This is a genomic window from Pseudarthrobacter sp. MDT1-22 (assembly GCF_054511035.1).
This window is the reverse complement of sequence record NZ_JBTNDK010000018.1, coordinates 1-56,929: the sequence shown is the minus strand read 5'-3', so window position 1 is coordinate 56,929 and position 56,929 is coordinate 1. Positions and strand designations below refer to the sequence as shown.

50 protein-coding genes, 1 tRNA gene and 1 pseudogene (1 of these 52 cut by a window edge) are annotated in these 56,929 nt (G+C 65.2%); 17 read left to right on the top strand and 35 right to left on the bottom strand.

Annotated elements, in window-relative coordinates:
• Both ACX80M_RS14535 and dinB read right to left on the bottom strand, forming a co-directional pair.
• Window positions 1-181, bottom strand: partial view of a DUF3040 domain-containing protein gene (locus ACX80M_RS14535; protein WP_252600732.1) — the start only. Its footprint begins 194 nt before the window's first position; the window shows 181 of its 375 coding nt (coding positions 1-181); the start codon lies at window positions 179-181; the stop codon falls past the left edge of the window.
• 264 nt (window positions 182-445) lie between these two features.
• Window positions 446-1,603 carry a DNA polymerase IV gene (gene dinB, locus ACX80M_RS14530; protein WP_256470901.1) on the bottom strand — a complete coding sequence of 386 codons (1,158 nt, stop codon included), beginning with the start codon at window positions 1,601-1,603 and terminating at the stop codon, window positions 446-448.
• A gap of 140 nt (window positions 1,604-1,743) precedes the next feature.
• Between dinB and ACX80M_RS14525 the strand changes: the two genes are divergently transcribed.
• Window positions 1,744-2,271 carry a hypothetical protein gene (locus ACX80M_RS14525; protein ID WP_459309892.1) on the top strand — a complete coding sequence of 176 codons (528 nt, stop codon included), beginning with the start codon at window positions 1,744-1,746 and terminating at the stop codon, window positions 2,269-2,271.
• Window positions 2,268-3,362, top strand: coding sequence for a polyprenyl synthetase family protein (locus tag ACX80M_RS14520; protein WP_252600729.1), 1,095 nt, complete (start codon window positions 2,268-2,270; stop codon window positions 3,360-3,362). The genes ACX80M_RS14525 and ACX80M_RS14520 overlap by 4 nt, the downstream gene beginning before the upstream one ends.
• A 60-nt stretch (window positions 3,363-3,422) precedes the next feature.
• On the opposite strand, the gene ACX80M_RS14515 is transcribed toward ACX80M_RS14520, so the two are convergent.
• On the bottom strand, window positions 3,423-3,776 hold the full coding sequence (locus ACX80M_RS14515) for an Rv2175c family DNA-binding protein (protein WP_058929391.1): 354 nt from the start codon (window positions 3,774-3,776) through the stop codon (window positions 3,423-3,425).
• Between the two features lie 240 nt (window positions 3,777-4,016).
• Between ACX80M_RS14515 and ACX80M_RS14510 the strand changes: the two genes are divergently transcribed.
• Together ACX80M_RS14510 and pknB are read left to right on the top strand one after the other, a co-directional pair.
• Window positions 4,017-5,426, top strand: coding sequence for a lytic transglycosylase domain-containing protein (locus tag ACX80M_RS14510; RefSeq protein ID WP_252614028.1), 1,410 nt, complete (start codon window positions 4,017-4,019; stop codon window positions 5,424-5,426).
• 116 nt (window positions 5,427-5,542) lie between these two features.
• Entirely contained in the window at window positions 5,543-7,615 is a 2,073-nt protein-coding gene (gene pknB, locus ACX80M_RS14505; protein ID WP_459309891.1) for a Stk1 family PASTA domain-containing Ser/Thr kinase, read from the top strand.
• A gap of 52 nt (window positions 7,616-7,667) precedes the next feature.
• Here pknB and ACX80M_RS14500 read toward each other — a convergent pair whose 3' ends face one another.
• Together ACX80M_RS14500 and ACX80M_RS14495 are read right to left on the bottom strand one after the other, a co-directional pair.
• Entirely contained in the window at window positions 7,668-9,059 is a 1,392-nt protein-coding gene (locus ACX80M_RS14500) for a class II 3-deoxy-7-phosphoheptulonate synthase (RefSeq protein WP_181037301.1), read from the bottom strand.
• A 71-nt stretch (window positions 9,060-9,130) separates the two neighbouring features.
• Window positions 9,131-9,907, bottom strand: a complete 777-nt coding sequence (locus ACX80M_RS14495; protein WP_459309890.1) for a lysophospholipid acyltransferase family protein — start codon at window positions 9,905-9,907, stop codon at window positions 9,131-9,133.
• A 111-nt stretch (window positions 9,908-10,018) separates the two neighbouring features.
• Between ACX80M_RS14495 and ACX80M_RS14490 the strand changes: the two genes are divergently transcribed.
• Genes ACX80M_RS14490 through ACX80M_RS14480 form a run of 3 tightly spaced genes read left to right on the top strand, consistent with a single transcriptional unit; the run spans window position 10,019 to window position 12,259 of the window.
• Window positions 10,019-10,840 carry an alpha/beta hydrolase gene (locus tag ACX80M_RS14490; RefSeq protein ID WP_459309889.1) on the top strand — a complete coding sequence of 274 codons (822 nt, stop codon included), beginning with the start codon at window positions 10,019-10,021 and terminating at the stop codon, window positions 10,838-10,840.
• Entirely contained in the window at window positions 10,837-11,631 is a 795-nt protein-coding gene (locus ACX80M_RS14485; protein WP_252600724.1) for an alpha/beta hydrolase, read from the top strand. Before ACX80M_RS14490 ends, ACX80M_RS14485 begins: the two co-directional genes overlap by 4 nt.
• Entirely contained in the window at window positions 11,624-12,259 is a 636-nt protein-coding gene (locus ACX80M_RS14480) for a hypothetical protein (protein ID WP_459309888.1), read from the top strand. The genes ACX80M_RS14485 and ACX80M_RS14480 overlap by 8 nt, the downstream gene beginning before the upstream one ends.
• Before the next feature lie 10 nt (window positions 12,260-12,269).
• Here ACX80M_RS14480 and ACX80M_RS14475 read toward each other — a convergent pair whose 3' ends face one another.
• The gene (locus tag ACX80M_RS14475; RefSeq protein WP_252600722.1) at window positions 12,270-13,358 is read right to left on the bottom strand and encodes an ROK family glucokinase; all 1,089 of its coding nucleotides are present in this window, start codon (window positions 13,356-13,358) and stop codon (window positions 12,270-12,272) included.
• A 179-nt stretch (window positions 13,359-13,537) separates the two neighbouring features.
• On the opposite strand from ACX80M_RS14475, the gene ACX80M_RS14470 reads away from it, so the two are divergent.
• Window positions 13,538-15,346, top strand: a complete 1,809-nt coding sequence (locus ACX80M_RS14470; protein WP_459309887.1) for an AMP-dependent synthetase/ligase — start codon at window positions 13,538-13,540, stop codon at window positions 15,344-15,346.
• 97 nt (window positions 15,347-15,443) lie between these two features.
• Here the strand turns inward: ACX80M_RS14470 and ACX80M_RS14465 are convergent, their stop codons facing one another.
• Window positions 15,444-18,839 (bottom strand): pyruvate carboxylase, encoded by a 3,396-nt coding sequence (locus tag ACX80M_RS14465; RefSeq protein WP_459309886.1) that lies wholly within the window; start codon window positions 18,837-18,839, stop codon window positions 15,444-15,446.
• A 300-nt stretch (window positions 18,840-19,139) separates the two neighbouring features.
• Here ACX80M_RS14465 and ACX80M_RS14460 point away from each other — a divergent pair, with 300 nt between their 5' ends.
• Window positions 19,140-19,961, top strand: coding sequence for a ParA family protein (locus ACX80M_RS14460; RefSeq protein WP_459309885.1), 822 nt, complete (start codon window positions 19,140-19,142; stop codon window positions 19,959-19,961).
• Window positions 19,962-20,066: 105 nt separating this feature from the next.
• On the opposite strand, the gene ACX80M_RS14455 is transcribed toward ACX80M_RS14460, so the two are convergent.
• The 5 genes from ACX80M_RS14455 to gcvH all read right to left on the bottom strand — a co-directional run bounded on the left by ACX80M_RS14455 (window position 20,067) and on the right by gcvH (window position 23,153).
• Window positions 20,067-20,663: a MerR family transcriptional regulator gene (locus tag ACX80M_RS14455; protein ID WP_252600718.1), complete on the bottom strand. Its 597-nt coding sequence runs from the start codon at window positions 20,661-20,663 to the stop codon at window positions 20,067-20,069.
• Between the two features lie 238 nt (window positions 20,664-20,901).
• Complete coding sequence (locus tag ACX80M_RS14450; protein ID WP_252600717.1) at window positions 20,902-21,405, bottom strand: bifunctional nuclease family protein; 504 nt, start codon at window positions 21,403-21,405, stop codon at window positions 20,902-20,904.
• Window positions 21,405-22,121 carry a transcriptional regulator FtsR gene (gene ftsR, locus ACX80M_RS14445; RefSeq protein ID WP_056342316.1) on the bottom strand — a complete coding sequence of 239 codons (717 nt, stop codon included), beginning with the start codon at window positions 22,119-22,121 and terminating at the stop codon, window positions 21,405-21,407. Before ftsR ends, ACX80M_RS14450 begins: the two co-directional genes overlap by 1 nt.
• Before the next feature lie 23 nt (window positions 22,122-22,144).
• Window positions 22,145-22,621 carry an FHA domain-containing protein gene (locus ACX80M_RS14440; protein ID WP_141140080.1) on the bottom strand — a complete coding sequence of 159 codons (477 nt, stop codon included), beginning with the start codon at window positions 22,619-22,621 and terminating at the stop codon, window positions 22,145-22,147.
• 139 nt (window positions 22,622-22,760) lie between these two features.
• A complete protein-coding gene (gcvH, locus tag ACX80M_RS14435; protein WP_252609122.1) occupies window positions 22,761-23,153 on the bottom strand; it encodes a glycine cleavage system protein GcvH in 393 nt (130 codons plus the stop codon).
• A gap of 118 nt (window positions 23,154-23,271) precedes the next feature.
• On the opposite strand from gcvH, the gene ACX80M_RS14430 reads away from it, so the two are divergent.
• Window positions 23,272-23,907, top strand: a complete 636-nt coding sequence (locus ACX80M_RS14430; RefSeq protein WP_252600715.1) for a hypothetical protein — start codon at window positions 23,272-23,274, stop codon at window positions 23,905-23,907.
• A 3-nt stretch (window positions 23,908-23,910) separates the two neighbouring features.
• On the top strand, window positions 23,911-24,780 hold the full coding sequence (locus tag ACX80M_RS14425) for an Fpg/Nei family DNA glycosylase (protein ID WP_252600714.1): 870 nt from the start codon (window positions 23,911-23,913) through the stop codon (window positions 24,778-24,780).
• A gap of 79 nt (window positions 24,781-24,859) precedes the next feature.
• Here ACX80M_RS14425 and ACX80M_RS14420 read toward each other — a convergent pair.
• The 10 genes from ACX80M_RS14420 to ACX80M_RS14375 form a co-directional block, all read right to left on the bottom strand.
• A tRNA-Pro gene (locus ACX80M_RS14420) sits at window positions 24,860-24,936 on the bottom strand.
• Between the two features lie 147 nt (window positions 24,937-25,083).
• A complete protein-coding gene (gene der, locus ACX80M_RS14415) occupies window positions 25,084-26,634 on the bottom strand; it encodes a ribosome biogenesis GTPase Der (RefSeq protein ID WP_141140079.1) in 1,551 nt (516 codons plus the stop codon).
• Between the two features lie 10 nt (window positions 26,635-26,644).
• Window positions 26,645-27,325 (bottom strand): lysophospholipid acyltransferase family protein, encoded by a 681-nt coding sequence (locus ACX80M_RS14410; protein WP_252609202.1) that lies wholly within the window; start codon window positions 27,323-27,325, stop codon window positions 26,645-26,647.
• 31 nt (window positions 27,326-27,356) lie between these two features.
• Entirely contained in the window at window positions 27,357-28,070 is a 714-nt protein-coding gene (cmk, locus tag ACX80M_RS14405) for a (d)CMP kinase (protein WP_252600713.1), read from the bottom strand.
• Complete coding sequence (locus ACX80M_RS14400) at window positions 28,070-29,179, bottom strand: prephenate dehydrogenase (protein ID WP_252600711.1); 1,110 nt, start codon at window positions 29,177-29,179, stop codon at window positions 28,070-28,072. The genes cmk and ACX80M_RS14400 overlap by 1 nt, the downstream gene beginning before the upstream one ends.
• A gap of 3 nt (window positions 29,180-29,182) precedes the next feature.
• Window positions 29,183-30,472 (bottom strand): pseudouridine synthase, encoded by a 1,290-nt coding sequence (locus ACX80M_RS14395; protein ID WP_252609120.1) that lies wholly within the window; start codon window positions 30,470-30,472, stop codon window positions 29,183-29,185.
• A gap of 110 nt (window positions 30,473-30,582) precedes the next feature.
• The gene (gene scpB / locus ACX80M_RS14390; protein ID WP_252609200.1) at window positions 30,583-31,206 is read right to left on the bottom strand and encodes an SMC-Scp complex subunit ScpB; all 624 of its coding nucleotides are present in this window, start codon (window positions 31,204-31,206) and stop codon (window positions 30,583-30,585) included.
• Window positions 31,207-31,241: 35 nt separating this feature from the next.
• The gene (locus ACX80M_RS14385) at window positions 31,242-32,054 is read right to left on the bottom strand and encodes a segregation and condensation protein A (RefSeq protein WP_252609118.1); all 813 of its coding nucleotides are present in this window, start codon (window positions 32,052-32,054) and stop codon (window positions 31,242-31,244) included.
• A 7-nt stretch (window positions 32,055-32,061) separates the two neighbouring features.
• Window positions 32,062-32,961: a ParA family protein gene (locus tag ACX80M_RS14380; protein WP_252569374.1), complete on the bottom strand. Its 900-nt coding sequence runs from the start codon at window positions 32,959-32,961 to the stop codon at window positions 32,062-32,064.
• A 253-nt stretch (window positions 32,962-33,214) separates the two neighbouring features.
• Entirely contained in the window at window positions 33,215-34,564 is a 1,350-nt protein-coding gene (locus ACX80M_RS14375; RefSeq protein WP_252609117.1) for a cation:dicarboxylate symporter family transporter, read from the bottom strand.
• 139 nt (window positions 34,565-34,703) lie between these two features.
• Between ACX80M_RS14375 and ACX80M_RS14370 the strand changes: the two genes are divergently transcribed.
• Together ACX80M_RS14370 and ACX80M_RS14365 are read left to right on the top strand one after the other, a co-directional pair.
• The gene (locus ACX80M_RS14370; protein WP_252609115.1) at window positions 34,704-36,344 is read left to right on the top strand and encodes a sensor histidine kinase; all 1,641 of its coding nucleotides are present in this window, start codon (window positions 34,704-34,706) and stop codon (window positions 36,342-36,344) included.
• Window positions 36,341-37,054 carry a response regulator gene (locus ACX80M_RS14365; RefSeq protein WP_252609114.1) on the top strand — a complete coding sequence of 238 codons (714 nt, stop codon included), beginning with the start codon at window positions 36,341-36,343 and terminating at the stop codon, window positions 37,052-37,054. Before ACX80M_RS14370 ends, ACX80M_RS14365 begins: the two co-directional genes overlap by 4 nt.
• A gap of 17 nt (window positions 37,055-37,071) precedes the next feature.
• Here ACX80M_RS14365 and ACX80M_RS14360 read toward each other — a convergent pair whose 3' ends face one another.
• From ACX80M_RS14360 to ACX80M_RS14350, 3 genes are all read right to left on the bottom strand, one after another.
• Window positions 37,072-38,169, bottom strand: coding sequence for a pyridoxal-phosphate-dependent aminotransferase family protein (locus tag ACX80M_RS14360; RefSeq protein ID WP_252609112.1), 1,098 nt, complete (start codon window positions 38,167-38,169; stop codon window positions 37,072-37,074).
• Between the two features lie 40 nt (window positions 38,170-38,209).
• A complete protein-coding gene (locus ACX80M_RS14355) occupies window positions 38,210-39,784 on the bottom strand; it encodes an NCS1 family nucleobase:cation symporter-1 (RefSeq protein ID WP_252614022.1) in 1,575 nt (524 codons plus the stop codon).
• Between the two features lie 527 nt (window positions 39,785-40,311).
• Window positions 40,312-42,210 carry an acetate--CoA ligase gene (locus ACX80M_RS14350; RefSeq protein ID WP_252609192.1) on the bottom strand — a complete coding sequence of 633 codons (1,899 nt, stop codon included), beginning with the start codon at window positions 42,208-42,210 and terminating at the stop codon, window positions 40,312-40,314.
• A gap of 173 nt (window positions 42,211-42,383) precedes the next feature.
• Here ACX80M_RS14350 and ACX80M_RS14345 point away from each other — a divergent pair.
• The 4 genes and pseudogenes from ACX80M_RS14345 (at window position 42,384) to ACX80M_RS14330 (ending at window position 46,711) form a co-directional block, all read left to right on the top strand.
• Window positions 42,384-43,044, top strand: a pseudogene (locus ACX80M_RS14345) (GntR family transcriptional regulator).
• Entirely contained in the window at window positions 43,037-44,557 is a 1,521-nt protein-coding gene (locus ACX80M_RS14340) for an MmgE/PrpD family protein (RefSeq protein ID WP_459309884.1), read from the top strand. Before ACX80M_RS14345 ends, ACX80M_RS14340 begins: the two are co-directional and overlap by 8 nt.
• Before the next feature lie 33 nt (window positions 44,558-44,590).
• Window positions 44,591-45,496 (top strand): methylisocitrate lyase, encoded by a 906-nt coding sequence (prpB, locus tag ACX80M_RS14335; RefSeq protein WP_252600691.1) that lies wholly within the window; start codon window positions 44,591-44,593, stop codon window positions 45,494-45,496.
• 75 nt (window positions 45,497-45,571) lie between these two features.
• On the top strand, window positions 45,572-46,711 hold the full coding sequence (locus tag ACX80M_RS14330) for a bifunctional 2-methylcitrate synthase/citrate synthase (RefSeq protein ID WP_141140071.1): 1,140 nt from the start codon (window positions 45,572-45,574) through the stop codon (window positions 46,709-46,711).
• A gap of 108 nt (window positions 46,712-46,819) precedes the next feature.
• Here ACX80M_RS14330 and ACX80M_RS14325 read toward each other — a convergent pair whose 3' ends face one another.
• From ACX80M_RS14325 to ACX80M_RS14280, 10 genes are all read right to left on the bottom strand, one after another.
• Window positions 46,820-47,293 carry an 8-oxo-dGTP diphosphatase gene (locus ACX80M_RS14325; RefSeq protein WP_252600689.1) on the bottom strand — a complete coding sequence of 158 codons (474 nt, stop codon included), beginning with the start codon at window positions 47,291-47,293 and terminating at the stop codon, window positions 46,820-46,822.
• Between the two features lie 29 nt (window positions 47,294-47,322).
• Complete coding sequence (xerD, locus tag ACX80M_RS14320; RefSeq protein ID WP_252609110.1) at window positions 47,323-48,306, bottom strand: site-specific tyrosine recombinase XerD; 984 nt, start codon at window positions 48,304-48,306, stop codon at window positions 47,323-47,325.
• Window positions 48,306-48,968, bottom strand: a complete 663-nt coding sequence (locus ACX80M_RS14315; protein WP_056342385.1) for an NUDIX domain-containing protein — start codon at window positions 48,966-48,968, stop codon at window positions 48,306-48,308. Before ACX80M_RS14315 ends, xerD begins: the two co-directional genes overlap by 1 nt.
• 25 nt (window positions 48,969-48,993) lie before the next feature.
• The gene (locus tag ACX80M_RS14310; RefSeq protein WP_252600686.1) at window positions 48,994-50,739 is read right to left on the bottom strand and encodes a CTP synthase; all 1,746 of its coding nucleotides are present in this window, start codon (window positions 50,737-50,739) and stop codon (window positions 48,994-48,996) included.
• An 88-nt stretch (window positions 50,740-50,827) separates the two neighbouring features.
• The gene (recN, locus tag ACX80M_RS14305) at window positions 50,828-52,567 is read right to left on the bottom strand and encodes a DNA repair protein RecN (RefSeq protein WP_252609109.1); all 1,740 of its coding nucleotides are present in this window, start codon (window positions 52,565-52,567) and stop codon (window positions 50,828-50,830) included.
• 3 nt (window positions 52,568-52,570) lie between these two features.
• The gene (locus ACX80M_RS14300; RefSeq protein ID WP_459309883.1) at window positions 52,571-53,596 is read right to left on the bottom strand and encodes an NAD kinase; all 1,026 of its coding nucleotides are present in this window, start codon (window positions 53,594-53,596) and stop codon (window positions 52,571-52,573) included.
• A 13-nt stretch (window positions 53,597-53,609) separates the two neighbouring features.
• The gene (locus ACX80M_RS14295) at window positions 53,610-54,422 is read right to left on the bottom strand and encodes a TlyA family RNA methyltransferase (protein ID WP_459309882.1); all 813 of its coding nucleotides are present in this window, start codon (window positions 54,420-54,422) and stop codon (window positions 53,610-53,612) included.
• A gap of 2 nt (window positions 54,423-54,424) precedes the next feature.
• Window positions 54,425-54,655 carry a hypothetical protein gene (locus ACX80M_RS14290; RefSeq protein ID WP_252609106.1) on the bottom strand — a complete coding sequence of 77 codons (231 nt, stop codon included), beginning with the start codon at window positions 54,653-54,655 and terminating at the stop codon, window positions 54,425-54,427.
• 9 nt (window positions 54,656-54,664) lie between these two features.
• Window positions 54,665-55,654, bottom strand: coding sequence for an HAD-IIA family hydrolase (locus ACX80M_RS14285; protein WP_252609105.1), 990 nt, complete (start codon window positions 55,652-55,654; stop codon window positions 54,665-54,667).
• A gap of 6 nt (window positions 55,655-55,660) precedes the next feature.
• On the bottom strand, window positions 55,661-56,929 hold a 1,269-nt coding region (locus ACX80M_RS14280; protein WP_459309881.1), incomplete at its 5' end, for a hypothetical protein.

Genomic DNA, 56,929 nt, shown 5'->3' with positions numbered 1-56,929 from the left:
TAACGCCGACCAGGAGCACGGCGATCCCCGCGAGGGTGCAGAGCACACCAATCACGATGTGACGGGTGGACCACGTTCGCCCGGGATCCGAACCCATGGAATTCGCGAATTTCGGATCGTCCTCGTGCAGCTGCTTCTCCAGCTGCTCCAGCAGCTTCTGTTCGTGCTCCGAGAGCGGCATCACGACCTCCTTAAGTAGGCCAACGTCCGGGCTGGTCCCATCCCGTACTACTGCTCCGATAACGACCGGCATGCCCGGGAGGTTCCCGCCCCGCCGACGATGGCGGAAAGCGAACACCGGCATGCGGGCCTTTGGAACTGCAGCATGTCCAAGAAGTCCGGCAATAACTGAGAACTATGTACATATAAGGATAGTTTGTCGGGGGCCGTTCTGAAAGACGGCCATCACCTTCCCGAAACACGCACGCATGGTGCCGGCGCCAGGCTAAGACCCGTTTCCCGAATCCAGCAGGCTGGCGGGGAGAATCGATTTGTTTCCGAACTTCCGGCTGACCTCGTCCAGGGCCTGTTCTGCTGCCCGCCAGTTGTCATCCCGGCGGTCAAGGCTCAGCTGAAGGGACGTGTTGGCGGTGTCTTCGAGCTGCTCGGCCCGGATGCCAACAAGCCGCACGGTCATGGGACGGCTCCCCAATGATTCCAGGAGCTGGATGGCCACGGCGTAAATCAGCTGGGCGCTGTCCAGGGGTGTGTGCACAGTGCGGCTCCTGGTGATGGTGGAAAAGTCGGCGTAGCGGAGTTTCAACGCCACCGTCCGTGCCACCATCCCCGAACTCCGCAGCCGTCCTGCCGTCCGGTGGGAAAGCCGCAGCAATTCCCGGGCGATCAGCCCGTCATCGCCCGTGTCCACGGCGAACGTCTCCTCAGCCCCGATGCTCTTCTCGAGCCTCACGGGGGTCACAGGCCGCGGATCGATCCCCCACGACAACCGGTACACGTGCTCACCGGTGGCACCCAGCATTTTCCTAAGGGAGGACACCGGCGTGGCTGCCACGTCCGCCACCGTCCGGATGCCCATCCGGGCAAGGACGTCCGTCGTCTTCGCGCCGATTCCCCACAAGGCCCCGACGGGCAGGCTGTGGAGGTAGGGCACTGTCTCGTCGGGTCCAATCAACAACAGCCCGTCCGGCTTGCAACGCGTGGAAGCAATCTTGGCCACGAACTTACTGGCTGCAATGCCCACGGAGGCCGTAATGCCCAGTTCGGCAGCCACCCGGCGCCGGATCAATTCACCGATGACGCGCGGGGGTCCCAACCGGCGGATGGCGCCGCCGACGTCCAGGAAGGCTTCGTCCACACTCAGCGGTTCCACGAGATCGGTGATGGACTCGAAGATTTCCATCAGCTGGGCGGAAACCTCGTAGTACAGCTTGTGGCGCGGTTCAATGATGACCGCTTTGGGGCACATCCTGGCGGCGACCACCATGGGCATGGCGGACTTCACCCCGAACGCGCGTGCTTCATACGACGCCGAGAGGACCACTGAGCGGTCCGCGGGAAATCCAACGATCACCGGTTTGCCGCGGAGTTCCGGCCGCGTGCGAAGCTCCACGGAGACGAAGAAGGCGTCCATGTCCACGTGCATGATGCAGTTACGCCGGAGCTCACGAAGACCCGCTTCGGTGTACTGGTTGTTCCGCTCAGGCCCCACACCGGCAATTGTATCGGTTGGTACTGACTAAACTGGAGGCTGAATCCGGCATCAACACCAGGAGGACAGTCCCTGTGACCGTCATGAGAAGTCTTAAGCCAACAGGATTAGCGGCACTGGCCGCGGGCGCAATACTGGCCCTCGCTGCCTGCAGCCCCGCGGAGCCCGAAGTGACATCATCCTCCCCAGTTACCTCCTCACCAGCGTCGGACGGCGCCAGCATCACCGCCTCCGCCAGTCCGACGGCGTCGCCGGGAACTTCCGCCACTGTTGGGACAATCGTCGCAGGGTTCCCGGAAACGCTGCTTCCCCTGATGCCCGGCGCCACGGTGATTTCGAGCAGCTTTGACAAGACCTCAACGCCCGCCACCGCGGCACTCGTGGCAAGCATCAATGCCCCGACTGCCGCCGTCGTGGATTTCTACACAAAGCACCTGGAGGCGCAGGGATTCAAAGCCGTCCCCGGCGACGCAGTGGGCGCCGTTGCTTCCAAGGACTTCGTCCGGAACGACTCCGAGACGGTCAACATCGCCGCCGTCGAAGCGGCCGGTGTTTCCACGTTCACCATCGGCGCCAACGTGGCTGCTGAGTCAGCCAAGTGAGCGTTTCAGAGCAGCTAAGGATTGAGCAGACTGCATTCGTCGCCGCCGTTGCCGGTGAGCTGACAGACTTCCTCACCACGCGGCAATCCCTGATGGCCGCCATATCACCCGATATCGATCCCATCATGGGTTCCATTTCCAACCTGGTGACCGGCGGCAAAAGGCTCCGTGCGCTGATGTGCTACTGGGGATGGCGCGGCGCGGGCGGCGAGCCGGCGGCCCAGGAAATCGTGACGGCGGGATCGGCCCTGGAGCTCTTCCAGGCAGCTGCCCTGATCCATGACGACATCATTGACCGCTCGGACACGCGGCGGGGCGGCCCCAGCGTGCATCGCCGCTTCAGCCAGCTGCACCACGCGCAGGGCTGGGCCCTGGACAGCGAGCGGTTTGGGCAGGCAGCCGCGATCCTCACCGGGGATCTTTGCCTCTCGTTCAGCGAGGAGGCCTTCACGGACATCGGCGCACAGGCGGCTGCCGGCAGCAGGGCACGGCTGATCTTCAACCTCATGCGTGCCGAGGTGATGGCGGGGCAGTATCTTGACATCCTGGAGGAAGTGGCCGGTCCTGTCCGGGACCGGGCCGGAGCAGTGACACGGGCACAGTCCATCATCAGGTTCAAGTCCGCCAAATATTCCACTGAGCACCCGCTGGCGCTTGGCGGCGCCTTGGCGGACGCTCCGGACGAGTTGCTCCGGGGCTACTCGGCCTTCGCGTTGCCGCTGGGCGAGGCGTTCCAACTGCGCGACGACGTCCTGGGCGTCTTTGGGGACCCTGTCACCACGGGCAAGCCGGCAGGTGACGATCTCCGCGAAGGCAAACGGACCGTACTCATTGCCCTCGCGCTGGGCCAGGCATCAACCGCAGAATCGGCGTTTATCGATGCGAAGCTGGGCAGCCCTGACCTGGGTGACGCCGATGTGGCCGAGATCCGCCGGATCATCGAAGAGTCGGGGGCCCTTCAGGCCACTGAAGTGCTGATCAACGAATTTGGCGCCGCGGCGTATGACGCACTGGAACAGCTGCCGCTGGAAGAACTGCCCAAGACTGCCCTGCGGAAGCTGGCGGAAGCGACGGTCAGCCGCGCATCCTGACGCTGGCGCCCGTCTTGGGCACGTCCGCGGGCCCGGCGTCGTCCGGGCCCTTTGTGCTGCTTACCAGGCCAGGGTCTGGGCCCGGCGCCTGATTTCCGTCTTGCGGCCTTCCCGCAATGCATCAATCGGCCGGCCGCGGAGCGACTCGTCGGGGGTAAACAGCCAGACGATGAGATCCTCGTCGGAATAGCCGGCGTCCGCCAGGACCACAATGGTCCCTTTGAGGCTGTCGACAACCTGGCCGTCCAGGATAAACGCGGCCGGAACTGAACGTATCCGGCGCTCCCCGACCCGCAGGGCCGCCAAAGCGCGTTCATCAATAAGGCCATGGACTCTCGTAATCGAAACGTCCAACAACTGCGCGACATCCGGCAGGGGCAGCCACTCGCCCACAAGGCTTTCTACGTTACTCACGGTTCAAGGTTGCCACGGCCGGAGCCCTGCCGCCTAGTCGGGATTGGCCGCCACTGCCGCGAATCACGCGACACTCCATAAAACTCTTTATTCTGCGTGGGGCGGAATTCTTGTGCTAGGCGAACTTTCGTGAGAGATTCACATAGATCACATTTGAAACATCAATAACTTAAGTAACACTAGTATCAATAGTCACATCGCATCTCCCGCCCCCGGCAGTTGAAGAAGAGGATTCTTTCCATGACGACGTCCCGCTCGCCAAAGCAGCCCTCCAGGCAGAGCCTGCCCATGATTGCTGTCACCACAGCAGCGCTTCCTGCGGTTGTCCTGTCGTCGTTGGCCCTCGCCCAGCCTGCTGCCGCAGAGGCCCCTGCCCGTGCTATCCCGGCAACCCTTGCCGCCGCGATGAAGGCCCAGGCAGCCGAACCTAAGGCTGCCCTGATCCCGGCGGCCTCGGTTTCCACGACTATTCCGGCTGCCTTCCAGCCCATGCAGCCGGCGGCTCCCGCGGAATACACCATTGCCCGGGGCGACACCATCAGCGGAATCGCCGGCAAATTCGGGCTGGAAACGTACGAGGTCCTTAAGCTCAACAACCTCCAGCCGAACACAATCATCTACCCCGGCCAGAAGATCAAGCTGTCTGGCACGGGTTCCGCCCCCGCCCCGGCTCCTGCGGCCCCTGCCGCGGCCGCTCCGGCCAATGCCGGAGGCAGCTACACCGTAAAGTCCGGCGATACGCTCGGCGCCATCGCGGCCCGGCACAAGGTCAGCCTGTCGGACGTTTTCAGCTGGAACGGCCTGAACATGCGCTCCATCATCTACCCCGGCCAGAAGATCAAAGTCGGCGCAGGTGCTCCCGCAGCCCCGGCTGCACCGGCTTCGGCCGTGCAGCCTACTTCCGCTCCCGCAGCGCCCGCTCCCGCTCCTGCTGCGCCGGCTCCCGCACCAGCTCCTGCTGCGCCCGCTCCCGGCAGTTCATACACGATCAAGGCCGGGGACACCCTGTCAGCGATCGCCTCCCGGCACGGCGTCAAGCTCTCGGACATTCTCGCGGCCAACCAGCTGAGCATGACCACTGTCATCTACCCCGGCAACAAGCTGGTCATTCCCGGCGCCTCCCTTCAACCCGCTTCCTCCACCCCGGCGGCACCCGCCGCCCCGCTGGTGCCGAGCTCCTTCCTGGGTTTCACCTACCCCGCTGCCGTTGTGAGCTCTGCCAATGAGAACAAGGCCTTGCTGAACGCCTCTCCCGTACCGTCCCGGGCCGAGATGCGCGCAATTGTGGCCGACACAGCACGCCAGATGGGAGTGGACCCCACCCTGGCCCTCGCCTTCGCGCACCAGGAGTCCGGCTTTAACCAGCGTGCGGTGTCACCTGCCAACGCGATCGGCACCATGCAGGTCATCCCGTCCTCCGGGCAGTGGGCCTCAGACCTCGTAGGGCGGAAGCTGAACCTGCTGGACCCCTACGACAACGCGACGGCCGGCGTGGCGATCATCAAGCGGCTTATCGCCACCAGCAAGGACCTCGACACAGCAATTGCGGGGTACTACCAGGGCCAGTACTCTGTCAGCAAATACGGCATGTACGACGACACCAAAGCCTACGTAGCTGCCATCAAGGCGCACCAGAAGAACTTCGGCTAAAGAGCCACCGCGCCATGGTTCCCCGGGCTTGCTGAAGCCGGCCCAACGGGGTAACGATAAGGGTCCGGACCGCACGTCGGTTCGGACCCTTTTCCATGCGGGATTAGGATCGTAGGGTGCAGGAACAAGTGTCAGACCGTCTCGTTGGAACGCTGGTGGACAACCGCTACGCCGTCCGCTCCAAACTCGCGCGCGGCGGCATGTCCACCGTATATCTGGCAACGGACCTTCGGCTGGAACGCGATGTTGCCCTGAAGGTCCTTCATCCCCACCTCGCCACCGACGAGACGTTTCTGGACCGGCTGGGCCGCGAGGCGAAAGCCGCCGCGAAGCTGTCCCACGCCCATGTGGTGGGAGTCCTGGACCAGGGTAACGACGGCCAGACGGCTTATCTGGTCATGGAACACATCAAGGGTCACACCCTCCGGGACGTCATCAGATCCAAAGGTGCGCTGCCTCCCCGCCTGGCCCTTGCCCTGATTGATCCGGTAGTGCAGGGACTCGGCGCGGCCCATGCCGCGGGGCTGATCCACCGGGATGTGAAACCGGAGAACGTCCTGATCGCGGACGACGGCCGGATCAAGATCGGCGACTTTGGACTGGCCCGGGCAGTAACGACGTCAACGAGTACCGGGACGCTGATCGGTACGGTGGGTTATCTCTCCCCCGAGCTTGTGCTGGGAAAGCAGGCTGACACCCGGAGTGATATCTATTCGGTGGGCATCATGCTCTATGAGATGCTGACCGGCCAGCAGCCGTACGACGGCGAGGTCCCCATCCAGGTTGCGTACAAGCACGTGAATGAAACGGTCGGTCCGCCGTCGGCCTTAGTGCCTGGCCTCGCCGCAGAGGTGGATGAACTCGTCCGGTGGTGCACCGCAAACGATCCCGAGAACCGCCCGGTGGACGGCAACGCCCTGCTGCAGGAACTCCGCCACATCCGGACCAACCTCACGGATGCCGAACTGGACCTCAGGCCGCCTGCCGCGACCCAAGAAGGCCAGCAGAACCAGACCGAGATCATCGCCCGCACCAACAACCCCACCGCCGTGATGTCGTCCTTCTCCCGGCCGCAGCCACAGCACCCACCGCACGCTCCGCATGCCCTGTATCCGCCCGACGCCGACTACCGGCCAGGCGAACAGTTCCGGCCGGAAGCGCACTACAGGCCAGATGCTCAAGACGCCGTCCCGGCAGCGATCCCCCTCAGCAAACGCGCCCGCCGCAAGCTCGACAGGGAGGACGAGAAGGCAAGGTCCAGGGCTGCGGCGACCCCGGTCCGGAGTCTGCGGGAGGGGAACCCGCGGCGCCGCGGCGCCCTCTGGGTGGTGGTCCTGGTCATCATCGCGTTGCTTGCCACAGGAGCCGGCTGGTTCTTCGGCATGGGCCCCGGGTCGCCGGGCACCATTCCGGCGGTCGCCAACAAGTCAGTGGCCCAGGCCCAGCAACTGCTGAGCGAGGCGGGGTTCCAGTCGCGTACCAACGATGTCTTTGACGACGACGTTCCGTCCGGCCTCGTTGTGGGCTCCGACCCGACTGCCGGCACAGAGACCAGGAAGTTCCAGCTCGTGTCCCTGTTTGTTTCCAAGGGGCCGCAACTGTTCGAACTCCCGAAACTGACCGGCGGAACACTTGACGATGCGAAAAATGCACTGAACCAGGCCGAAATGGCGCTAGGTACAGTTAGTGAAAAATTTGATGACGCCGTTGCCGCCGGCGTTGTGTTGGCCCAGGATCCCGCCGCAGGAACCCCAGCGCGCCATGGCACTCCGGTAGCCCTGTCCGTCTCCAAGGGTCCGCAGCCGATCCCCGTTCCGTCAGTCGTCGGGCTGGAGGAGGACGCCGCCGTCGAAACCATCGAGTCGGCCGGGCTCAAGGCCGATGTCGCGAAGGACAAAGTCAACGACAGGCACGTGCCCAAGGGGTCGGTTGCCGCGCAGTCGCCTGCGACCGGCACCCTGACCAAGGGCGGCACGGTGACGCTGACCATCTCAGACGGACCCAAGCTCGTTGAAGTCCCCAGTTTCATCGGGAAACAAGCCAAGGAAGCCGAAGACGCGCTGCGTGCGCTGGGCTTCGAGGTACGGGTGAACAATATCCTCGGCGGCTTCTTCGGCACGGTACGGGATCAGGACCCGGTGAAGAAGAGGGTGCCTGAAGGCTCCGTAGTTACCCTGACAGTGGTGTAGCCGGCGGACTGCCGGCCACACCACCGCGGAAGTCCGACTCCGCGTCGAGCGGTCAGTGCTTGGCCAGTGCTCCGGCCACCAGGAACGCCATTTCCAGGGACTGCATGTGGTTCAGGCGCGGATCGCAGACCGACTCGTACTTGTCGAGGAACGCTTCCTGGTCCACCGGATCGGCACCGCCCAGGCATTCGGCGACGTCGTCGCCGGTCATCTCCACGTGGAGGCCACCGGGAACCGTGCCCAAAGCATGGTGGACTTCGAAGAACCCGCGTACTTCGTCAATGACGTCGTCGAAGTTCCGGGTCTTGTAGCCGTTGGGCGAGGTGACGGTGTTGCCGTGCATCGGATCGGTGACCCAGAGAACCTTGGCGCCGGAGGCGGTCACCTTCTCCACAATGGCGGGAAGCTTCTCGCGGATATTGCCCGCGCCCATACGCGTGATGAACGTCAGCCTGCCCGGCTCCCGCTCGGGGTCCAGCTTGTCGATGAGGCGGAGGGCGTCGTCGCCGGTTGTCGACGGGCCCAGCTTCACGCCAATGGGGTTCCGGACGCGTGAGAGGAAGTCAACGTGCGCGTGGTCAAGCTCGCGCGTACGCTCCCCGATCCACAGGAAATGCGCCGACGTGTCATACGGGAAACCGGTCCGCGAATCAATGCGGGTCAGTGCGCGCTCGTAGTCCAGCAGCAGGGCCTCGTGGCTGGCGAAGAATTCCACCCGCTTGAGTGCTTCGAAATCAGCCCCGCAGGACGCCATGAACTTGATGGCGCGGTCGATGTCACGGGCCAGGGATTCGTAACGGGCGTGCGCCGGGTTCTCGGTGAAACCCTTGTTCCACTGGTGCACGGAGCGCAGGTCCGCGAAGCCGCCCTGCGTGAAGGCCCTGATGAGGTTCAGGGTGGAGGCGGACGTGTGGTAGGCCTTGAGCATCCGGGCGGCGTCATGGCCACGGGACTCGGGGGTGAACTCGTAGCCGTTGACGATGTCGCCGCGGTACGCCGGGAGGGTCACGCCGTCGCGGGTCTCGTCGTTGGAAGAGCGGGGCTTGGCGAACTGGCCGGCCATCCGGCCCATCTTGATGACTGGCATCGCTGCGCCATAGGTGAGCACCACTGCCATCTGGAGGATGGTCTTGACCCGGGCGCTGATTTTATCCGCTGTTGCCGCTTCAAAGGTCTCAGCACAGTCGCCACCTTGCAGCAGGAAGGCTTTGCCCTCCGCCGCAGCCGCCAGCCGTTCCCGGAGAACGTCCACTTCGCCGGCGAAAACCAGCGGCGGGAGCACGGAAAGCTCCCCGACAGACGCGTCGAAAACGTCCTTGTCCTGCCAGCTGGGCTGCTGGGAAACGGGAAGGTCACGCCAATCATCGAGGCCAGGATAATTGGCTGCTCCGCTCTGGGCGGTGCTGGACAGCGAAAAGGCAGGTTTTGCAGATAGCTCAGTCACTATCTAAGACTAATGTGCGCGGCTGGCTTCAGGACACCTGACCGTCACGCGTACAGAGAGCGGCGTCACAGTCAGCCTGCCGGGTCCTTACCCTCGGCATCAGTGCCCTCAGCCCCGCCGTCAGGATCGGCGCGTTTCGCGGTGGCGTCCCCAGCCTCGGTGGCTGCTGCGCCCGTAAGGCGGAGCTTCACCACGGCAGCGTACTCGTCCACGTACTCCTGGCCGGAGAGCCGCATCAGCTCGAACATGATTTCGTCGGTGACCTTGCGCTGGACCAGCCGGTCCTCCGCCTGGTCTGCGTACTGGCTGAAATCCAACGGCGCACCGAAAATCATGCCGATGCGCCGGATGTTCGGCATCCGCTTGCCGATGGGCTGAACCTTGTCCGTGCCAATCATGGCCACGGGAATTACGGGCACACCAGCCTGCAGGGCCAGCCTGGCGACGCCCACTTTGCCCCGGTAGAGGCGAGCGTCGGGGCTGCGGGTCCCTTCAGGGTAGATGCCCAGCAGTCCCCCGCTTGTCAGGACATCCATGCCGGCGTTGAGCGAAACAGCCGATGCCGCGCCCCCGGACCTGTCCATGGGCAGCTGGTTGGTGAGCCTGAAGAACATGGCCGTCAGCCTTCCTTTGATGCCGGTGCCGGTGAAGTACTCGGACTTGGCCAGGAAAACAACCGGCCTGCGGACCATCAGGGGCATAAAGATGGAGTCGGAGAAAGACAGGTGGTTTGAGGCGATAATTGCCGCGCCCTGCGCCGGAACATTGTCCAGGCCCTTGACCCAGGGGCGGAAAAGAACCCGCAGCACCGGCCCCAGGAAGATCCTCTTCATGACCCAATAGAACACGTGACGAACCTCTCCGGAAGCCGGCCGGCCGGCCCTTCGTCGGGCCGGGCGGGCACTCCAGTGCAACCCTACTCTAGTGAGATTTGTCGAGAACAATGACACGATGGTGTTATGACAGAAAGCAGCATCGCGCCCCGGCCTGCCGCTTTCAGCTACCCCGGCCACGGACCCAATGCCACTACCGGGATTGCCATCTGCCATGGCTTTACCGGCAGCCCGCTCAGCGTCCTGCCCTGGGCAGAGAACCTCGCCGCCCAAGGATTCGCCGTGTCGGTGCCGCTCCTGCCCGGCCATGGTACGGATTGGCGGCAGCTCGCCCGCTCGAACTGGCGTGACTGGTACGGGACTTTCGAATCGGCGTACCTGCAGCTGAGCGCTCAGACAGAGCAGTGTTTTGTGGCCGGCCTCTCGATGGGCGGCGCCATTGCGCTGCTGACTGCCGCCAGGCATCCCGTGGCTGGCGTCTCTTTGGTGAATCCCGGCCTCAGCTTCTACGACCGCCGCGTGCGGGTCATCGGAGTTCTCAAGTACTTCCAGCGCACCACACTGCCCATTCAGGAGGAACAGCCGACGGCGGACGTCACCAATGACGGCGACTACTCACGGACTCCGTTGGCAGCCGTGCACGAGCTCAAGAAGCTTTTCGGCACAGCCACCCGCGGGCTGCACCAGGTCACCGCCCCGGTGCAGGTATTCAAGTCCCAGTCGGACGTCGTGGTGCCGGCCACCTCACTACTGATGTTGCGGCAGCGTTTGGGCCCACGGCTGGTGGAGGTAGTGGACCTGCACAACAGCGGTCACGTGGCCACCCTGGATGTTGATGCGCCCGAGATTTTTGCCCGTTCCAGCGCCTTCTTCCTTGCCCATGCACCCAGCACTGCACCGTCAGCCCGAACCGCGGCCACACCTCACACCACCTCGGAGACTACATGACCGGCGTACCGGACCACAGCCCTTTCAGCAGCACCTTCAACGGCGAAGGAGCCCGGATCGGGGTGGTCCTCTCACACGGATTCACGGGCAGTCCGCACGGGCTGCGCGCGTGGGCCCAGTCGCTTGCCGACGCCGGCTTCGCGGTACGCATGCCGCTGCTGCCCGGGCACGGCAGCCGTTGGCAGGACCTTGCCCGCACGCGCTGGCCGCAATGGCACGACGCCCTGGACGACGCCTACCTGGAGCTGGACTCCCACTGCGACCACGTCTTCGTCGCCGGGCTGAGCATGGGCGGTACCCTGGCCCTGAGAATTGCCGCCACCCGGCCCGTGGCGGGGGTGATCGTGGTGAACCCCGGACTGGTGATTGATGATCCACGCGCTCCACTGGCGGGCATCCTGAAACTGGTCCTGAAGAGCACCCCGGCCATTGCCAACGACATCCTCAAGCCCGGGATGGACGAGGGCGCCTACCCGCGAACGCCCGTAGCCGCGGCCCACGAGCTGAACAAGATGTTCAAGGACACCATCCGGCTGCTCCCCCGCATCACCGCACCCGTACGGGTCTTCCGGTCCACCGTGGACCACGTTGTCTCTGACACGAGTGTGGCAGCCCTGCGCCGCGGCCTGACCAACGCTCCACTGACACTGACCACTCTGGAGAACAGCTACCACGTGGCAACACTGGATAACGACGCCGAGGACATCTTCCAGGGCTCCGCCGACTTCATCCGCGCGGTGGTTGCCGGCACGGCAGCAGCCCAGGTCCAGGAGGGCACTGCCCATGAATAGGCCCGACTCCGGATCGCCGGACCAGAGCGCAAACCAGGACGATGCTGTGTGGCTGGACCTGGTGGCCCGGCTCGAAGAGAAACCTGCCAACCCTACCGGCACAGCGGACGCCTCCCCGGGCCCTGACGCCACGGGCATTGTCCCTGAAACTCCTGGTCCGGCTGGCCCGGAGGCCGTGGCCGGGTCCGGCAGGTCCGCGACATTCCGCGACTTTGATCCGCTGGGTCTGGCCGGAACAGCCCCCACCGAACTGTCCGCAGCCGAACGGCAGGCGGCGACGCCGGGCGCCGGTGACGGCGGGCAGGTCGAGGCCGGCGAGCGGACCGGCGGTGACAGCCAGGGCGGCCCTGCCGCCTTCGGCCCGCGTGACTACGCTGCGGAGGACGACGCCGGGGACTTCGTTCCCGAAGAACCGCCAAGCCTTGCAGGCACGGATCCCCTGACCATGCTTGCCTGGCTCGGCGCAATTGGTGCGCCCATTGCCTTGCTCCTGGCCGTGATGTTCTGGCGGTCAGCGCCGCTGCTGGCGATCGTGGGCATGGTGGCAGTGTTCATCCTTGCCGTGGTTTACCTGATCATGAAGCTGCCCCAGGAAAAGGACGAGAACGACGACGGCGCCCGCGTCTAAGGTGCGTCCCTCACCGCATGCGGCTACTGACGCGGGACAGATCGGCCGCCCCGATGAGCCCCGCGTTTGGTCCGAGCGCTGCCAGCGCGATGCCGGCTGCCGGACGGAAGCCACGGCCCGTTAGGTTCCGGGCGAACGCCTTGCGCGCGGGCTCCACCAGCAGGTCCCCTGCCGAGCAGAGTCCCCCGCCGATCACAAACAGTCCCGGATCCAATGCTGCCGCCAGGTTCGCCAATCCCAGGCCCAGCCACTCGCCCACTTCATCCAGGAGTTCGCGGCAGGCCGCGTCACCGGCGAGTGCCAGATCAGTGACAATGGCCCCGGTGATCTGCTCGGCGTCACCGCCGACGGTGGCCAGCAGTTCCTGGGCAACCGGCGAATTGGCCCGCGCCAGAATCCTCGCTTCCCGGCCGAGGGCGTTGCCCGAGGCGTACTGCTCCCAGCAGCCCCGGTTACCGCACTCGCAACGCTGCCCGCCGGGCATGATGATCTGGTGGCCGAATTCGCCGGCTACACCAAACCGGCCGCGCTCCACCCGCCCGTCCATCACCATGGCACCGCCGATGCCGGTACCGAGGGTGATGCATACCAGCCGGTCCTCGCCCTGCCCTGCACCAAAGCGCCATTCCGCCCAGGCCGCGGCGTCGGCGTCGTTCGTCAGCAGCACAGGCCGGCGCAGCAGGCGCTGCAGGTTTGCGCGCAACGGCTCGTTGCGCCAGGCGAGGTGCGGACTGAAAAGCACGGTTCCGCCGTCCAGATCCATCCAGCCGGCCGCACCGATGCCTACTGACCAGACCCTGTGGCCGGCACCGAGTTCGTCCACGAGCTCTACGATGACCTGCTCTACCGCACGCGGGTCGCTGCCGGGTGTGGACCGCCGGGCCTCGCTCAGGATCCTTCCGTCGGCGTCCACCACGCCGGCGGCGACTTTGGTGCCGCCGATATCGATGCCGATTGCCAGCCCCTTGCGCCCGAGCCGCAGGTGCTCGCGGAACGATTCCACCTGCCGCGGCCGGGCCCTCAATGCCAGCGGCCGCCGCCGCCAGGGAGCCGGACGTCGGGGCGGGGCGGCTGGCTCGCCGGGGGGCGTTTCGTACATAGTGCTTCATTCTAGGGCGCGCCGGGCGGGCAGCGCCGGAGGCCGGGCCCATGGCCCCCTCACTCCTCTTTGACTCATATGTTACTGGCCAGTAGGTTTGTTTCTGCACGGCCAAGTTACAGGGCGTATTAGTCTTTAGGCATACCCTGTGCGGGTCTATGGATATCAAAGGAGCTATAGTGCGCGAATTCAGTGTTCCGCCCCTGGTTGTTGTCCCACCGGAAAGCAACATCACCGATCTCTTGCTTCGGCAGGCAGCCAAGCCCAGCAACCCGGCGCTCTTCTCGCGGCTGGACTCCGCAGGCGCCTGGCGGGACGTCACCGCCACAGACTTCCTGGCAGACGTCTCAGCCCTTGCGAAGGGCCTGATGGCCAGCGGCGTGGGAGCCGGCGACCGGGTGGGCATCATGTCCCGGACACGCTACGAATGGGCCCTCATCGACTTCGCCATCTGGTTCGCCGGCGGCGTCTCAGTGCCCATCTACGAGACCTCATCGCCGTCGCAGGTTGCCTGGAACCTCGGTGACTCCGGTGCAGTGGCCGCCTTCGGCGAGGCCGCCCACCACGAGGACATCATCAGGCAGGCTGCCACCTCGGAAGGCCTCACCGCCCTCCAGCACGTCTGGCAGCTCGAAGGCGGCGGACTGGACGCCGTCCGTGAGGCCGGCCGGGACGTCAGCGACGCCGACCTTGAGGCCCGCCGCTCATCGGCGCGGCTCAGTGACGTTGCCACCCTGATCTACACCTCCGGCACCACCGGCCGGCCCAAGGGCTGCGAGCTGACCCACGGCAACTTCGTTGAGCTGTCCGACAACGCCCTGGCACTGCTTGGCGACGTGGTCAACGAACAGGCAAAAACCATCATGTTCCTGCCTTTGGCGCACGTCTTTGCCCGGTTCATTTCGGTGCTGGCTGTGGCCGCCGGGGCCACCGTGGCACACACCCCCGACATCAAGAACCTGCTGGCTGACCTGCAGAGCTATCAGCCCACGTTCATCCTGGCCGTGCCGCGCGTCTTCGAAAAGGTGTACAACTCGGCCCTGACAAAGGCAGAGGACGGCGGCAAGGGTGCCATCTTCCACAAGGCCACGGAGACCGCCATCGCGTTCTCCAAAGCCCGCCAGGCCGGGCACGTTGGCCTGGGGCTGAAACTCAAGCACACAGTGTTCGACAAACTCGTTTACGGCAAGCTGCGCGCTGCGATGGGCGGGAACGTGGCCCATGCTGTGTCCGGCGGCGGTCCGCTCGGCGAACGGCTGGGCCACTTCTTCCAGGGCATCGGCCTGCAGATCCTTGAAGGGTATGGCCTGACCGAGACCACCGCCCCGATTTCCGTCAACACGCCGGCCCTGATCAAGATCGGTTCCGTGGGGAAGCCCCTGCCGGGCAACTCCGTCAGGATCGCCGAAGACGGCGAGATCCTGGCCAAGGGCGTCTGTGTGATGCGCGGCTACTACAAGCGCGATGACCTGATGGCGGATACGTTTGCCGATGACTGGTTCCGCACCGGCGACATCGGACGGCTCGACGAGAGCGGCTTCCTGTGGATCACCGGCCGCAAGAAGGAAATCATTGTCACGGCCGGCGGTAAGAACGTGGTTCCGGCCCTGCTGGAGGACCAGATCCGGGCGGATGCTCTGGTCTCCCAGGTCCTGGTGGTGGGAGACAACCGGCCGTTCATCGGCGCCCTGGTGACCCTGGACCAGGAGGCCCTGCCGGGCTGGCTCCAGCGGCACGGACTGCCGGCCACCACCACGCTCGACGAAGCGGTCGAGAACCCGGTGGTCAAGGCAGCCGTGCAGGACCTGATCACGCATGCCAACGCCTCGGTGTCGCACGCGGAAGCCATCAAGTCATTCCGGATCGTCGCTTCGGACTTCACGGAAGCTTCCGGCCACCTGACGCCGTCCATGAAGGTGAAGCGGGCCCAGGTGATGAAGGACTTCGAGACAGTCATCGAGGAAATGTACGGCGCGCCGCGCGGCTAGCGGATATCCGTCCCAAGCAAACAACAACGCGGGGTCACTTCCCGCCCCTCCGATGCACTCGGATGGGCGGGAAGTGACCCCGCGTTGTTTGTAGGGTCTACTCGACGACCAGGAGGAGGTCCCCGCCCTGCACCTGCTCTACAGCTGAAATGGCGAGCCGCGAGACTTTGCCTGCCACCGGCGTCGTAATGGAGGCTTCCATCTTCATTGCTTCGATGGTGGCCACCGTGTCACCGGCGTTGACCGTGTCGCCGGCCTTGACGGTCACGGTGACGGCGCCGGCGAACGGCGCGGCGACGTGGCCCGGCTGGGCCGGGTCTGCCTTCTCGGCAGCCTTGACGTTGCTCACCACGGAGCGGTCACGGACCACAACGGGGCGGGACTGGCCGTTCAGGGTGCACATGACCGTCCGCATGCCCTTTTCGTCGGGCTCGGAAACAGCTTCCAGCGAGGCGATCAGCCGGACACCCTTCTCCAGCTGGATCTCGTGCTCGGCGCCGCGCTGCAGGCCGTAAAGGTAATCACGCGTGTCGAGGACGGAAATGTTGCCGTACGTTTCCACGCTCTTGAGGTAATCCTTGGTGGGGCCTTCGAAGAGCAGGCGGTTCAGCGTGCTCTGGCGGGTCTTGGAATCACCCTGGAGCGCGGCGCTGTCCTCGGGACTGAGGTCGACGTAGCGGACCTTGATGCTGCGACCCTGGAGCGCCTTGGTACGGAAAGGTTCCGGCCATCCTCCGGGCGGGTCGCCAAGTTCGCCGGACAGGAAACCGATGACGGAGTCCGGGATGTCGTAGTTCTGCGGGTTTTCGTTGAAGTCCGCCGGATCTGCATTGAGGCCCACGAGGTGCAGGGCGAGGTCGCCCACCACCTTGGACGACGGCGTGACCTTCACCAGGCGGCCCAGAATCCGGTCCGCCGCGGTGTACATGTCCTCGATCGCCTCGAAGCGCTCCCCCAGACCCAGCGCGATGGCCTGCTGGCGCAGGTTGGACAACTGGCCGCCCGGGATTTCGTGCTGGTAAACACGGCCGGTGGGGCCCGGAAGGCCTGATTCGAACGGCGCGTAAACGCGGCGCACGGCTTCCCAGTACGGCTCAAGGGAGCTGACTGCGTCAAGGCTCAAGCCGGTGTCCCGCGGGGTGTGCGCCAGCGCCGCCACAAGGGCGGAGGCGGACGGCTGGCTGGTGGTCCCGGCCAGCGAGGCTGAGGCAACGTCAACAGCGTCCACGCCGGCGTCAACTGCCGCCATCAGGGTGGCCAGCTGGCCGCCTGCCGTGTCATGCGTGTGGAGGTGGACCGGGAGGTCGAAGCGTTCGCGCAGTGCAGCCACCAGCTTGGCGGCCGCTGCCGGGCGGAGCAGCCCGGCCATGTCCTTGATGGCCAGGATGTGGGCGCCGGCGTCCACAATCCGCTGCGCCAGTTCCAGGTAGTAGTCCAGCGTGTAGAGCTTCTCATCCGGGTTCAGCAAGTCGCCGGTGTAGCACAGGGCGACTTCGGCTACTGCTGTGCCCGTGGCCCGGACGGCGCGGATGGCGGGTGCCATCTGGTTGACGTCGTTCAGGGCATCGAAGATGCGGAAAATGTCGATACCGGTGGCGGCGGCCTCGTTGACGAAAGCCACCGTCACCTCTTCCGGGTACGGCGTGTAGCCCACCGTGTTCCGGCCGCGCAGCAGCATCTGCAGGCAGACATTGGGCAGCGCCTTCCGCAGGGCGGCCAGGCGGTCCCAGGGGTCCTCGCCGAGGAAGCGCAGTGCCACATCGTAGGTGGCGCCGCCCCAGGCCTCAACGGACAGGAGTTCCGGGAGCAGCGCGGTGACCGCGGGACCGGCGGCCACGAGGTCGCGGGTGCGCACCCGGGTTGCCAGCAGGGACTGGTGGGCGTCGCGGAACGTGGTGTCGGTGACGGCCACGGCTGTCTGCTCACGCAGGGCCTTGGCGAAGCCTTCGGGGCCAAGCTCCAGGAGGCGCTGGCGCGATCCCGGTGCCGGCTGCTGATCCCCAACGGCGGGGAGTTTGGCGGCCGGATCCGAGTGCACGGTCAGCTCGCCGTTGGGCTTGTTGACTGTAACCTCGGCCAACCAGGTCAGGAGCTTGGTGCCGCGGTCGGCGGAAACCCTGGCCTTCAGCAGCTGGGGACGCTCGTCGATGAAGTTCGTGGCGACGTTCCCGGCAATGAAGTCGGCATCGTCGAGCACGGCCTGGAGGAAGGAAATGTTGGTGGATACGCCACGGATGCGGAACTCCGCGAGGGCCCGGCGTGCGCGGGCCACGGCGGCCGGGTAGTCGCGGCCGCGGCAGCTCAGCTTCACCAGCAAGGAGTCGAAGTGCGGGCTGATTTCGGCCCCCGAGTAGACGGTACCGCCGTCGAGCCTTACACCGGCGCCGCCGGCGGAACGGTAACCGGTGATCTTCCCGACGTCCGGCCTGAACCCGTTGGCAGGGTCCTCGGTGGTGATGCGGCACTGCAGCGCTGCGCCCTTGAGCTGGACCGTTTCCTGGGAGAGACCCAGGTCCGCGAGGGTTTCGCCGGAAGCGATCCGCAGTTGTGCCTGCACCAGGTCAACGTCCGTCACTTCCTCAGTGACGGTGTGCTCCACCTGGATGCGGGGGTTCATTTCGATGAAGACGTGCTGCCCGGCGCGTTCGCCGACGGTGTCCACCAGGAACTCTACGGTTCCGGCGTTGACGTAGTTCAGGGCCTTGGCGAACTTCACCGCGTCACGGTAAAGGGCCTGGCGGATGCCTTCGTCCAGGTTGGGCGCGGGAGCGATCTCAATGACCTTTTGGTGACGGCGCTGGATGGAGCAGTCACGTTCGAAGAGGTGGATGACGTTACCCTCGGCGTCGGCCAGGATCTGCACCTCGATGTGGCGCGGGCGGAGCACTGCCTGCTCCAGGAACATGGTGGGGTCACCGAATGCCGCATCGGCTTCGCGCATGGCGGCCTGCAGCGCCTCGGGAAGGGCTTCCCTCGTGTCGACGCGGCGCATCCCACGTCCGCCGCCGCCGGCGACTGCCTTGGCGAAGATGGGGAAACCGATCTCGTCGGCTGCAGCGATCAGCTCATCCATGTCCTTCGAGGGTTCACTCGATTTCAGGACCGGAACACCGGCCTCACGGGCAGCCTTCAGCGCTGCCACCTTGTTGCCGGCCAGCTCAAGCACCTCAGCCGGCGGGCCAACAAAGGTGATGCCCGCTTCCTGTGCTGCGCGGGCCAGGTCCGGGTTTTCCGAAAGGAAGCCGTAGCCGGGGTAGATGGCGTCGGCGCCGGACTCCTTGGCGACGCGGACCACTTCGGCAACATCCAGGTAAGCCCGGACGGGGTGCCCCTCTTCGCCGATCAGATATGCCTCATCGGCCTTCTGGCGGTGGATCGAGTTTCGGTCCTCATTGGGGAAGACAGCGACGGTCTTGGCGCCCAGCTCGTAGCCGGCACGGAAGGCCCTGATCGCGATTTCGCCGCGGTTGGCCACCAGAATCTTGGAAAACATACTTCTCCTGCATCATCGCGGGTGTATCGGTAGGTGGTCACAGTGTCTAAGACCCGTGCTGGCAAACACAAATCATTGTGGCCACAGTCACAGAACCTCCGTCATGTCCCGCGTGCATCAACGGAGGCTGGCAGAACCGGTCACCCATACCATCGCCGTGCCATGCCGCGTCCCCATAAGGCGGGATTCATCGGCGCAGCCACATATGATGAGTAAGGCGGCTCGAGCCGCTGGCTTCGGCAGTGCCGGAGCAAACATTACCCCCAACACGGCAGCCGGCGTTAGGTTTTGGTCTCACAAGTGCAAGTAGTCAGCATCAGCAGCCTCAAGGGCGGAGTCGGCAAGACGTCCGTCACCACAGGATTGGCGTCTGCGGCGCTTGCCGCAGGCATCCCCACACTGGTGGTGGACCTCGATCCCCATGCGGACGCGACCACAGCCCTGGGTGTCCAGGCCGGCGACCACCTGGACATCGGCAGGATGCTCAAGAGCCCCCGCCGGTCCAAGCTCGCGGACAATGTCGCGGGCAGCTCCTGGACGGCACGGGCGCATACCAACGGATCCGGACCGGCCGTCCTGGACGTCGCCGTGGGTTCGGCGTACACCGGCATCTACGACCGCCCCGACCTTGGCCGCAGGGATCTTCGCAGGCTTTCCGCGGTCTTGGCTGGCGCCGACCGCTACGAGCTGGTCCTCATTGACTGCCCGCCGTCGCTGAACGGGCTGACCCGGATGGCCTGGTCCGCAAGTGACAAAGTAGCGCTCGTGGCCGAGCCGGGACTCTTCTCGGTGGCTGGGACGGAACGGACCATGCGCGCCATCCAGCTGTTCAAGCAGGAATTCGCGCCGAACCTATCCCCGGCAGGCATTGTGGCCAACCGCGTTCGCACCGGCTCCTCCGAACACACGTACCGCCTCGCGGAAATGGAATCGATGTTCGGTGACCTGCTGCTGAGCCCACGCATCCCCGAACAGGCGAACTGGCAGCAGATCCAGGGCGCGGCCCACCCGGTGCACCACTGGCCCGGCGAATCCGCGAAGACATCTGCTGCGTTGTTCGACGCCCTCCTTGTCAACCTCCTGGCGGCCGGAAGCGGCCTGCGAAACCGAACCCAGCGTTAACCCTTTGGCTGCAGCCCCGCTGCAGCCAAAGGTTCCGCAGACAACGACAAGAGGCCATCCCCGCCGGGGGTGGCCTCTTCTTGTTGGTGTTGTGCCAGCCTGTTGTCAGCCGATCTTGCGGCCAGCGCGCCGCTTGCTCAGCTCGTCGTCGGGAAAGGACTGTTCGGCGGCGTGTTCGCTCGGCAGGGAAGCCAGGCTGCCCTCGACTTCGCGCCAGACCCGGCCCACGGCGATGCCGAAAACGCCTTGTCCACCCTGTACAAGATCGATGACCTCGTCTGCGGAGGTGCATTCGTAGACGCTCGCGCCGTCGCTCATGAGCGTGATCTGTGCCAGATCCTCCACGCCGCGTTCGCGCAGATGTTCCACTGCCGTGCGGATCTGCTGAAGGGAAACACCGGTGTCCAGAAGCCGCTTGACTACCTTGAGGACGAGAATGTCCCGGAAGCCGTAGAGTCGCTGCGAGCCGGAGCCTGCGGCGCCGCGGACTGCGGGCTCAACCAGCCCGGTGCGAGCCCAGTAGTCCAGCTGGCGGTACGTGATGCCGGCCGCCTTGCAGGCCGTGGGGCCGCGGTAGCCGGCGTCCTCGTCCAGGACGGGAAGGTCTTCGGTAAACAGGAGGCCCTGGGCACCGCTCGCGGGCACAGCCACACCAGCCGTTGTGGGCTGCTTCAGCCCGCCTGCTTCGCCTTTGGGACTCACCTGGATCCTCCTTGTCATAAGCTCCCGGGGACCACTGCATCAGCCGGTTCACACATGAAGTTCATGCATGTAATTTCGCGGGGGTCGTACTTTTACAGTGTGACTTGCGCGGCTGCTGTAAGCAATGGGAGCTTGATACCTTCGACGTTAGGCCCGCTGCGCCCCAAGGTCAAAGATCTAGGCCGCTTGGCGCAGGCGTGTCGGAACTTTCAGGCTCAACTTTAACCTTAACGTGACCTCAGCCGTCGAAGTCTTCGGGCTCCACATCGTCCAGGAACTCACGGAAGCGCCGCAGTTCGCGCTCCTCGTCCACGGTGGGGCCCGGGTCAGTGTCCTCCCCATCGTCATGCTCGGTAATGCGGACTCCGGCTTCATCCATTACCGAGTCGGCACACCAGATGCGGCATTTGGCTCGCAACGCGATCGCGAGGGCGTCGGATGCCCGCGAGCTGACGGTGGTGCCGTTCTCGAACTGGAGCTGGCCATAAAAGATGTTGTCCTCAACGGCCACAATGTTGACGCTGACAACCGAATGGCCCAGGGACTCCACCACGTCCACCAGGAGGTCGTGGGTCATCGGGCGCGGAGGCACTACCCCTTGCTGGGCCAGGGCGATGGCACTTGCCTCTGGAGTCCCGATCCAGATGGGCACGTGCCGTTCGCCGTGGATCTCGCGCAGCAGGACGAGCGGCTGGTTGGACGGCAGTTCGATACGAACGCCTACGATCTCCACTTCGATCATCAGATGTCCATACGTGAGATACGGTCCTGGACCAGTGCCCGGTGCAGGACAAGGCAGAGGTCGCTGATTTCGCGGGCCGCTTCAGCAGCCCGCGCCTGTGACGCGGAATCGCGCCTGGACGCGAGCGGCGCAACTGCGCGCTCCACGAGTCCGAATTCACGTTCCGCGGCGGCCTGGAACGGCCGCAGGTGGCGCGGCTCAAGGCCGTGGCTCTCCAGTTGCACGCAGGCACGGGCCACTTGGAGGGCGTGCTCGTCGAACTTGCCGTTGCTGTGGCTGATCAGCCCGAAGCTCAGCAGCGATTGGAGTAACGGAATACTGGCGCCGGACTCGGTCCGCAGCTGTTCCTCACTGAATTTCCGGCCGCGGTTCTGAAGCTCCACGGCCAATTCATCCGAAACGATCCGCGGCGAAACCACGACGCCGGGTGGCAGGTTCTCGGGCCGCTCTCCCCTGTCGATCGCATCAAGGTAGTCCTTAATGACTTTCAGTGGAAGATACTGGTCCCGCTGCAGCGCCAGCACAAAACGAAGACGTTCGACGTCACTGTCCGAGTACTGCCGGTATCCGGCCGGAGTACGGCGCGGATTAATCAGTCCCTTTTCCTCAAGGAACCTGATTTTCGACGCGGTCATACCCGGAAAGTCGCCGCTGAGTTGCGCGAGGACTTCCCCGATGTTCAAAACTTGGGGCCCCCGGCGTTCCGGTTGTGCCATTGCCACAGGCAAGTGTCCCGGGATCAGGCGCGGCCTGCTGCGCGGGCAGGGCTCAGGTAGAAGGTGAGTCGGAACTTGCCGATCTGGACTTCGTTCCCGGACTTTAGCTCAACACTGTCCACGCGGTCGTGGTTGACGTACGTGCCGTTGAGGCTGCCGGTATCCACCACTTCAAAGCTCCGCGCAGTGCGGCGGAACTCGACGTGGCGCCGCGAGACGGTGACGTCATCCAGGAAGATGTCGGCATCAGGATGACGGCCGGCCGTGGTGGTGTCGGTGTCAAGCAGGAAGCGGGCACCCGCGTTCGGGCCGCTGTGGGCCACCAGGAGCGCGGAACCGGCCGGCAGCGCCTCCACGGATGAACGCTCGTCCGTGGACAGCTTGGGGGCGATGGTGGGTTCGTCGGAGACGGGGGTGAGATGGATCGAGGTGGTCTCCGAAGCCCTGGCCGCACCTGTGCCGTGCTCGCCTTCGGCAGGGTCCTGTTCGTGGCCAACCATGGATTCCTCCTCTTTCGTTGCAGCTCTCACGCCTGCAATCAACTTTTGCCCTGACGGATCCGCCTCGCGGATCCGATGCCGGGCCCCGATCCGGCCACTGACGTGCGAAGACGCCCGTTGGCCGGACTGGATGAACCCGTTAGCTTAAGCCTACCTGCTGTTCGTACTCGGATGCACTGAGCAACGATTCCACAGCGTCCGCTTCTGCCAGCCGGATCTCGATCAGCCAGCCGTCGCCGTACGGATCGGAGTTGATCAACGCCGAATCGGTATCGAGGGATTCGTTGCGTGACACGACTTCGCCGCTGACCGGAGCATAGATGTCACTGACACTCTTGGTGGATTCGACCTCGCCCACGACTTCGTTTGCGGTGACTTTGGTGCCGGCTTCCGGCATCTGGGCATAGACAACATCTCCGAGTGCGTCCTGCGCGAAGTCGGTGATGCCCACCCGGACCACGCCGTCGGCGCTCGGTGCGGATACCCACTCGTGCTCGGCGGTGTAGGACAGGTCTTCGGGAATGTTGCTCATCAGGGGCCTTTCATCGGGTCAATCACCAATGTCAACGGGGCCTGGAAAACAAGCCGCCGCTGAAAGTATAGGCACAACTCCACGGGCGTTCGAGGAGGATTCTGACATGATGAGACTCATGAGATCACATGCACAAGAATCGCCCGCGAAAAAGGCGAACTGGGCTGCACGGATCATCCTCGTTGCGGTGGCGTTGGTGGTCCTCACAATCGCTTACTTTGCCTTAGCGGCCATCCTCCCGGTCTGGTGGGCGAATGTTATCCGCAACCAGGTCCAGGGCAATCTCGGGGCGGGCATCCTGGTGGGGATGTTTTACGGGTTTGTTTTCACGTTCGTCCCCCTCCTGGTGGCCTGGCAGGCCACACGCAAATCCGTAAGCTGGCCCTGGAAGCTGACCATCCTCGTCGCAGCTGCGGCTCTCGCGTCCCCGAATCTGCTGACCGCCGGGATCATGTTCGGCAGCTCGCAGGCCGCCCACAACGGACAGCGGATCCTTGGCACAGAGGCAACCTGGTTCCCGCTGTGGACACAGATCTCAGCCATCGCCGCCGCCGTGATCTTTGTGGTTGGCCTGATCCTGTGGAGGGTCTGGCGGCAGCGCGGCAAAAAGATGAAGGTGCTCAAGAAGGCAGGTGCCGAGCGTTCCCTGGCTGCGAAGGCAGCCAAGGACTCCGCCGCCAGCTCACCCGGTCCCGAGGCGTCAGCTGTTCCTGAGGCGCCGGCCGCACCCGACAGCCAGGCTGACCACAGGTAAACCATGCCGGAGCTTCCCGAGGTTGCAGGCCTGGCCGGTTTCCTGGACGAGCACCTGCGCGGAGCGGTGGTGCGGAAGGTCCAGATCGTTTCCTTTGCCGTGCTGAAGACAGCGGATCCGCCGTTCACAGCGCTGGAGAACTGCACGGTCGCCGGCGTGCGGCGGTTTGGAAAGTTTGTCAGCATTGACACCGACGGGCCGTCGTTTGTCTTCCACCTCGCCCGGGCGGGCTGGGTCCGCTTCACGGACTCGCCCACAGACACCCAGCTCCGGATGGGAAAAGGCCACATCGCCGCCCGGCTGGCGTTCACCGGGCCGGACGGTGCCCATGGCATGGATCTCACCGAGGCGGGGACCAAAAAGAGCCTTGCCGTGTACGTGGTGCGCGACCCCCAGGATGTGCCGGGCGTCGCGGCGCTCGGGCCGGACCCGTTCAGCGCAGCGTTCGACGCCGACATGCTGGCGGAAATTCTCGGCTCCACTTCCCAGCAGATCAAGGGCGTCCTGCGGAGCCAGAGCGTGATCGCGGGGATCGGGAACGCCTACAGCGACGAGATCCTGCATGCTGCGAGGATCTCCCCCTTTGCCACCGCCAAGTCCTTGGACCGTGGCACGGTGCAGGTGCTTTATGACGCCATCCACAGCGTGCTCGGAACAGCCCTGGCCGAAGCCGAGGGCAAGCCGCCCAGCGAGCTCAAGGACGTCAAACGCAGCCACATGCGGGTCCATGCACGCACCGGCGAGGCTTGCCCGGTGTGTGGTGACACAGTCCGGGAGGTGTCTTTCGCGGATACTTCCCTGCAGTACTGTCCCACGTGTCAGAGCAAGGGAAAGATTCTGGCGGACCGCAGGACGTCGAAGTTCCTGAAATAAGCCAGGCCGCGAAACATCCGAAAAGGACGGCACAAAAACAGAAGCGTCCCGGAGACAATTCTCCGGGACGCTTCTGTTTTGGTCGGGCTGACAGGATTTGAACCTGCGACCCCTTGACCCCCAGTCAAGTGCGCTACCAAGCTGCGCTACAGCCCGTTAGTTCCGCCGTTCTCCGCTGCGTTTACTCCCGATGCTAGCCAGGATTTCAACTCAGCAGTCCGGCCGAACCACCTTGAAAAGCTTACACGATTCCGGAGGGTGCAAGTGACACTTTGCCGCCTGCACGCCCCCGGTGTGTCCTAATTAACGCTTCTTGCCGCGCTTTTCGCGGACGCGCATGTTGACCTCGATGGGCGTGCCCTCGAAACCGAACGTTTCGCGGAGCCTGCGTGTGATGAAGCGGCGGTAGCCCGGGTCCAGGAATCCGGTGGTGAACAGCACAAACTTCGGCGGCCGGCTGGACGCCTGCGTGCCGTACAGGATGCGCGGTTGCTTTCCGCCGCGGACCGGGTGCGGGTGCGCCGCCACAAGCTCGCCGAGGAAGGCATTGAGCTTGCCGGTGGGAATGCGCCTGTCCCAGTTCTCCAGGGCCAGGTCCAGGGCGGGAACCAGGCGGTCCTTGTGCCAGCCCGTCAGGGCGGAGATGTTGACCCGGGGCGCCCAGGCCACGTGGGCCAGGTCCTGCTCGATTTCGCGCTCCAGGTAGGTGCGGCGTTCGTCGTCGAGCAGATCCCACTTGTTGAAGGCCAGCACCAGGGCGCGGCCCGACTCGATGGCGAGCTGCAGGATGCGGACGTCCTGCTCGCTGAGGACCTCATCCACCGCGAGAAGCACGACGGCGACCTCCGCCTTTTCGAGCGCCGCCTGCGTACGGAGGGAGGCGTAGTAGTCGGCGCCCTGCGCCATGTGCTGGCGGCGGCGGATGCCTGCCGTGTCCACAAAGCGCCACGTGCGGTCGCCGAGTTCAATGAACTCATCCACCGGATCACGCGTGGTGCCGGCGGTGTTGTCCACGACGACACGTTCGGACCCTGCCAGCTTGTTCAGCAGTGATGACTTGCCCACGTTCGGGCGGCCGATCAGTGCGATGCGGCGGGGTCCGCCCGAGCGTTCCAGGCCCTCAATGGTGGAGAACTCCGGCAGGGTGTCCATCACGTGGTCCAGGAGGTCGGCCACGCCGCGTCCGTGCAGGGCCGAGACGGGGTATGGCTCGCCGAAGCCGAGGCCCCACAGGGTGGCGGAGTCCGCTTCCTGGGCGAAGTCGTCCACCTTGTTGGCCACCATGATGACCGGCTTCTTGCTGCGGCGGAGCATCTTCATAACGCCCTCGTCCGTTGCGGTGGCGCCCACCGCGGAGTCGACGACGAAGAGCACGGCGTCGGCCATTTCCACGGCCATTTCCGCCTGTTCGGCCACCCGGGCGTGGATGCCGCGCGCATCGTGCTCCCAGCCGCCGGTGTCCACCAAAGTGAAGTTGCGCCCGTTCCAGTGTGCCGAGTACATCACGCGGTCCCGCGTCACGCCGGGAGTATCCTCAACCACGGCTTCGCGGCGGCCCAGGATACGGTTCACCAGAGTGGATTTGCCCACGTTGGGACGGCCGATGATGGCAAGCACGGGATCGAGCTTGACCGGACCGTCGAAGTCCTCGTCGTCGTAGTTCCCGCTGAGCAGGGCGGCGTCTTCCTCGTCGAGCTCGTAGTCGTCCAAGCCGGCGCGGAGCGACGCGGCACGCATCTCCGCTTCGTCGTCGTCGATGGCGGCCAGCCGCTCGGCCACCTGGTCCGTGCCGGTGGGCGTGTATTCATCTTCGCCGGCGCCGGAGTGGCTGGAGGTTTGAGTCGTATCGCTCATTGCACTTTCCTTAGTGGTCATCTGCCGGCGTCCCGGCTACTGCTGTGAAGTTCGTGCGGAAATCCGCGTGGGGCAAAGGCTGCCCACTGTGTTGGATGGTCTCCTGGACGTGCCCCGCAAGCGCAGCGCGGATTTCCATTCCCGCCCTGTCCATTGAAGCACGGCCCGTTTCGCCGGGGTTGCGGCTGAGGGTCAGTGCGTTGCCGAAGCTGACGTGGAACCGCCGCCCTGGCCTGGGTACTGTGTCGAGGTGTTCGCTGCCCGTCCGGGTGCCGAGGATCGCCACGGGAACCACGGGGGCCCCCGAGTTCAGCGCCAGCCAGGACACCCCGTTGTTGATGTCTGTTGCCTGGCCGCTCCCCCGAGTTCCTTCCGGAAGAATCCCGATGCAGCGGCCGGCGTCGAGCATGTTCTTGCCCAGCAGCAGCGCAGCCCGGTCCCCGGAGCGGTCAACCGGCAACTGGCCGGAGGCCCGAAGGACCCGACCCAGCAAGCCCTTGAACATCTCCTTCTTGACCAGGATGTGCATGGGACGCGGCGACGCGCCGAACATCACCGGCCCGTCCAGGAAACTGATGTGGTTGCCGGCAAAAATCACCGGCCCGCCTGTAGGCACGTTGTCCCGGCCAGTGACGGACGTCCGGTACACCACGTGGTCCAGGAGCCAGCCGACGGGCCGGCTCCAGGTCATAGTCAGGCCGGAGGGAAGCCGCACGCCGCGGTCAGTCACGGTTAAGCACCTTCGTGACGATCACGAGCGCCGCGTCCACGGTCTCGGCGAAGTCCAGATCGGAAGAATCGAGGGTGACAACACCGTCGGCAGCCTGGGTGAAGTTCACCACCGTGGAATCCTTGGCGTCACGGTGGGTGACCTGGGCGGCGAGCTGCTCCGCATTCTGCGTGCCGCCCAGCTGGATGCCGCGGCGGCGAAGCCGGGCCTCCTCACTGGCGGTCAGTAGCATGCGGACTTCCGCGCCCGGGGCCACGACGGTCGTGATGTCCCGGCCCTCCACCACGATGCGGCGGTGGTGCTTTTCAATGAGCTCACGCTGCCGGCGGATCAGTTCGGTCCGGGCACCCAGGGTGGTGGCCACCGCACTGACCGCCGACGAAATTGCCGGTTCACGGATGGCGTCCGTGACGTCGGCGCCGTTCACGCGGACGTATTCCTCCCGCGGCGTGGTGCTCAGTTCCAGGACCAGGTCCCGGGACGCCTGCTCCACGGCGGCGGCGTCACTGAGGTCAATTCCGCTGGTGACGCAGAACCATGTCAGGGCCCGGTACATGGCGCCGGTGTCCAGGTAGGCAAGGTGCAGCCGGCGGGCCACTTCCTTGCTCACGCTGGACTTGCCGGAGCCTGACGGCCCGTCGATGGCAACCACCAGGGGCCTGCCGACGCGCAAGGCCGGAAGGGTGTCAAGAAGTTCTTGTGTCATTACTGCAATACCCGCCATCCGCGGTCGTTGAGTGCTTCGATCAGATGGTCATGCTTGTTCGGCAGCACGGACAGTTCCACCATGCCCACGTTCTGGCCCGAGGAATGGTCCAGCCGAAGGTCCTCCACGTTCACGCCGATCTCACCGATTTCGGTGAGGAGCTGCGCGATCTGTCCCGGCCGGTCATCCACGAGGACCGTCAGCCAGGAGTAGGCCTGCGGCGGGCCACCGTGCTTGCCCGGAATACGGGCCTGCCCGGCATTGCCTTCGCTGATCAGCTGGGCCAGGTCAAGCCTGGCGCCCGGCGCAAGCGGTTCCTCGAGCGTGCCGATGAGCCGGTTCAGGTCCTCGCGGACTCCGTAAAGGATCTCCACGACCTTCCCCGCGTTGCCGCCCAGGATCTGGACCCACAGCGTGGGATCGCTGGCGGCGATCCGCGTGACGTCCCGCAGGCCGTTGCCGGCGAGGGACAGCGCGTGAAGGGGCGTCCCCTGCAGCCGGCTGGCCAGCAGGGAGGACATGATCTGGGGCAGGTGCGATACCAAGGCCACGGCTTCGTCGTGTTCGTCGGGAGTGAACTGGGAAACCACAGCTCCCAGGTCCGTGGCCAGGGAACGCGCAGTCTGCACGGCAGCCGCGGATGACTCCGGGCCCGGACAAACCACCCACGGCATGGACGTGAAGAGCTCGCCGCGGGCCGCAACCGGCCCGGACTTTTCGCGCCCTGCCATCGGATGCGTCCCCACATAGCGGGCGAGGTCCGCGCCGCGGCCGCCCAACTCCGCCAGGATGGCGGCCTTGACGCTGGCGATGTCAACCACCATGGAATCCGGGTAGTCGGCAAGCGCACGGGCCACGACGTCGGCGGTCACGTCCGGCGGTGCTGCCACCACCACCAACTCGGGTGCCTCGTCCCCGAGCTGGCCCAGGGGCTGGCCGGCACCGATGTCGACGGCCACCGCCTGGTTGGTCGGCGACGGGTCAGACAGGAACACGGGCACGCCGCGCCCACGCAGGCCCAGCCCGATGCTGGCACCGAGCAGGCCGGTGCCAATCACCACGACCGGCCCATTGAGGTGCCCCCGCCCGTGGGAGCGAAATGCGGACATGCCTCAGAGTCCTACGGATGCCAGCAGGTGGCCGACTTCCTGCTTGCCAAGGTTGCGGATGCTGCCCTGGCGCTGGTCGCCCAGCCCAATGGGACCCACCTTGACGCGCACCAGCCGCAGGACCGGGAACCCGACGGCGTCGAACAGGCGACGGACAATCCGGTTCTTGCCCGAGTGCAGGACCACTTCGATCAGCACGTGGCCCGGAGTGGAGTCCACCAGCTTGAAGGAGTCAACGGAGGCAAAGCCATCCTCGAGTTCCACACCTTCCCGGAGCTGCGCGCCAACTCCCTGCGGGAACGGGCCGCGGACCTGGACCAGGTAGGTCTTGGGGACCTCGTAGGACGGGTGGGTCAGCCGGTTGGCCAGTTCGCCGTCGTTCGTCAGCAGCAGCAGACCTTCGGTGGCGACGTCCAGCCGGCCCACGTGGAACAGGCGTTCGCCCTGGTGGGTCTTCCGCACAAAATCGCTGATGCAAGGACGGCCATCGGGGTCCTCCATGGTGGACACCACGCCCTTGGGCTTGTTGAAGACCATGTACACGAGGTTTTCATCCAGCTGGATGCGCAGGCCATCAACGTGGATGACTGCTGTCTTGGGGTCCACGCGGACACCAAGCTCAGTGACAACCTGGCCGTCAACTTCTACCCGGCCTTCGGAGATCATCTCTTCGCAGACGCGGCGCGAAGCCACGCCGGCCTGGGCCATGACTTTCTGCAGGCGCGTGCCGTCGGCGTCGTGCATTTCCGACTGCGGAACGTCACCGCGGGGTCCACGCTTGCGGGCAGGCTTCCGCACGGGGCCAAGGTTCTGGCCAAACCGTTCGCTGCCGAAGGCGCGTGACGCCGCCGCCCCGGGCCTGCCGGTGCGCGGCTTGGGCTTGAGCGCGCCGGGGGTGCCGGGAGCCTTGCTGGCGCCCGGTTTGCGGGCAGCCGGCTTGCGCGCCGATGGGCTGGCGGCTGGCTTCCGGTCGGAGGCACCGCGCCCGGCCGGTGGCGACGCCGGGGCGTCGCCGGGATCCACGAATGGCTCTTCGCGCGGCCTCGGGGCCTTGTACGGCCGGTCGCCGCCGCCGAATCCGGCGTTGCGCTTGCCGGCGCCGGCGCGGAATCCGCCGCCCGCCGCGCTGGGGCGGCCGCTGCCGCCCTGAGCAGGGTTCCGGCTTGCGCCGCCCTGCGCCGGATTACGGCTGGCCGCTGGATTGCGGCTGGCGCCGCCCTGTCCGGCATTGCGTTCTGAACTGTTGCGTCCCGAACTGTTACGTGGTGAACCCTGGCGTCCCGCCTGTGTCATGACCCGTCCTTCGTTATTTGGCCCGCTGGTTGTCCAAGAACAACCCTAGCCAGCCATGCAGAAATTATCTGCCCTTATGAATATTCGTGTGCGCACGCGGGATTTCCCGCCTACATTCTGTCGGCGTCGTAGAACTCCGCGATGCCCTCAAGCCCCGGAAGATGGGGTGAGAGCTGGGGCAGTTCCGCTGCGGAGCCGATTCCCATCCGTTCCAGGAAATACGACGTGGTCCGGTAGAGGATGGCTCCCGACTCAGGATCGTGTCCCGAATCTTCGATCAGCCCGCGCTGGGTCAATGTCCGTACGACAGAATCGACATTGACTCCTCGAATTGCAGACACCCTGGCCCTGGAGACAGGCTGGCGGTACGCGATGACAGCCAGTGTTTCCAAGGCCGCCTGCGTGAGCCTGGCCGTCTGACCCTCAAGCACAAACCGTCCGACGATCTCGGCGAAGTCTGCGCGGGAGTAGATCCGCCAGCCACCGGCGATGTTCCGCAATTCGAAACCCCGGGGGCTGGCGCTGAAACCAGCATCGCTGGCATCGTCCATGTCCGGGGCTTTAACAGTATAGCCGCTATACTCCCGCTGCAGTTCCGCCAGTAACTGCTCGACGACGGCGACGGTCAGGTTAAGCCCGGCTGCCAACTCAGTAGCGCTGGCCGGTTGGTCCAGGACCATCAGGACCGCCTCAAGTGCAGCCTTTGCACCGCCGGGAAGATCCCGGCCGTCCATGCCCGGCTCCGCCCCAGGCTCCGGAAGTTCTTGGCTCACGACAGTTCCTCGTATTCTTCGCTTAGGTTTTCTGTTGACCAGTCCCGGCCGTCCACCGTCCAGTGCACGGTGAGATCCCCCAGGGGCGACACCTGGTCGAAGGAGACTGCCCTGTCCCGGAACATCTCCAGCAATGCCAGGAACCTGGCCACCACCACGAGCGTGGAATCGGCGTCGGCGATCAGCGCACGGAAAGACAGGGGCTTCCCCAGCTGGAGCCGGAGCCCCAGGATCTCGGCCTGTTCCTTCACGCTGACGGCACTGCCGTGCAGGTGGGCAAGGCCCACCTCGGTGGGCCGCGGCGTCTTGGCCTTCAGGGCGGCCTCGGCCAGGCGGGCGAACTGGTCCGGCGTGTGCTTCCACACAAGTTCCGGGAGCATGGCGGCAAAGTGCTCCTCCAAGGCAACCTGACGCGGAAACCGGCTGGCTTCGTGTTCCAGGGTTCCGGCCATCAGGGCTGCCACCTGTTTGAACGCCTTGTATTGGAGGAGCCTCGCAAAAAGGAGGTCCCGCGCTTCCAGCAGGGCGATGTCCTCATCGTCCTCGACTTCACCGGCGGGCAGGAGCCTTGCCGCCTTGAGATCCAGGAGTGTGGCGGCGATGACCAGGAATTCGCTGGCTTCATCCAGCGCCCATTCCTCGCCGAGCTTCTGGAGCTTCCTGATGTACTTGATGAACTCATCAGTGACGGTGGCAATGGCCACCTCGGTAATGTCCAGCTGGTGCTTGGCGATCAGGCCCAGCAGGAGGTCGAACGGGCCGGTGAAGTTGGCAAGCCGCACCTCAAAGCCGGGTTTGGACTCGGCCACGGCGTCTTTAGGGTGCGCCGCCGCGCGAAATCAGCTCTTTGGCCAGGCGGCGGTAGGCATCGGCGCCGATGTGGCTGCCTGCGTAGCTGGTGATCGGTTCGGCCGCGACGGTGGCGTCCGCGAACTTGATGGAGCGTTTGATGACGGTCTCGAAGACTTTGTCGCCGAAGGCTTCCACCAGGCGGGTGATGACTTCGCGGCTGTGGAGCGTACGGGCGTCGTACATGGTGGCCAGGACACCATCAACCTGCAGTCCGGGGTTCAGCCTGTCCTGGACCTTGTCGATGGTTTCCACCAGCAGGGCTACCGCACGGAGTGCGAAAAACTCGCAGATCAGCGGGATGATCACGCCGTGGGCGGCGGTCAGGGCGTTGACCGTCAGCAGGCCCAGGGAGGGCTGGCAGTCAATCAGGACGACGTCGTAATCGTCTTCGACTTTTTTCAGCGCCCTGTCCAGGACCTGCTCACGGGCGACTTCATTGACCAGCTGCACTTCTGCGGCGGAGAGGTCGATGTTGGCTGGCAGCAGGTCCACGTTTTCGACGCCGGTCTGGTGGATGGCGTCGCGGATGTCCACCTTGCGGTCCATGAGGACGTTGTAGATGGTGAGATCAAGCTCGTGCGGGTTGATCCCCAGGCCTGCTGACAGGGCACCCTGGGGATCAAAGTCAACCAGGAGGACACGGCGGCCGTACTCGGCCAGCGCTGCTGCAAGGTTGATGGTGGATGTGGTCTTACCTACGCCGCCTTTTTGGTTGACCATGGCGATGACGCGGGCCGGACCATGGGACTGCAGCGGCGCGGGCTCCGGAAATTCACGGTAGGGGCGCCCTGTGGGACCCATCACGGCGTCTTCCAGATCGAGTTCCGTGCCTTCCAGAGTTGCTGAACCCTGTTCGCTGCTCACGTATCTCTCCACACTTTCGATGACGGTCATTGTTCTGCCGCTGACTGACCAGCGCCCATGCTTGTTTCCACCCAAGGCTACAACGCCCGACACGGCATTCTGTGGAACTTGACTTTTGATGGTGTTTGAGCCTTGACCTTTTACCTGAGGTCGAAGGTTGACCAGTCCCGACGCAAAACCGCCCGCACAGGTTGTCTGTGCGGGCGGTTTTCCGCGCCTGGCGCTTGTCCCTTAAGGACTTGTCCTCTATGGACTAGGCGTTTGCCGGAACTGGCTGCACCGGCTGCGCCGGGGTTTCGTGTACCTCGTGGTGGCCGGCGATCATGGTCTGCTCGTCGAAGGGCTCTTCGCCGGACAGGACGCGCTGGACCTGCTCGCCGTCGATCTCCTTGACCCAGGTCCCGATCAGGAGCGTGGCCACAGCGTTGCCCGTGAAGTTGGTCAATGCGCGGGCTTCGGACATGAAGCGGTCGATCCCGACGATCATGCCTACGCCGCCGAGGAGCTCGGGCTTGTGTGCCTGGAGGCCAGCGGCCAGTGTGGCGAGGCCTGCACCTGTGACACCGGCTGCACCCTTCGAGGCGATGATCATGAAGATGAGCAGGGATACCTGGGCGCCGAGATCCAGAGGGGTTCCCATGGCGTTGGCCACGAACAGCGATGCCATGGTCAGGTAGATGGCCGTGCCGTCGAGGTTGAAGGAGTAACCGGTGGGCACGGTGACGCCGACGACCGGCTTGGACACGCCCAGGTGCTCCATCTTGGCGATCAGACGGGGCAGTGCGGCCTCGGAGGAGGAGGTGGAGAAGATCAGGAGGTATTCGCGGGCCAGGTACTTCATCAGCTTGAAGATGTTCACGCCGGTCACCACCTGGAGCAGACCGCCGAGGATCACGACTATGAAGAGGGCGCAGGTGATGTAGAAGGCCACCATGAGGGTGGCCATGCTCACGATTGCCGCGACACCAGTGGCACCGACGACGGCGGCGATGGCACCGAAGGCGCCCACCGGAGCAAGCCACATGATCATGATCAGGATCCTGAACACCACTACCTGGCCGTGGCCGATGGCCTTCAGGACAGGAGCGCCCTGCGCACCCATCTTCTGGAGGGCGAAGCCTACGAGGATGGCAGCGAAGAGTGTTGGCAGAACGGGAATGTCGCCCGGAATGATGCCCAGGAGGAAGGCAACGGTGCTGTCTACTTCTGCCTTCTTACTGGGGTCGTACGCCGCCAGCTTCAAACCTTCACCCGGGTGGATCAGGTTGCCTACCACAAGGCCGATGCCCAGCGCGAACGTGGACATAACCATAAAGTAGCCCAAGGCCAGGCCGCCCACCTTGCCTACGGTGGCTGCCTTGGCTATGGAGCCAATGCCCAGGACGATGGTGCAGAAGATGATCGGCGCGATCATCATCTTGATGAGCTTGATGAAGCCGTCGCCGAGCGGTTTCAGCGATTTGCCGACCTCGGGAAACAGGAGGCCGACGACGGCGCCCGCGATCACGGCGACAATGACGGCGATGTAAAGGTAATGGGATTTGTCCAGCCCCTTGCGGGCGGCCTTTGCAGGCGCTGCTGACTCTCCTCGTTGAGAAGCCATGATGTGTCTCCTTATGGATAATCTGGTAGACGCTGCGGCGCAGTCTCTGGCCCATAGCGTCGGTCCGGTGTGATATCCATCATTAGGCACACCGTGACATAGCTCACCGTTGCGTTCATATTGGTCATGGAAGGTGCCGATGATCCACAAATGGAGTCTTGCCAAGAGGTTTTTGGTCACACACCTGCTGTTCACGCTGGCTCTGACGATGCTCGTCGGAACGGCATCGTACCTCGACGCCCGGGACCGCACTTACACCGAGGCCGGACTTCGGATGCGCGGCATTGCGGCAGCCGTGGCCACGAACCCCCTTGTACTGGAGGCGATCGAGTCTACCGATCCGTCATCAATCCTCCAGCCTTACGCGAAAGACGTCATGGAAGGTGCCGGCGCGGACTTTGTCACGATCATGGCGCCGGACAGGACCCGCTGGACGCACCCGAACGATCAGGAGCTAGGGAAGCCCTACATCGGCTCCATCGACGCTGCCCTTAAGGGGCGTCCTGAGACTGAAATAGTTTCCGGAACCCTCGGCCCCTCCGTGCGCACCATCGTCCCGTTGCTCGACAGTGGGGGAACAGTGCGAGGGCTTGTGGCTGCGGGCGTCACCGTAGGGTCCGTCGACGGTGACGTTTTGGGAAGGCTGCCCGCTGTAGTGATCATTGTTCTGGCCATGCTCTTCGGGGGGTCACTCGCAGCCTGGTTACTGGGACGCTACCTGCGCGGTGTCACCAGGGGGTGGGGCCCGGAACAGCTGGCACAGCTGTTCGCCTATTACGAATCAGTACTGCACTCCGTCCGCGAGGGGCTCATCCTGATCGACACAAAGGGCCGGGTGGTCATGTACAACGACCATGCAGCCGAGTTGCTGGGACTGGAGCACCGCGGTTCAGGCGACGACCAGTTGCGGCCACCCCTGCTGTCAGACCTGCCTCTTGCCGAGAGCCTGAAGGAACTCTTTGAATCCGGCCGCACGGCCCACGATGAAATCCATCTGACGGGTCCGCGGATTGTGGTGGTGAACCAGGGCCCGGCCGTGGGTCCCGACTCCCCCGGCCTCCGCCGGCCGGCGGTGTTCGGCACCGTGGCCACCATCCGGGACCGGACGGAGATCGAATCGCTGGGCAGTGAACTGGAAACAATGCGGACGCTGTCCGACGCCCTCCGTGCCCAGACCCACGAGCACGCCAACCGGCTGCACACCATGGTTTCCCTGCTGGAGCTGGGGCGAACCCGGGAGGCCTTGGAGTTCGCCACGAAGGACCTCGAACTGAGCCAGCAGTTGACCGACGAGATGGTGAGCTCCGTGGACGAGCCGGTCCTCAGCGCCCTGATCATGGGTAAGGCGGCCGAAGCGAATGAGCGCGGGGTGAAGCTGACGCTCTCCGCCGAGGGGTCTGCGTCCGTTGCGGGCCTGGCCGTCCAGGACCTTGTCACCATTCTGGGAAACCTCCTGGACAACGCGATCGACGCCGCCGCGGATGGCGCGGTTCCGAGGACGGTGGAGCTGACCGTGGAGTCCGACGCCGAGGGCCTGGACATCACGGTGGAGGATTCCGGCTCCGGCGTGGACCCCGCCGCCGTGGAGGATATTTTCCGGCATGGCTTCAGCACCAAGGCGTCCGGTCCGTTCGGACGCGGCATTGGCCTGGCCCTCGTCCGCCAGGCTGTGCAGCGCCTGGGCGGTACCATGACCATCACCGGCAAGGACGGCGCACGCTTCCAGGTCTTCCTGCCGGCCATGGCCGCCGGAACCGACAAAGAGGAGCAGTTCCAGTGAGCGATATCCGCGTCCTCGTTGTGGAAGACGAGCCGGTGGCGTCGGCCGCGCACGCGGCCTACGTGGGCAGGATGGCAGGATTTATGCTGGCCGGGATGGCCCCTGACGGCCAGTCCGCGCTCAGGCTGCTGGGGGAGCTCGCGGCTGCCGGCGAGCCGGTGGAACTGGTCCTGCTCGACATGAACCTTCCGGACCTGCATGGGCTGGACATTGCCCGGCGGATGCGTGCGGCAGGAATCCTGGCGGACATTATTGCCATCACCGCGGTCCGGGAAGTGGCGATTGTCCGGAGCGCCGTGGCCATCGGCGTGGTCCAGTACCTGATCAAGCCCTTCACCTTTGCCACGTTCGAAGACAAGCTCTCCAGCTACCGGTTGTTCCGGCAGCAGTTGGCCTCCCCGGAGTCCGGGGCGGGCAGGACCGGGGCTTCCCAGAGCGATGTGGACCAGGCGTTCGCGAGCCTCCGGGCGCCGTCGGAATTGCCTCTGCCGAAAGGCCTGTCCGTCTCCACGCTCGACTCCGTCAAGGAGTACCTGAAACAGCATTCGGGATCCGTTTCGGCCACAGAGGTCATGGCGGCGCTTGGCATGTCCCGGGTGACCGCCCGCCGCTACCTCGAATACCTGGCCGACGCCGGCACCCTCACCCGCGCCCCGCGCTATGGCACCCCCGGCCGCCCGGAGAACGAATACGGCTGGAAGCGGCCCTGATACTGCAGAGTCTGTGGCTAGGCAGAGGCGATGGCTTCCTTGAGGGCCCCCAGCGCCAGAGTCACTGATGCGGCGTTTGCGTTGGGTCCCATCATTCCGATCCGCCAGATGCTGGAAGCATACTTGCCCGCCCCTGAGCCAATCTCGATGCTGAAGTGCTCCAGAAGATGGCGGCGCACGGCCGCGGAGTCGACACCGTCCGGGACCTTGACAGTGGTGAGGCTGGGCAGCCGGTGGCCCTCGGCCGCGAACAGCTCAAGTCCCATCTCCTGGAGCCCCGCCTGCAACGCGGCCCCTGCCGCGCGGTGGCGCGCCTGGACCGCGTCCAGTCCCTCGGCCAGGATTCTTTGCAAGCCCGCCTCGAGACCGGCGATCATGGTGACCGGCGGCGTGTGATGGTAGGTTCTGCCGCTGCCGCTGGCGGCCCCGACGTAACCGCCGAGCAGTCCGACGTCCAGGTACCAGGAGCGGGGATTCTTGATCCTTCGCTCGAAGGCCCTACCCGACATGGTGAAGGGCGACAGCCCCGGTGGCACGCCGAGGCATTTCTGGGTGCCGGCATAGCCGACGTCGATTCCCCAGTCGTCTGCCAGGAGTTCCAGGCCGCCGATGGATGTCACGGCGTCGACAATTAACAGCGCATCACCCTTGTTCTGCCCGAGCGACGCGACGTCGGACAGCACGCCAGTCGACGTTTCAGCGTGGACGGCCGCAATCACCTTCGGCCGCGGGTGGGTCGCCAGGACGCGTTCGACGTCGATGGGCGTGCCCCATTCGTGGTCTACACGAACCACAGTGGCGCCGCAGCGGCGGGCCACGTCACACATGCGCTCACCGAAGAGGCCGTTGACGGCGATCACTGCCACATCGCCGTCGTCCACGGTGTTCACAAAAGCCGCTTCCATGCCGCCGGAACCGGTGACGCTCAATGGCAGAGTGCGGGCATTCTGAGTCCCCCAGACCGTGCGGAGGCCCTCGCAGGTGCTATCGAGCCGTTCAATGAAGACCGGATCCAGGTGCCCAATCACCGGATGCGCCAATGCGGCGGTCACTTCGGGGTAGCAGTTGCTCGGTCCCGGACCGAACAGGAACCGCGAGGTCAATACCTGAAGCATTGGAACTCCTTCGTTGGGGCTCTTGCCCTTGTGGGGCCGGTCAGTGCTTCGGGGCGACAGCGATCTCCTCGCCGTCGACGGCGTGGAACGGCGCGTGGCGATCCATGATCAGAAGGTAGGTGACGGCGGCCAGGATCGCGCCGACGAACCAGGAGAAGCCGGAAATGTAGGTGAACGCAGGGACGAGAGCCAGCACCAGGGCGACGATCGCGGCCGGTGTACCCGCGATGACAGCCTTCCGGTTGACGCCACGGGTGTAGGCATACTCCCCGTCGGGGGAGTCCGAGTACAAATCCGGAATGTTGACCCGGCCCTTCCGGACCAGCCAGTAGTCGGCCATTATCACGCCGAACAGTGGCCCCAGGAGGGCGCCCAGCCCGCCGAGGAAGTAGACGATGACCACGGGCGAGTTGTACAGGTTCCACGGCAGGATCACTAGGCCGATCAACGCGGAGATAATGGCTGCGCGGCGGAAGGTCAGGGTCCGCGGGAAAAGGTGGGCCAGTGTGTAGATGGGAGCCACGAAGTTGGCCATGAGGTTCACGGCCACCGTCAGGATGATCAGAGCCAGGCAGGCAAGCACCAGCAGGAACGTATTCGGGATGGCGTTGACGATGTCGGTGGGCGACTCGATGACTGTTCCGTCGATCTTGTACTGGGCGCCGGCGAGGACGATCACGATGGCGGCGAAGAAGAGCATGTTGATGGGGATGCCGAAGAAGTTGCCGCGTACCACCGACCGCTCCGAGGGCGCGCCCCGGGTGAAGTCGCAGAAGTTCAGCACGAACGTCCCGTAGACGACGACCCATAGCGCCGCGGACTGGAAAATCCGCACCCACATCACTGGGCCGGTCAGCGAGTCGGCGGTGGACCAGGCGATGGTCCCGCCGGCCTCCACCAACATCCAGACGGCCAGCGCGAGCATGGTGACCAGGATTATGGGGCCGGCGAAGGCCTCGTACTTGCGGATCATCTCCATGCCGAAGCTCACGATCACCGTCTGCATCGCCCACAGCGCAACGAACGAGATCCAGCCCAGAGTCGAGAGTCCGAGGAACGAGTCTGTATCGAGCGGCGCCAGGGACGGCGCGAGGGCCAAGATGAGCACCCGGAGCACCACCGAGGCCAGATAGGTCTGAATGCCGAACCATGCCACGGCCACAGCGCCGCGGATGATGGCTGGGATATTGGAGCCCCGGATGCCGAACGCGATCCTGCTCATGACCGGGAACGGCACGCCCGTCCGCTCGCCCATGAACCCCGAGAGGTTCAGGAGAAGGAACAGCAGGACGGCGCCGAGCAGGAAGGCGAGCATGATCTGCCAGGCGCCCAATCCCAGGGCGAACAGTCCGATGGCGAACACGTAGTTGCCCAGCGAGTGCACGTCATTCGCCCAGAGCGTGAAGATGCTGTAGGCGTGCCAGGTGCGGCCCTTGCGCGTGGTGGGCGCCAGGTCCTCGTTGTAGAGTCGGCGGCTCACGCCCGCGGGCACCTGGACCCGCGTGGCTGGCCCTCCCCTCACGATCTCCTCGACCGCGGGGTCACCGGTGCCCCACGGCTCCGGGTCAATCAGATTCGGGTGCCCGTGCTCGTCGGGACCGTGTTGGTGGGACATAATGCAGACCTCCGAGTGGCGGAAAGGGCGTTGCGGGTGTGGACGGGAACTGGTGCTGCGGATGCGGAGCACCACCCTTGTACGGGTGGCGCCCATGGAATTAAAATTCCGCATCTCGGAAAAAATCTTTCGTGCCGTGAAACTAATGTAGCTGTGGGGCAGATCACGGTCAAGGCTTCTTCGCGTCCGGGGGTTCGACGTCGCGGTGCTTCGGGGAGCGCTCAGCTTTCCCCGCCGGATGCGCCGGCCTCGGTGTCCACCACGGTGCCCGCAGATAGCTCTCGCGTACGTTCCCGGACAGCGCCTTGCCCTGGCCCGGGGTGATGGGATCTTCTGGTGCAGTGTGCCGGCGTCGTGGACATTCAGTCGTGTCCATTCACTCGACCACCTGCTCAACCCCGACGCCGCTGCCGCTGCCCGATCAGTTCACCGCTTTCTGCCATTACTCACCACCAACGCTCAAGAGGCTCCGGGCGGAAAGTCCGGTTAAACCGCCGATGGAGCCCAAACTAAACGCGACTGCAGTACTAAACGGCGCCTTCTGGCCGGAGCTCGCCCAGCAACTGCCCGATGACGTCCGGATCGTCAATCGTGGAGGGCACCACGTACGCTTCGCCGTCGGCTATTTGCCGCATGGTCTTGCGCAGGATCTTCCCTGACCTGGTCTTGGGGAGCGCTTCGACCACTGTGGCGTGTTTGAAGTCGGCCACCGGCCCGATGTCCTTCCTGACAAGGGCGATCAGCTCCCGGACCAGCTCGTCCTCAGGGGTGGTGACCCCTGCTTTGAGCACCACGTAGCCGCTGGCCCGCTGACCCTTGAGGGGATCCGCCACGCCGATCACGGCACATTCAGCGACGGCCGGATGGCTGGCGATGACCTGCTCAATCGCACCGGTGGACAGCCGGTGGCCGGCCACGTTGATGATGTCGTCGGTCCGGCCCATCACAAAGACGTAGCCGTCAGCATCCCGGTAGCCGCTGTCGCCCGTGGCGTAGCTGCCTTCGAAGGCAGCCAGGTACGAGGACACATAGCGGTCGTCGTTCTGCCACAGGGTTGTAAGGGTTCCGGGAGGCAAGGGAAGCTGCAGGACAATGTTGCCCTCCTCCCCCTGCTGCACCGCCGCCCCGGAGCCGTCGACAATCTTCAGTTCGAAGCCGGGCATGGGCACGGTAGGTGACCCGGGCTTGAAGGGAAGGTCCTCCAGCCCGCGAGGGTTGGCGCAGATGGCCCAGCCGGTTTCGGTCTGCCACCAGTGGTCCACCACCGGAACACCCAGGACCTCACCTGCCCAGCGGTAGGTGTCCGTGTCCAGCCGCTCGCCGGCCGCAAACAGCGTGCGCAGGGTGGAGATGTCGTACCGGGCCAGCTCTGCCGCCTGAGGATCGGCCTTGCGGATCGCGCGCAGGGCCGTGGGTGCGGTGAACAGGACGTTGACCTTGTGGTCCTGCACCACGCGCCAGAACGCTCCCGCATCAGGCGTCCCCACGGGCTTGCCCTCGTAGAGGACCGTGGTGGCACCGGCCAGCAGCGGGCCATAAACAATGTAGGAATGACCCACCACCCAGCCGACGTCGGACGCCGTCCACATCACGTCACCCGGACCGACGTCGTAGATGTTTGCCATGGTCCAGCTGAGCGCCACTGCATGGCCGCCGTTGTCCCGTACAACGCCCTTCGGCGTGCCGGTGGTGCCCGAGGTGTAGAGGATGTAAAGGGGGTCGGTTGCTGCGACATCCACTGCTGCCGCCGGGGCGGCCGCGTCAAAGCACCGGTCCCAGTCCAGCCAGTCCGGATACTCGGATGCCGAGTGCACAAAGCCTTCCCGGTCCTTGACTATGACGGGCGTCTGCCCAGCGCCGGCGAGTTCGAGCGCTTCGGCAACCGCCGGAAGATACTCCACCCGGCGCGAGGGCTCAATCCCGCCGGACGCCGTCACAATCGCGGCCGGACCGGCATCCTTGATGCGGGCGGCGAGTTCCTTGGGCGCGAATCCGCCGAAAACCACCGAATGCACGGCCCCGAGCCGGGCGGTCGCCAGCATCGCGATGGCGGCCTCGGGAATCATGGGCATGTAGATGACCACCCTGTCCCCTTTGCGGACTCCCTGCGAGCGCAGCACACCCGCGAACCGCGCCACGAGGTCCGTCAGTTCGGCGTAGCTGTACGTGCGTTTGATCCCCAGCATCGCGGAGTCGTAGATGAGGGCATCCTGGTCCCCGCGGCCGGCCTCAACGTGGCGGTCCAGGGCGTTGTAGCTCGTGTTGAGCATGCCATCGGGAAACCATTGGAACAGCGGGGCGGCCGATCCATCAAGCGCGGTTTCCGGCGTCCTGGACCAGGTCACGCCGCCTGCTGCCTCAAGCCAGAAGGCGTCCTTCTTTTCGATGCTGCGCGAATATGTTTCCCGGTAATTTCCGCTGACCATCATGGGCTCCCGTTCACGTCGCTGTGTTGCCACCATGCTATGCGGGCAACCCGCACCAGACAAGGCCTATGTATACATACCTGCGGCTATTTCGCTGATCAACTGGCTTTTGCTGGGTCTTTCGGCAATTCGTGTATACACTGGTGCCCATGAGCAGATTGACGGGAGGGACCATGCGGGCCAGCGACAAAGCCTATGCGACGCTTCGCGAAGACATTATCGAATGGCGCCTGACGCCCGGAACGGTCCTCGCCGAAGTGGAGCAGTCGGAGCGCCTGGGCGTCTCACGCACTCCGGTCCGGGAGGCGCTGAGCCGGCTTAGCGCAGAAGGGCTGACGACGGCGGCAGGCGGCCGCGGCGTCGTCGTCACCGACATCTCACTGGAGGACATCGATGAGATGTTCGAGCTCCGCGAAACCCTCGAGGGCAAGGCTGCAGCCCTGGCTGCCGAACGCGGCGAGCGCGCTGTCTTTGAGAAGCTCCACACCGATCTCCTGCGGGCGCAGGAGCTGATCAGCGACACCGATCCGGCCCGGCATGAGTATTACGCCCTGGTGGGCCGGCTGGATGAGGCGATCGACGCCGCCATCTCCAACTCCTACCTCGCGCAGGCGATGCGCAGCCTGCGTGTCCATCTGGTCCGGGTCCGCCGCCTCGCGGCCGATGACGCCCCGCGACTGTACGCTGCCGCCGTCGAACACGCGGCCATCGCGGAGGCCATCGCCGCAGGCAACGCCAGGCTTGCCGAAGCAGCCACCACCCTGCACCTGCACCGCAGCCTTTCCCACGTCAAAGCTACCCACCCACAGCACTAAGAAGGAGCACCATGGTTAAGCTCAACCACGTCCGCGTCTACAAGAGCGAAGAGAACCTGGCCCGTGAAGACCAGCTGGCGCACAAGATCGCCGTCGTCGCCGCCGACGCCGTCGAGGTCACGCCCGAGGTCACCGAGATGGTCATCAACCGTGTCATCGACAATGCCTCCGTGGCCATCGCTTCCCTGAACCGCGGCCCGATCGTGGCTGCCCGCGCCCAGGCGTTGACCCACGCACCGACCACCAACGGCAAGGGCGCCGGCGTCTTCGGCATCACGGACCGCGTCTCCCCCGAGTGGGCAGCCTGGGCGAACGGCGTGGCCGTCCGCGAGCTCGATTACCATGACACGTTCCTGGCGGCTGACTACTCCCACCCTGGCGACAACATCCCGCCGATTCTCGCCGTTGGACAGCACGTCGGCGCGAGCGGCAAGGACCTGATCCGCGGCATCGCCACCGGCTACGAGATCCAGGTCAACTTGGTCAAGGCGATCTGCCTTCACAAGCACAAGATCGACCACGTGGCCCACCTCGGCCCGTCCGCCGCTGCCGGCATCGGCACACTCTTGGGCCTGGACGTCGAGACCATCTTCCAGTCCGTCGGCCAGGCGCTGCACACCACCACGGCCACCCGCCAGTCCCGCAAGGGCGAAATCTCCACCTGGAAGGCGCACGCGCCGGCGTTCGCAGGCAAGATGGCGGTGGAAGCCGTGGACCGCTCCATGCGCGGCCAGACCTCCCCCGTGCCGATCTACGAAGGCGAAGACGGCGTGATCGCCTGGATGCTGGATGGCCCGGACGCCTCCTACGAGGTCCCGCTGCCCGAGGCCGGCGAAGCCAAGCGCGCCATCATGGACACGTACACCAAGGAACACTCCGCCGAATACCAAGCCCAGGCCTGGATCGATCTGGCCCGCAAGCTGCATACTGAGCACCCCGAGGCAACGGACCCGTCCAACGTGACGTCGGTCCTGATCAAGACCAGCCACCACACGCACTACGTGATCGGTTCGGGCGCCAACGACCCGCAGAAGTACAGCCCCACGGCCAGCCGGGAAACCCTGGACCACTCCATCCCGTACATCTTCACGGTGGCACTCCAGGACGGCTCCTGGCACCACGTTGACTCCTACAGTCCTGAGCGTGCCGGCCGCGCCGACACTGTGGAGCTGTGGAACAAGGTCAGCACCGTCGAAGACGCCGAATGGACCCGCCGCTACCATTCGCTGGACATCGCCGAGAAGGCCTTCGGCGGTTCCGTGGAGATCACCCTGAACGACGGCACGGTCATCACCGACCAGATCGCCGTAGCGGACGCGCACCCGCTCGGCGCCCGGCCGTTCGCCCGCCAGCAGTACATCAACAAGTTCCGCACCCTGGCAGCCGGTCTGGTCGCAGAGGAGGAAATCGAGCGATTCCTCGCCGCCGCCGAAAGCCTTCCGGACCTGGGCCCGGGCGAACTGGACCAGCTGAACATCACCGCCGCCCTCGGCGTCATCGACCTCAGCAACGCACCCGCCGGCCTCTTCTAAGCTCTGCCTACCCACCCCGCACAGGAGAATCAGATGCTGTATTCCAAGACAACCCCGGAACAGAAGCGGATCGCGCTTCGCGCCATGCTCGCGTCCGGCACCATCCAGCAGTTCCCGGGCGCGTTCAGCCCGCTCTCGGCGCGGCTGATCGAGGAAAAGGGCTTCGCCGGTGTTTACGTCTCCGGAGCGGTGCTGGCCAATGACCTGGGCCTGCCGGACATCGGGCTGACCACCCTCACCGAGGTGGCCACGCGTGCCGGGCAGATCGCCCGAATGACTGACCTGCCCACGCTGGTGGACGCGGACACGGGCTTCGGCGAGCCCATGAACGTGGCCCGCAGCATCCAGGAACTGGAGAACGCCGGCCTGGCCGGCTGCCACATCGAAGACCAGTTCAATCCCAAGCGCTGCGGGCACCTGGACGGCAAGAACGTGGTGGACCAGGACACGGCCACCAAGCGCATCCGCGCCGCGGCCGACGCCCGCCGCGATCCGAACTTCCTCATCATGGCCCGGACCGATATCCGCGCCGTGGAGGGAATCGAAGCCGCCAAGGACCGGGCACGGGCCCTCGTGGAAGCCGGTGCTGACGCCATCTTCCCGGAAGCGATGAAGGACCTGTCCGAGTTCCAGGCCATCCGCGACGCCGTGGACGTGCCGATCCTTGCCAACATGACCGAGTTCGGCAAGAGCGATCTGTTCACCGTGGACCAGCTGCAGGGTGTGGGCGTCAACATGGTCATTTATCCGGTCACGCTGCTGCGCATTGCCATGGGCGCAGCAGAGCGTACTCTGGAATCGATCAAGGCAACAGGGTCGCAGGAAGCACAGGTGGAGAACATGCTCACCCGTGCGCGGCTTTATGACCTTGTGGACTATGAGGCCTACAACCACTTCGATACCGGCGTTTTCAACTTCCAAATTCCCGGCGTCCGCTAGGACCCGAGAGCTCACCAAGGAGACTGCAAGCATTCCGGCACATCCGGGCTTGCCCAATGAACGAAGGAGGACAGCATGGAAGCTGTTGATATCAAGAAGGGCCTGGCCGGCGTCGTGGTGGACTACACCGCGGTTTCGAAGGTCAACCCGGACACCAATTCGCTGCTGTACCGCGGCTATCCCGTCCAGGAGCTCGCCGCCAAATGCAGCTTCGAGGAAGTGGCCTTCCTCTTGTGGAACGGCGAACTGCCCACCCCTGAAGAGCTGTCCGCGTTCTCTGCCCGCGAGCGCGCCGGCCGCGCCCTTGATCCTGTGGTGAAGAAGATCGTCGACACAATTCCCACTACCGCCCACCCGATGGATGTCTGCCGGACCGCAGCATCCGTCATGGGCGCCCGCCACCCTCTGGCCGAGGACTCCTCGCCCGAGGCCAACATGGCCAAGGCCGTGGACCTCTTCGCAGCCATGCCCGCGGTGGTCGCCTACGACCAGCGACGCCGGCGCGGCCAGGAAGTCGTGGAGCCCCGTGATGACCTGGGCTACTCGGAAAACTTCCTGTGGATGGCGTTCGGCGAAGACCAGGTCCCGGAGGTCGTGGAGGCCTTCAACGTCTCGATGATCCTGTACGCCGAGCACTCCTTCAACGCCTCCACCTTCACCGCCCGCGTGATCACCTCCAGCCTGTCCGACCTGCACTCGGCAGTAACGGGCGCAATCGGCGCACTCAAGGGCCCGCTGCATGGCGGCGCCAACGAAGCCGTGATGCACACCTTCGACGAGATCGGCATCCGGCCTGAGGAATCACTGGACGAAGCGGCCGCCCGGGCAAAGGCTTGGATGGAGGATGCACTGGCCCACAAGAAAAAGGTCATGGGCTTCGGCCACCGCGTCTACAAGCACGGGGACTCCCGCGTCCCCACCATGAAGGCCGCGCTGGACAAAATGATCGCCCACTACGGCCGCCCTGAACTGCTGGGGCTGTACAACGGCCTCGAGCAGGCCATGGACGAGGCCAAGGCCATCAAACCGAACCTCGACTACCCGGCCGGCCCCACCTACCACCTGATGGGCTTCGACACTGCCACGTTCACTCCCCTGTTCGTGGCCAGCCGCATCACCGGGTGGACCGCCCACATCATGGAACAGGCAGCCAGCAACTCCCTGATCCGCCCGCTGAGCGAGTACAACGGACCGGACGAACGGCACGTTCCGTAATCCTCCCCACCGGCTCCCAACCTCGCAAGCTCGGTTCGGGTCCCTCGCCGGCGTGGGCCCAACCGGCCCGCCGTCGGCCGTTACGCCAACGCCAGAGGTGGGGCGTGATCAGTCCAGCACTTCGCGGACGGTCTCGTTGTCATCGTTCAGGACCACTGTCAGGCGCAAGAAAGACCCGGCAAGGGCGAGCGGCAGCCAGTGCGCTGCGTCCTGCCACATCCGGTCCACCGGCAAGGCGCCGACGTCGAACCATTCCGGCCGGATCTCGGCACTTTCGGCCGGCTGCCCGGTCCAACTGGCTGCGACAAAGAGCCGCGAACTCATGTTCCACTCCGGGCGGGCAGGAAAATCGAAGGTCACCACGCCGGCGTCGCGCAGATCCTCCTGCCGGACCACAATCCCGGCTTCCTCGTGGACTTCGCGGCAGGCAGCCTCTTCATCCGTCTCCCCCGGCTCAACATGGCCGCCAAGTCCCACCACTTTGCCGCGGCCGAAGCCGGTCTTCTTCAGGCCAAGCAGGACCTGTGGCACACCGGCGGACTCACGGGTGAGAAAGCACAGCGTGACAGGGGTAAACGTCATGCCCCAACCCTATAGCCTGGCCGCCGGCGTCAGCCCAGCGCCCGAGGGTGGGCTGCTGCGTAAATTTCCCTCAGTGTGTCAGCCGTAACCAGGGTGTAGACCTGCGTTGTGGTAACTGAGGCGTGCCCCAGGAGTTCCTGCACCACGCGGACATCGGCGCCGCCTTCGAGCAGATGCGTCGCGAACGAGTGTCGCAGTGTGTGCGGGGAAACATCCTTGGTGACGTTGGCTTTGTCCGCGGCCGCCTTCAGGATGGTCCAGGCGCTTTGCCGGCTGATCCTGCCGCCGCGGGCGTTCAGGAACAGGGCGGGCGTTCCCTTGCCCTTCGCCGCCAGCAGTGGACGGCCGCGCACCAGGTACGCGTCCACAGCCCGCGCCCCATAGGATCCCAGCGGCACCAGCCGTTCCTTGGATCCCTTGCCGAACAGGCGGACCACGGCGGGCCCGGCTTCGGCCTCGTGCAGGGCGATGTCGTCAACGTCCAGGCCCACGGCCTCGCTGATCCTCGCCCCGGTGGAATAGAGAAATTCGAGCAGGGCCCGGTCCCTGAGCCCTGTGGCGGTGTCCGTGCTCGCGGCTTCAAGGATCCGGGTGACTTCGTCCACGCTGATGGCCTTGGGCAGCCTTTTGCCCGGCATGGGCGGGTGGACGTCGCTGGCGGGGTCCGTCGTTGTGATCCCCTCCAGAGCCCAGAACTTGTGCAGCCCCCGGACGGCCACCACAGTCCTGGCGGCAGACCGGACGCCCAGCGCTGTGCCGCCGTCGGATCCGTCGTTGAGGGCCATCAGGAACCCCGTCACGTGGTGGCGGGTGATCTGGCCCGGGCCGTGGCAGCCTTCCGACGTCACGTAGCGGGAATACCGGGTCAGGTCACGGCGGTAGGCGGAGAGTGTATTTACGGCCAGGCCGCGTTCCACGCCCATATGTTGCAGATACTCGGTGATGGCGCGGTCGATGGCCGTCTGTGGCCGGACGGGCGGCGTCGGGGCTGCCGCCTCAGTACTCGCCGTCATCAACGCTGGCTGGGGTGCGCAGGCCAGGGTGCATCCGCCGGACGCAATCCCGCAAAGCCGTCAGCTTTCGCCGCGGCGGCGGCCAGGATTCCGACGACGGCGGACGGGTTGTGCAGCCTGCCTTCCAGGACTGCGGCCACAGCGTCGTCCAGGGCGATCCAGTGGAATTCAATCTCGGCCTCCTCATCGGTCCGCTCATGGCGTTCGTGGTGAGGCACGTCGGTGAGGTCCCGGGCGAGGTAGATGCGGATGGCCTCGCTGGAGGAGCCCGGCGAGTTGAAGAAGTCCACCAGGACGTTCCATTCGCCGGCTGCAAGGTCCGCCTCCTCGGCGAGCTCGCGGGCAGCGCCCGCCACAAAATCTTCGCCTTCCACATCCAGCAGGCCGGCAGGGATTTCCCAAAGGTCCATGCCCACGGGGTGCCGGTACTGCCTGATCAGCAGAACTTCGCCGGCGTCGTTCATCGGCAGGACAGCCACGGCGCCGGGGTGGTCGATGTAGTCGCGGGTCAGGGACTCCCCTGTCTCGCTCAGCTGGAAGCTGTCACTGACCACATCCCAGATCCGACCTTCATAGACCTTCTCCGTAGACAGAAGACGGCGCGGGCTCGGCGCATCCGAAACCTGCCGTGCAGCTTGTGGGGTTTCAGGTGTGCCGGGCATCGCGCCGTCCTCTACTTATTCGGTTTTATTTTGCGGCAACCGTACGCAACGGCTTGGCTGCCGGCGCGTCCTGTGCTTTCTGGTGGTCCAGTGCGGCCTTGACGAGCCCGGCGAAGAGCGGGTGCGGCCGCGTGGGCCGTGAGCTCAGTTCAGGGTGCGCCTGGGTTGCCACGTAGAACGGGTGGACCTCGCGGGGCAGCTCTACGAATTCCACAAGCTTGCCGTCCGGCGACGTTCCGGAGAACACGAGGCCCTCGGCGGCGATCTGGTCGCGGTATTTGTTGTTGACCTCGTAGCGGTGCCGGTGGCGTTCGCTGACGGTGGTTTTCCCGTAGGTCTCTGCGATGACCGAGCCGTCGTCGAGCTTTGCCTCGTACAGGCCCAGACGCATGGTGCCGCCAAGATCGCCCTTGCCGTCCACGATGTCCAGCTGCTCTTCCATGGTGGCAATCACCGGGTATTTCGAATCCGGCTCGAATTCGCTGGAGGAAGCGCCCTCAAGGCCCACCACGTTGCGCGCATATTCGATCACCATGCACTGCAGGCCCAGGCACAGGCCCAGGACAGGCAGCTTGGCTTCACGGGCGTACTTCAGGGCGCCCAGCTTGCCTTCAAGGCCGCGGATGCCGAAGCCGCCGGGAACGCAGATGGCGTCCACGCCGTCCAGGGACGCCACGGCGCCTTCATGGGTTTCGCATTCATCCGACGGTACCCAGCGGATCTTGACCTTGGTGTCGTTGGCGAAGCCGCCGGCACGCAGGGCCTCGGTCACGGACAGGTAGGCGTCCGGCAGGTCGATGTACTTGCCCACCAGCGCGATTTCCACGTGGTGCTTGGGGTTGTGCACTGCTTCGAGCAGCTTGTCCCAGCTGGTCCAGTCAACGTCCTTGAACGGCAGGTCCAGTGCACGGACGATGTAGGAATCCAGTCCCTGGGTGTGCAGGGTCTTGGGGATGTCGTAGATGCTGGGGGCATCCGGGCATCCGATGACGGCTTCGATATCGACGTCGCACATGCGGCCGATCTTGGCGCGCATCGGCTCGGGGACTTCGCGGTCCGAGCGGACCACGATGGCCTCGGGCTGGATGCCGATGGAGCGCAGGGCTGCCACGGAGTGCTGCGTCGGTTTGGTCTTCAGTTCCTGCGAGGGTCCGATGTAGGGCACCAGGGAGACGTGGACGAAGAAGACGTTGCCGCGGCCAATGTCCTGGCGGACCTGGCGGGCCGACTCGAGGAAGGGCTGCGACTCGATGTCGCCCACGGTGCCGCCGATTTCAGTGATGATGACGTCCGGCGCGTTTTTGCCCTCGGCCGGAAGCCGCATGCGCCGCTTGATCTCATCGGTGATGTGCGGGATGACCTGGACCGTGTCACCGAGGTATTCGCCGCGGCGTTCCTTGGCGATCACGGTGGAGTAGACCTGGCCGGTGGTCACGTTGGCTGAGCCCTCGAGGTTTTCGTCGAGGAACCGCTCGTAGTGTCCGATGTCCAGGTCCGTCTCGGCGCCGTCGTCGGTGACGAAGACTTCGCCGTGCTGGAAGGGGTTCATCGTGCCCGGATCCACGTTCAGATAGGGATCGAGCTTCTGCATAGTTACAGACAGACCGCGTGCCCGCAGGAGGTGACCGAGGCTCGAAGCCGTCAGTCCCTTACCGAGCGAGGACGCCACACCACCGGTTACGAAGATGTGTTTGGTCGTCTTGGACGAGCCCGGGAACCGGGAATTTACACGGGAATTTGATCGCTGCACCACGGAATTCGAGCCTATCATCAATTGAGCCTTTCCCCGATCAGGAACTGTCTCCCCAAATGATCCAGTGTGCATGGCAAGGCGCCCTGCGATCAAGGGGTGCAGGCCGTCAGGCCCGCTGCGGCAGCAGTTTTGCGTCGTCCAGCAGCTCCTGGGCGTGCGCCTGGGCTGATTCTGAATCCTCCTGGCCGGCCAGCATCCGGGCGAGCTCCCGCACCCGCTCCTGGCCGTCGAGGAGGCGAACATCACTGGACGTGAACCCGGTGGCGGTGCCGCCGTCGGCCCCTCTGACGGATGTCTTGGTGACAGTGATGTGCTGGTCCGCGAAGGCTGCCACCTGCGGCAGGTGTGTGACCACCAGGACCTGCACGTGCTGTGCCAGCATGGCCAGCCGGCGGCCAATTTCGACGGCGGCCCGGCCACCGACCCCGGCGTCCACCTCGTCAAACACAAACGTGGGCACCGGGTCCACAGCGGCCAGCACCACCTCGATGGCCAGCATGACCCTGGAGAGTTCGCCACCGGAGGCGCCCTTGCCCAGCGGACGGGCCGGGGCTCCGGAGTGCGGCTGGAGCAGGAACGCGATCTCGTCGGCTCCATGCGGTGTCAGCTGACCGGCCGCCTCACGGGTGATGACCAGCGTGGCGTCGGCCATGGCGAGTGCCTTCAGCTCCGAGCTCACCCGGCCGGAGAGGTCCTTGGCAGCCTTGGCCCGGATTTTGCTGACGGCGGCAGCCTGCTTCTGCAGTTCCGCTTCGGTACGGACAACGTCTGCGTCCAGGGCTTCGATCCTGGTGGAGTCGTCCTGCAGCTCGTCGAAACGGACCCGGGCGTTTTCCGCCCACACCAGGACTTCGTCAATGCTGGGGGCGTACTTGCGGACCAACGTGGCCAGGGCGGCCCGCCGGTCCTCGATCTCGGCGAGGCGTTCCGGACCCTCTGAGTCCAGGCCGGCCTGGTAGCTGGCCAGCTCCGTGGCGATGTCGTTGAGCAGGAAGCCCACTTCGGCCAACCGTGCTGCGGCGGACCCGAGCTCGGCGTCGTGCTCGGCCACGTGCTCCAGGGTCCTTTTCGCAACGTCCACGAGGGTGGTGGCGTCGCCCGCGTCACCGTAGTCCTCCGCGATGAGCGCCTGGTGCGCCGTGTTCGCCGCAATCCTGAGCTCTTCTACGTTGGCCAGTTTCACAGCCTCCGCCTTGAGGGATTCGTCCTCCCCCGGCTGCGGATCCACGGTGCTGATTTCGGCCAGGGCGACTTCCAGCGACTCGGCCTCGCGGAGCCTGTCCCGGGCGGCGCTGCGAAGGGTTTCCAGCTCCGCCTGGCTGGCCTTCCAATGGCTGTAGAGCGCCTGGTAGGAGGCCATCGGGCCCGCCAGCGCATCGCCGGCAAATTTGTCGAGGGCGCCGCGTTGGGCGGACGCCCCCTTCAGCCTGATCTGGTCCGACTGCCCGTGGACCACCACGAGGGTTTCACCGATCTCCGCCAGAACGCCCACCGGGGCGGCCCGCCCGCCCAGGAAGGCCCGGCTGCGCCCGTCCGCACCGAGGCGACGCGCAAGAATAAGCTCAGCGCCGCCGTCGAACTCCTCCACGTCGGCACCCGCTTCAACTGCCCGGGCAATCGCCGGATGCCCGGCGTCGAGCTTGAGGACGGCCTCCGCCGTGGCGCTCTTCGCCCCGCTCCGGACCGCCCCGGCGTCGGACCTCGCCCCCAGCAGTAGGCCGACGGCGGTGACCACCATCGTTTTGCCGGCACCGGTTTCGCCGGTAACGACGCTCAGCCCGGGGCCCAGCGGCAGCGTGGCGTCGGTGATGACGCCCAGATCGCGGATTCTCAGTTCTTCAAGCATGGTTCACTTTGCGGTCGCGGGATCGGTATCGTCCTCCGGCTGGTCGCCGGAGGCAAGCTGGAGCGGCGGCCTGGGCCGCGGCGTCCGGACGATCGGGATGGGTCCGGTGTGAATCGTCTCCGACTGCGGCACGGGCCCGCGCCAGCCGTGAATGGGGAGTTCGAATTTGCGGACCAGACGCGCTGAAAAGGGCGTCTGGTGCGTCCTGGCCAGCCTGACCGGAGTGGCGGACTTGGTCACTTCAACCCGGGCGCCGGGCGGCAGGTCCACGGAGCGCCGGCCATCGCACCAGAGCACACCCTGGGCACCGGTGCGGGTGAGGACTTCCACGGCCAGCCGGGACCGGGGCGATACCACCAGCGGTTTGGCAAAGAGCGCGTGGGCGCTGATGGGAACTATCACCAGGGCCTCGACCTCCGGCCACACGACGGGCCCGCCGGCGGAAAACGCGTACGCGGTGGAGCCTGTGGGGGTGGCCACCACCACGCCGTCGCAGCCGAAGGACGTCAGCGGGCGCTCATCCACTTCGGTCACCACCTCGATCATGCGTTCGCGGTTGCCCTTTTCGATCGCGGCCTCATTCAGGGCCCAGGTATGCCAGATCTTCTGGCCGCGGACCCAGACCTGGACGTCGATGGTCATGCGCTCTTCAACCGTGTAGTCTCGGCGGGCAATCCATTCCACCGTTTGGGCCAGGTCCGCCCGCTCGCTCTCGGCCAGGAAGCCGACGTGGCCAAGGTTGACGCCCAGCAAGGGTACGTCCACCTCGCGCACCAGCTCTGCGGCGCGCAGGATGGTGCCGTCACCGCCCAGGACCATCACCAGCTCGACGTCCGGCAGCTGTACGTGGTCGTGCAGGATCTCCACCGGCTGGGTGAGCTGACCGAAGAATCTTTCCATGTCGCGCAGCTCGGACTCTTGCATGACGGGAACAATGCCGAAGTCATGCAGTTGGGCGCAGGCTTCCCAAGCGGCCTTCAGTGATTCCTCGCGGCCAGTGTGGGCAAGGACAAGTACTCGCCTGCTCATCGGATTCCGCTTTCTAGTGGTTCGGCCAGATTCGGCCAAGCAATCCGTCAATGGCTGCGAGGCGCTCTTCGATCTTAGGCAGTTCTTGGGTCATCCTGCGCTTTATCCACAGGAAGTATTCGACGTTTCCGTCCTGGCCAGGCAGCGGACTGGCCGCTAAGCCGCATAAGTCCAGTCCGGCGTCGAGCGCTGCATTGGCAACTTTTTCCACTGCCATCCGGCGTTCGCGCTCGGAATTGACCACGCCGGTGCGGCCCAGCCGGTCCTTGCCGATCTCGAACTGGGGCTTCACCATCAGCACCAGATCGCCGCCCGGCTGCGTGCACAGCGCCAGGGGCAGGACCACCAGGGTCAGCGAGATGAAGGAGAGGTCGGCTACCGTGAGTTCGGCCTGGCCGCCGATGTCCTCCGGCGCCATGTACCGCACGTTCATGCCTTCATGCACGGCTACGCGGTCATCGGCGCGGAGTTGCGGGACGAGCTGGTCATGGCCGACGTCGACGGCCACCACGTGTGCCGCACCGCGCCGCAGGAGCACCTCGGTGAAGCCGCCGGTGGAGGCGCCGGCGTCCAGGCACCTTTTGCCCGCAACCGTGACCTCCGGGAATACGTCCAGAGCGCCGGCGAGCTTGTGGCCGGCCCGGCTGACGTAGCTGTCCTCTTCCGTGTGCTCGACCGACAGGTCCTTGCCGTCGTCGACCTGGAGGGACGCCTTGGACAGGACCTGCCCGGCCGAGCTCACCTTGCCCTCGGCGATCAACGAAGCAGCGTGGGTCCGGGACCTGGCCAGGCCGCGGGCGACGAGCGCCTGGTCAAGTCGTGCCATGCTCAAGCGTCTCCTTCGCCGTTTGGGGCCTCTTCGTTCAACGCGTGCAGCAGGGCATCGTGGAGGTCGCTGTAAACAGCCTCATGCTCAGACACGGGCAACCGTTCGACGCCGTCCAGCGCGGCCGTTATCGCCGCAATGGATGGATCGCTGGTTGCCGACGCCGCCGTGTCCGGCCATTCCTGTGTTGGCTGGGCTGCTTCCGGATGGTGCGGTTCGTTCAGCTCAGTCATTGGACCAGTCTAATGATTGCGCCACTCGAGTTTGGGTTCGGTGGGCAGTGCGGCGTCGGGGACCGCAGTCCACCAGGCGGCGCAGGCGGCCCGCCAGGAATCCAGGTCGCTCTCGCTGCCGCTGACGTGGATAGTGTCACCGCTGACCCGCGCAGTGGAGGCCCCGCAGCGGTGCGTTCCGTCAGTGTGGTCCAGCGCCGGGTAGGGGCGGTGGAGGTCGCTGAGGGAATTGATGATGTAGTCCGGGCGTTCCGCAGTGCGTGCGGCCAGGATGCTAGCTGTGGTGTCGACGCCGGTCAGCACTGCCACCGTGGCAAACCCGGCGTTGTTGCCGCCGAGGATGTCGGTGTCCAGACGGTCGCCCACCACCAGCGGGCGGTCAGCCGTGAGCCGTTTGGCGGCGGCGTGGAAGAGCGGGGCCTCCGGCTTGCCGGCAACCTGCGGCGTCTGTCCGGTGGCGGCGGCTACAGCTGCCACCAGGGTGCCGTTGCCCGGGGCTATGCCGCGTGCCTGCGGAATGGACATATCGGTGTTGGTTGCGATCCACAGTGCTCCGGCCGACACGACGTACGCCGCCTCGGCAAGATCTTTCCAGCTGATCCCGGGATTGAATCCCTGGACCACGGCTACCGGATCCTCGTCCTGGCTGTAAACAGGCGTCAATCCCACCAGCTCGATTTCCTGCGCCAGAGCGGGGCTGCCGGTGATGAGCACCCGCGCTCCGGGGGCGACGAGTGACGCCAGGAGTTCGGCCGCGGCTTGCGAGGAGCTGACCACCTGGTCGTCGTCCGCCGGTGCACCTAGTTCACGGAGATGCGCCGCTACCTGCGCCGGGGTGCGGGAGGCATTGTTGGTGACATACCCCAGGCCAATGCCCAAACCCTCCAGTTGCTGCAGCGAGTCCACGGCGCCTGGGATGGCGTGCTGCCCGGCGTAGACCACGCCGTCCAGGTCCGCCAAAAGGGCGTCGAACAGGGAAATCAGTGGAACTTCAGTCATAGCGCGCTAGCTGTCCCGTCCGTCAGAGTGGCCATCGACGCCGTTGCTGCTGTCGTCTGCTTCGCTGTGCTCTTCTTCATCGCGCACTTCTTCACCGTGCTCGGCGTCGCCGGCTTCCAGCTCATCTGCTTCGAGGGAATCCTCGTCAGACTCGGCGTCATCGGACTCGAAGAAATCCGATTCCACGTCGTCGATCTCTGCATCCACGGCGGCGGCCTCAACGGCAGTCTTCTCCGCGGCTACCTCGGAACGGGCAGCGGGCGTGGAAGCAGTGGCTTCGGGGCCTGCGGCAGCTCGCTCCAGCAGACGCCGGCGCTGGGCTTCCTCGCGGGCTTCCTCTTCCTCGTCCCAGCCGAGGTCCACGATGTCGGGTTCCTCATCGACGCCGAGGCCCAGGGCATTTTCAGCCACAACTGCCTGCTTCTGCCATTTTGCCGCCTCATCTTCCCGACCAACACCGGACAGGGCGTTGGCGTAGGCCCGGAACAGCCGCGGGCTGTAGGAGAACGCCCGGTTCATGTCCAGCTGGGGAATTTCCAGTTCTGCTACGGCGGCGTCCAGCTGTCCGAGGTCGGTCCGGGCCCCGGCTGCAACCATGGCCAGTTCGACTTTGCCGGGCGCGTCCAGGTCTTTGGCTTCCTCGGAACGTACAACGTCGAGGGCGCGGTCAGGCCGACCAAGTCCGCGTTCGCAGTCTGCCATCACGGGCAGGTGGATGTTTGAACCGCTGATGCGGCGGTAGGTCCGGAATTCGCGCAGTGCTTCGCCGTAGTGTCCTGCCGCGTAAGCAGTGAGTCCGACGGCTTCACGGACGGCAGCCAGCCGGCCACCACGCCGGCTCGCGGCGAGGGCGTGCTGGAAAGCCAGCTCGGGCTCTTCGTCGATCAGGCGTCCGGCCATTACCAGGTGGCGGGCAACCCACTCGGCGCTCTTGTCTTCCAGGGTCTTGATCTGGTGCTGCGTAGCGCGGTCAAGCTCCTTGCCCGTGACATCCTCATCGATTTCCGGGGAACGTTCGCGGTCCGGGCGGTTCGCGCTGCGAAGGTCACGCGCGTTGGGTACACGGACCGGGCGGTCTTCTGCACGGTCCTTGCCGAACTGGCGGGGGCCGGAATCGCCACGGTCAAAGCTGCGGGGGGCGCGGTCCTGGCGGTCTCCGAACGGCTTGCGGTTGTCACCGCCGGAGAAACCTCGACGTTCGCCGTCACCTTCGCGGCGCGGACGGTCACCATAAGGCTTGTTGTCACGGTCACCATAGGGTTTGCGTTCGCCGCC

Excerpts from the sequence above, each read along its gene's own strand:
- dinB (WP_256470901.1), bottom strand. The coding sequence starts at position 1,603 with ATGCACGTGGACATGGACGCCTTCTTCGTCTCCGTGGAGCTTCGCACG.
- ACX80M_RS14510 (WP_252614028.1), top strand. The coding sequence starts at position 4,017 with ATGACGACGTCCCGCTCGCCAAAGCAGCCCTCCAGGCAGAGCCTGCCC.
- ACX80M_RS14490 (WP_459309889.1), top strand. The coding sequence starts at position 10,019 with ATGACAGAAAGCAGCATCGCGCCCCGGCCTGCCGCTTTCAGCTACCCC.
- ACX80M_RS14485 (WP_252600724.1), top strand. The coding sequence starts at position 10,837 with ATGACCGGCGTACCGGACCACAGCCCTTTCAGCAGCACCTTCAACGGC.
- ACX80M_RS14480 (WP_459309888.1), top strand. The coding sequence starts at position 11,624 with ATGAATAGGCCCGACTCCGGATCGCCGGACCAGAGCGCAAACCAGGAC.
- ACX80M_RS14475 (WP_252600722.1), bottom strand. The coding sequence starts at position 13,358 with ATGTACGAAACGCCCCCCGGCGAGCCAGCCGCCCCGCCCCGACGTCCG.
- ACX80M_RS14465 (WP_459309886.1), bottom strand. The coding sequence starts at position 18,839 with ATGTTTTCCAAGATTCTGGTGGCCAACCGCGGCGAAATCGCGATCAGG.
- ACX80M_RS14450 (WP_252600717.1), bottom strand. The coding sequence starts at position 21,405 with ATGATCGAAGTGGAGATCGTAGGCGTTCGTATCGAACTGCCGTCCAAC.
- ftsR (WP_056342316.1), bottom strand. The coding sequence starts at position 22,121 with ATGGCACAACCGGAACGCCGGGGGCCCCAAGTTTTGAACATCGGGGAA.
- ACX80M_RS14440 (WP_141140080.1), bottom strand. The coding sequence starts at position 22,621 with ATGGTTGGCCACGAACAGGACCCTGCCGAAGGCGAGCACGGCACAGGT.
- gcvH (WP_252609122.1), bottom strand. The coding sequence starts at position 23,153 with ATGAGCAACATTCCCGAAGACCTGTCCTACACCGCCGAGCACGAGTGG.
- ACX80M_RS14430 (WP_252600715.1), top strand. The coding sequence starts at position 23,272 with ATGAGATCACATGCACAAGAATCGCCCGCGAAAAAGGCGAACTGGGCT.
- ACX80M_RS14425 (WP_252600714.1), top strand. The coding sequence starts at position 23,911 with ATGCCGGAGCTTCCCGAGGTTGCAGGCCTGGCCGGTTTCCTGGACGAG.
- der (WP_141140079.1), bottom strand. The coding sequence starts at position 26,634 with ATGAGCGATACGACTCAAACCTCCAGCCACTCCGGCGCCGGCGAAGAT.
- ACX80M_RS14410 (WP_252609202.1), bottom strand. The coding sequence starts at position 27,325 with ATGACCTGGAGCCGGCCCGTCGGCTGGCTCCTGGACCACGTGGTGTAC.
- cmk (WP_252600713.1), bottom strand. The coding sequence starts at position 28,070 with ATGACACAAGAACTTCTTGACACCCTTCCGGCCTTGCGCGTCGGCAGG.
- ACX80M_RS14400 (WP_252600711.1), bottom strand. The coding sequence starts at position 29,179 with ATGTCCGCATTTCGCTCCCACGGGCGGGGGCACCTCAATGGGCCGGTC.
- ACX80M_RS14395 (WP_252609120.1), bottom strand. The coding sequence starts at position 30,472 with ATGACACAGGCGGGACGCCAGGGTTCACCACGTAACAGTTCGGGACGC.
- scpB (WP_252609200.1), bottom strand. The coding sequence starts at position 31,206 with ATGGACGGCCGGGATCTTCCCGGCGGTGCAAAGGCTGCACTTGAGGCG.
- ACX80M_RS14375 (WP_252609117.1), bottom strand. The coding sequence starts at position 34,564 with ATGGCTTCTCAACGAGGAGAGTCAGCAGCGCCTGCAAAGGCCGCCCGC.
- ACX80M_RS14370 (WP_252609115.1), top strand. The coding sequence starts at position 34,704 with ATGATCCACAAATGGAGTCTTGCCAAGAGGTTTTTGGTCACACACCTG.
- ACX80M_RS14360 (WP_252609112.1), bottom strand. The coding sequence starts at position 38,169 with ATGCTTCAGGTATTGACCTCGCGGTTCCTGTTCGGTCCGGGACCGAGC.
- ACX80M_RS14355 (WP_252614022.1), bottom strand. The coding sequence starts at position 39,784 with ATGTCCCACCAACACGGTCCCGACGAGCACGGGCACCCGAATCTGATT.
- ACX80M_RS14350 (WP_252609192.1), bottom strand. The coding sequence starts at position 42,210 with ATGGTCAGCGGAAATTACCGGGAAACATATTCGCGCAGCATCGAAAAG.
- ACX80M_RS14340 (WP_459309884.1), top strand. The coding sequence starts at position 43,037 with ATGGTTAAGCTCAACCACGTCCGCGTCTACAAGAGCGAAGAGAACCTG.
- prpB (WP_252600691.1), top strand. The coding sequence starts at position 44,591 with ATGCTGTATTCCAAGACAACCCCGGAACAGAAGCGGATCGCGCTTCGC.
- ACX80M_RS14330 (WP_141140071.1), top strand. The coding sequence starts at position 45,572 with ATGGAAGCTGTTGATATCAAGAAGGGCCTGGCCGGCGTCGTGGTGGAC.
- ACX80M_RS14325 (WP_252600689.1), bottom strand. The coding sequence starts at position 47,293 with ATGACGTTTACCCCTGTCACGCTGTGCTTTCTCACCCGTGAGTCCGCC.
- xerD (WP_252609110.1), bottom strand. The coding sequence starts at position 48,306 with ATGACGGCGAGTACTGAGGCGGCAGCCCCGACGCCGCCCGTCCGGCCA.
- ACX80M_RS14315 (WP_056342385.1), bottom strand. The coding sequence starts at position 48,968 with ATGCCCGGCACACCTGAAACCCCACAAGCTGCACGGCAGGTTTCGGAT.
- ACX80M_RS14310 (WP_252600686.1), bottom strand. The coding sequence starts at position 50,739 with ATGATAGGCTCGAATTCCGTGGTGCAGCGATCAAATTCCCGTGTAAAT.
- recN (WP_252609109.1), bottom strand. The coding sequence starts at position 52,567 with ATGCTTGAAGAACTGAGAATCCGCGATCTGGGCGTCATCACCGACGCC.
- ACX80M_RS14300 (WP_459309883.1), bottom strand. The coding sequence starts at position 53,596 with ATGAGCAGGCGAGTACTTGTCCTTGCCCACACTGGCCGCGAGGAATCA.
- ACX80M_RS14295 (WP_459309882.1), bottom strand. The coding sequence starts at position 54,422 with ATGGCACGACTTGACCAGGCGCTCGTCGCCCGCGGCCTGGCCAGGTCC.
- ACX80M_RS14290 (WP_252609106.1), bottom strand. The coding sequence starts at position 54,655 with ATGACTGAGCTGAACGAACCGCACCATCCGGAAGCAGCCCAGCCAACA.
- ACX80M_RS14285 (WP_252609105.1), bottom strand. The coding sequence starts at position 55,654 with ATGACTGAAGTTCCACTGATTTCCCTGTTCGACGCCCTTTTGGCGGAC.